Below are 57,158 nucleotides of genomic sequence, written 5' to 3'. Positions count from 1 at the left end.
TTCGTTGGGATAGCGGGCAATGAGCATGCGCTCCTCAGCCTCGCTCCAAATATGATGCTTTTGAACCGGCACCAAACCCAATCGGCAGCGCGCATGCTCCAAGGTAGCCTTAGCCAGAGGGGACAGACATTGACGTGTCATTGGCCACCTCCAGAACTGAGAGCGGTGTGGGTTGTTTTCCCTACCCCGTGATGAAGTCGAACGTGTTGCCCTTGATTCCAACCTGCGGTCATGGATCCTGTATCGTGTCCTTTGGCTTCAAGGAACCGGATCTCGAAGGTTTTCAGCGTCGGATGATGGTGTTCCAAGTAAGCGCTGATAGCTTTGCTTGTTTCACTGTCCATAGAGCCGGCGAATTCAGCCACTTTGTAACTCACGGCGTTTATCCAACCTTCGGCAAACAGAGCGCCGCGACGACGCTTGGTTTTCAGTTGGCATCGCTTTTGTTGGGCTACATGCTCACGGCGTGCTGCCACCAATTGGTGAAGCAGTGCGGAATACGCGTGTGCAGTGAGTTCTGGCGAAATACCTTTGCCCAGGAACTTGAAGGACCAGCCCTGTAAAGGGTTGTAGTAGGCAATGTGTTGGCAATCGAACGCTCGCGCACACGTTTGAGCGAGCAGGTGAAGCCAATCTTGTGGAGCCCGGCGGGTATGTGTGGCAACGCTCGCTTCATCAACCGTATGAGCCGCAACCTCGATGGCTTCGAGGTTGTACTGCTTCATCAGGTTTCGGGCTTGGCGAAGCGCTGTTTCTACTTCATTCGGCGATGCACCGTTGGAGTTGGCCAGTGCAAAGCATTTAGCAACTTTTTCAAGAACTCTTTGCTTATCCATCACTCACCCCCTTCCTGCTGGGCACGAGGGGAGAGCGCCTCTGACCAAAGTCGCAGTGTTTCCTCTTCATCCGCCGAGAGATAAACCTGGGCGCGACAGTCCGAAACCTTCTGTTTCAGCACATTGAGACGGTCCTGGACGCTGGAACCATCGTCGTAAGCAATCTCCTGCTCGATAGCTTGCACAACGTCATTGCGCAGGGAGAGCACCGTGCTTATCCAGAACGCATTTGGGCTGGTCCAGCCAATGAGCTTTCGTGTTCGGGCAGGCGACAGGTAATCACGGAGCCTGAGATTGAACTCAACAGGGGAGTAATCATTCCTGAAAACGTCTGCGCGGTTGAGCGTCAGCGCTGTTTGAAGAATTTCCAGGAGTGGTTCCAGAGCTGCTGGGTCAGGGACGAAAGGTTCCAGATATGTTTCAGCTACAAGGCGCTTCGCCTCCGCATCTCGTGCTTGTTGACGCCGCTTGGCCACGTTTTCGTCGCGGCCGCGCTTCTCCTTTGCGTGCCGTATGTTCGAATTTACTGACTCAATAAGCTTCGCGGCGTCCTGCAAAAGCTGACGCTGTTCAAAGCTCAAGTGAGCGCCTATACGGCCGGGTAGATGCGTACCACTTGTCAGGGAATGGATGTCACGAGCGGTACCACTAAGTTTGGCTTGCAAGCTGCGTAATTGTTGAGCGCTGTAGTACTTGCCAATCTCAAGGATGACGTCTGCAGAAATGCTGCGAGCATCGGTGATAGAGGGCTTTGCCATCTCAACGATCCTCCTTCACCAATTTGGCCACCTTCTCTTCGGTCATGGCCTCGAAGCGGTCGCGCCATTCTGGAAAGAGCTCAATGGCCAATTGCCGGATGACGACTAGGGCTGCTGGGGATTTGCGGTTGGAAGGCTGGCGATATTCCAGGCGGTATGCTGGAACGCCTTGGGACGCAGCGCTACGAAACACCACTGCAGTAGGAATAATGCTGTCCAAAACGCTGATTTCTTCATTGTCTTGGAATATTTCGCGGACTGACTGCTCGATCACCTGCGCGTCGGTGGTTTGATCAAGGTTGTTAATAGCGATCCGCACGGGAGGAATTTTCATACCCAGGCGCCCATATGCACGGAGGCCATCCAACATCTGCATGGTTCCACGGCTGAATTCGCGTGCGGCGAGCATGTTGGGTGGAAGAGGGGATATGACCAAGTCAGACGCGAGAACTACCATTTCCAACATGGCCGATCTGGCACCTTGGGTGTCAATCAGTACCAGATCAAAATGGCCTTCGAATGCCGGCATCAGATTGGCCAGTCGCAATCTGCCGTCCGGTGCCTGCAGGAGCAAGCTGTTCAATTGGTTATTTACGTCGTTCGAGATCACCAGGGACAGATTAGGAATCGTCGTGCTGGAGATGATCTTGAGGGAGTCGGTGATATTGAACGCGAGCAGGTCATAGATGCCGCCCTGAGCTTCCTCGACCAATTGGTAATACGAGGAAAGCGAAGGCTGGGCGGGATCCAGATCGATTAGGAGGGTGCGAAGGCCCGCGTCCGCGCAGAATGCGCCGAGGTTCGCCTCAATGGTGGTTTTACCGACGCCGCCTTTGGTCGAAACGACCGCAGTAATGATCATGGTTTGGAGCCTCTAATGTGGGTTCATTAGAGGCTGCGAGGCCACGGGAATAGCCATGTGTAGCGAACACGATCCTGGGCTTTGAAGCACTAAAACCAATTGTCTTTTAACCAATTGGTCGTAGGTTCGAATCCCACACGACCCACCATTTTTGAGACCAGTTAACGCTGGAATCGAATCTTAAGATCAGAGGCCAAAAGCGCTGATCGAAGAAGGCGACTGAGAGGTCGCCTTTTTTTTACCGGGGTATAGCGCAGTCCGGTAGCGCGCCTGCTTTGGGAGCAGGATGTCAGGAGTTCGAATCCCCTTACCCCGACCATATTAAAAATCCTCGTATCGAAAGATACGGGGATTTTTTTTGTGCGCGGAATCCTGTCCGCACCACAAAACAAATGTGGGAGCGGTCTTGCTCGCGAAGGAGGTGTGTCAGTCAGTGCATCTGGCACTGAACCACCGCTTTCGCGAGCAAGCCCGCTCCCACACTCACCGAGTCCTATTCCGGAACGTGCTGTCAGTGCAGTTTCAGGCGCGGCTCGGTCCCTCGCCCGATCTTGCTCCCCAGCATCAGCATCGCCGTGCGGAAGAAGCCATACAGCGCCATCTGGTGCATGCGATACAGCGACACATAGAACATCCGCGCCAGCCAGCCTTCCAGCATCACGCTGCCCGTCAGGTTGCCCATCAAGTTACCCACCGCCGAGAAGCGCGACAGCGAGATCAGCGAGCCGTAGTCGGTGTACTTGTACGACGGCAGGTCCTTGCCCTCGATTCGCAGTTTCAGCGACTTGGCCAGCAACGATGCCTGCTGGTGAGCTGCCTGGGCCCGTGGCGGCACATTGCGATCGGTGCCGGGTTGCGGGCAGGCCGCGCAGTCACCAAAGGCGAAGATGTTCTCGTCGCGGGTGGTTTGCAGGGTCGGCAGCACCTGCAGTTGGTTGATACGGTTGGTTTCCAGGCCGTCGATGTCCTTGAGGAAACCCGGCGCGCGAATCCCGGCGGCCCAGACCTTGAGGCTGGCCGGGATTACCTGGCCGCTGCTGGTGATCAGGGCGTCGGCCGTCACTTCACTGACGGCGGAGTTGGTCAGGACGGTCACCCCGAGTTTCTCCAGGGTTTTATGCACAGGCCCGCCGATCCGCTCCGGCAGGGCAGGCAACACCCGTGGGCCGGCTTCGATCAGGGTGATGTGCATGTTTTCCGGCTTGATCTTGTCCAGGCCATAGGCGGCCAGTTCATGTGCGGCATTATGCAGCTCGGCGGCCAGCTCTACGCCGGTGGCACCGGCGCCGACAATGGCGACGCTGATCTGCTCTACCACGTCCGTCTGCCCGGCATGGGCGCGCAGATAGTGATTGAGCAATTGCTGGTGGAAACGCTCAGCCTGCTTGCGGGTGTCGAGGAACAGGCAGTGTTGCGCCGCGCCTTCGGTGCCGAAGTCATTGGTGGTGCTGCCGACGGCGATCACCAGGCTGTCGTAGCCCAGCACGCGCGCGGGCACCAGTTCCCGGCCTTCCTCGTCGAGGGTGGCGGCCAGCTGGATTTTTTTCTGCTCGCGATCAAGCCCGCTCATGCGCCCCAGCTGGAACTCGAAGTGGTTCCATTTGGCTTGGGCAACATAATTGAGTTCGTCTTCCGAAGAGTTCAGCGAGCCGGCCGCCACCTCGTGGAGCAAGGGTTTCCAGATGTGGGTGAGGTTGGCATCGACCAGGGTGACGCTGGCGATGCCGCGCTTGCCCAGAGTCTTACCCAGGCGGGTAGCCAACTCCAGGCCGCCGGCGCCGCCGCCGACGATAATAATACGATGGGTCATGGGGATATCTCGCAAGGCTAAAGGAAATCGGTGCAGTTACCCGAGCGAGCGCCAGGCAGCTCATAGCGTCAGGTAACTCAAAAGGCGGCTCAGCAAACCCAGGCCGATCACTGCAACCAGCACCACGGCAAGGAGCAGCCAGGGCCGGAAAGGCTTGCGCTCGACTTGGTTCTGGGACAGTTGCAGGTACTCTTCGACATGCTGTTGGTCGTCGGGGTTCAGGCGGCTGGTCATAAAGGCCTCGTCAGGTAGACGTTGCTGAAGGGCGCCACGTTACAGTCAGGTGATTGGCGGCATTGCCTGAAGCATAGTCGCCAACACGATCACAGGCTGATGCCCACATCGAACACTATGCTGCGCCCCAGATTGTTGCGCAAGAAGTCCGGTGCGTCCGGGTGCGCGAACAGTACGCGGGCGAAGGTCGGCCCCACGAGGGACAGCGAGCGCCAGCCCTGGCGCAGGTACTCGGTGGGAGGAGGGAAGTGACTGTTGAGGTCCAGTACTTCGCGCTTGAGGCTGGCGAAGGCGATGAGGTCCAGCTCCCCCAGGTCCATCCCGCGCTCTTTATAGTTGTGGGCCTTCTTGCGCAGGGTGGGCGCCAGGCGCAACAGGAATTCGTGGGCGGGAATGCGCCGGGGCTTTGCTTCTCGCCGAACCAGTTGGCTCAGGGAAAACGCGCTGCGCCGCCGCAGCAGTTCGTCGCGCCATTCATCGTTCAGGCGCCGGCCTTCATCGAGTACGAAAAACACTTCGAAACTGGCGTCGCGAAACAGCACGTCCGGCGGTTCTTGCCCGGCGGCGTGGAATTCTTCGGCGCGGTAGGGCACGTTCAAGCCTTGCAACAGGCGCTGGCAGACCCAACGCTCACGCTCCCATTTGCGGGCATTGGACAGGAACGCGTTGGCTTGTTCGGCCGCTACGGTGAGCAGGCGCAAGTAATCTGAGTCATCCATGTCACCAGCTTAGCGTCCAAATGATGACCGCAGGAAGTCCTGCGTCAAAAGGTCGGTGTAGACTGGCCACTCGACAGTTTCCCGTGGCATGAGGAGTATGCAGTGAAGGGTTTTGTGGTGCTGTTCTTGAGTCTTTTGCCCGTGTGGGCCCAAGCCGTCGAAGTGGGTGAGCGCGTTGCACCCTGGACGTTGCTTGATCAGTTCGACCAGGCCTACACCCTGGATGACCAGGCGCAAACCTTGCTCGTAGCGCGCAGCATGGACGCCGCCAAGATCGTCGATGCGGCGCTGCAAGGCCAGCCCAAGGGTTACCTGGAGGCTCGGCATGCGGTGTTTCTCGCCGATATCCAGCGCATGCCCCGGCTGATCGCGAAGATGTTCGCGGTGCCGGCGATGCAGGCCTACAACTATCGCGTCATGCTCGACCGCGATGCCCGTGTAAGCCCGCGCTATCCCGCACCTGTGGATAAAGTGCTGTGGCTGCAACTGGATCACGGGACGCTGGTGGCGCAGCACGAATACGACTCCGCCGCTGAACTGCGCCAGGCCCTGGAGCAGGTGCAGCCGTGATCAGCGCAGCGGTGTTGGCGCCGGAAACCCTCAGCATCGGCTGGCTGCTGTATGCGCCGGTGGTGATGTGGGCGCTCCTGCGTTCGCCGTGGGTCGAGCTGTTTGCCGACCGCCGACGCCAGCACTTGCTGTTCGGCACCGTATTCGCACTGTTCATGTTGTGGTTGGTGCGCCGGGATTTCGACACCGGGGTGTCCTACCACTTCATCGGCATGACCGCCGTGACCTTGTTGCTCGATTGGCCCCTGGCGATCGTCGGAGGCTTTGCCGCGCAAATCGGCCTGGTGTTGCTCGGCCGCCAGGACCTGGCCGCCGTGGGGATCAACGGCATGCTGCTGATCCTGTTGCCGGTGCTGGTCACCGAAGGCTGTGCGCTGCTGGTGGAGCGGGCGAAGCCACGCAATCCCTTTGTGTATATCTTCTGTTCGGGCTTTTTCGCCGCCGCACTGTCGGCCTTGTTGTGCCTGCTGGCAGGCCTGGGCTTGCTGTGGTTCGATGGCCGTTTTGCGATGCCGGAATGGATCGAGGATTTTGTCGGCTACTTGTGGCTGATCATTTTCCCCGAGGCCTTTATCAACGGCATGGTGATCAGCGCCCTGGTGGTGTTCTGCCCCGAGTGGCTGGAGACATTCAACCGCACTCGCTACCTCTCGGCGCCCTGGAAGGATGACGATCCGCGGCCTTGATCCAGGTCAAATGCCGCACGCGCAAGTGGTCGCATGCTCTGCAAAATTTCCAGGAGCACGGAATCATGAGTGTGTACGAGTGGGCACGGCAGGAGTTACGCAGAAGCCAGGACGCGGCGCAGGAAATCGGCTTTGACCCGGGCTTGACTCTGCGCGCCATGCTCAGTGCGGTGGTGCAGCAGAGCAAGGGCGTGCGCAGTTTTGAAGACCTGGCCGACGAGTTGCAATACCTTGCAGAGAATCTCGACGACCAGCAGGACTATGGCTTTATGCGGCCTTAGTGTTTGGGCTGAAAGTCTTCGGAGAACAGGTCGTCCTCGGCGTCCGGACTGACCGGGATCTTGTGTTCCTCGGACGCCCAGGCGCCCAGGTCGATCAGTTTGCAACGGTCCGAACAGAAGGGACGGTTGACGTTTTCTGCTTTCCATTCCACAGGTGCGCCGCAGGTTGGGCATTCGACGTTCAAGGGTTGGCTCATGATCGGCCTCCACGCAAAGTAAGGTAAAAGTGGTGCAGTCGCTCGACCTCGGCGTGCAGCCGGGCCAGGTCCTGGTCATTGACCAGCACGTCATCGGCATGGCGCAGGCGGTCTTCACGGGTGGCCTGGGCCTTGAGAATCGCCTGCACCTGCGCTTCGCTGATGCCATCGCGTTGCAGGGTACGCTGTATCTGCAGCGATTGCGGCACGTCGATCACCAGCACCCGCTGGGTCATGGTGTACTGGCCGGACTCGATCAGCAGTGGTGACACCAGGATCGCGTAAGGCGATTGTGCACGCGCCAGGTGGCTGCGAATCTCCTCGGCGATCAGCGGGTGCAGCAACGCCTCCAGCCAGCGGCGCTCGTCGGGCACTTCGAAGATCAGCTTGCGCAACGCGCCGCGGTCCAGTTGCCCGTCAGGCTGCAGCACATCCGCACCGAAATGCCCGGCAATCTGCGCCAGGGCAGGGCGCCCGGGTTCGACTACCCAGCGCGCGGCGTGGTCGGCGTCAATCAAGTCCACGCCAAGCCGGACGAAGTGTTCGGCGGCCGCGCTTTTGCCACTGCCGATGCCGCCAGTGAGGCCAAGAATCCAGGGTGTTGCAACAGAAGTGGTCATCTGAAACCGACAGACTGCAAATAGAAGTCGGTTATTTGACCACCCCAGAGCAATGCAATCCAGCCGGCAATTGCCAAATACGGACCAAAAGGCATTGGAGTGGATGCGTGGGCTTTGCGCAGGCGCAATAGAATCAGGCCTCCCATCACACCCACCAGGGAAGACAGCAACAGCGTCATCGGCAGGATCTGCCAGCCGCCCCAGGCACCGAGCATGGCCAGCAGCTTGAAATCCCCGTGCCCCATCCCGTCCTTGCCGGTAATCAGCTTGAACACCCAGAACACCGACCACAGGCTCATGTAACCGGCTACCGCGCCCCACAGCGCATCGTGCAATGACACAAAAACGCCAAAGCTGTTGAGGATCAGGCCCAGCCACAGCAACGGCAGCACCAGCACATCCGGCAGCAGTTGGTGGTCTGCATCGATCAGGCTCATCGCCAGCAAGCCCCAACTCAACAACAACACCGCTCCGGCTGCCCAGCCAAAACCGAAATGCCAGGCGACAACCGCCGAGATCAGCCCGCACGCCAGTTCGGTGATGGGATAACGCGCGCCAATAGGTTGATGGCAACTTGAGCAACGTCCCTTGAGCAGTACATAACTGAGCAGCGGAATATTCTCCCAGGGGCGAATCGGGTGGTTGCAACGCGGGCAGCAGGAGTTTGGGTGCATCAGGTTATAGGGCGCGGCGACAGGCTCGGCGGGAAGGCCAAGGACCTCATGGGCCTGGGCTCGCCATTCGCGCTCCAGCATCTTCGGCAGGCGCCATACCAGCACGTTGATAAAACTGCCGACAATCATGCCCAGCAGCAACGCGCCTGACACAAACACCCACGGCTGATAAACGAGGATCTCAGTCAATGGCGTGCTCAAAAGGCTGTACCGAGTTGAAAGATCGGCAGGTACATGGCCAGCACCAATGCCCCGACGATGCCACCCAGTACCACCATGATCAGCGGCTCCATGAGGCTGGTAAGGTTGTCCACCAGGTTATCGACGTCAGCCTCGTAGTGGCAGGCGACTTTTTCCAGCATGTTATCGAGGGTGCCCGACTCCTCGCCGATAGCCGTCATCTGGATCGCCATGCCTGGAAACAGGCCGCTTATGGCCATGGATTCATTCAGCTGGATTCCGGTTGCAACGTCGTGCCGCATACGATTGATTGCCTGTTTGAACTGCCCGTTACCCGTGGCGCCGGCCACGGAATCCAATGCCTGCACCAATGGAACGCCCGCCGCAAAGGTGGTCGAGAGCGTGCGAGCATAGCGGGCGACCGCCGATTTTTTCAGCAGTGTGCCTGCCACGGGAGCTTTCAACAAACTGGCATCGAGCCAGTGGCGAAAGCCTGTGGACGAGCGATAGGCTTTGCGCATTCCTGCGAAACCGGCACCCGCGGCCAGGATCAGCATCCACCAGCTTTGCTGCATGAACTCCGACAGGCTGATGACGCCCAGGGTAAAGCCCGGCAGTTGTGCATCGACGCCGGCAAACAACCCCTGAAACTGCGGCACCACGTGAATCAGCAGGATTGCGCTGACAGCGGTGGCGACTGCCAGTACCGTCACGGGATAGGTCATGGCCTTCTTGATTCTGGCTTTCAGCTGTTCGCTTTTTTCCAGGTGAATGGCCACCCTTTCCAGCAGCGCTTCGAGTGCGCCCGCCTGTTCACCCGCCGCAACCAGGTTGCAGTACAGATCATCGAAGTAGCGTGGGTATTTCTGCAAGGCGACAGCCAGGCTGCTGCCGGCGGCGATCTCCTGCTTCAAGCCTTGTACCAGCGCCCCCATATGCCGGTTGTCGAAGCCCTCGGCGATGATATCCAGCGCTTGTAAAAGTGCGATACCTGCCTTCAGCAGCGTCGCCAGTTGGCGGGTGAATAGGGCGATCTCTGCCGGTTTGACCGGCAGGGAGAGGCTCGGCCAACTGGCGAATTTCTTGCGTACGCGCCCAGGATTGATACCTTGCTGGCGCAGCAGTGCCTTGATCAGGGCGGGATTGTGACCACGGGTTTCTCCGGATACCTTGCGCCCTTTGCGGTTGACGCCTTCCCAGGCATAGATCGCTGAAACATTATTCATTTCACGGTTCCGCACACAGACAGTGGAAGATTTATAGCTTAGTCAGGTGACGGATTCGGGCAGGCTCGCCGTGAGCGAAAAAATGTCAGTTTGTGCGTCTTGTTCAGCATTGGTTGCGCGGGGGTGAGTACACTGGCGCGGTTGCCGAGACGGGGTGCAGGATGCGCCTCGCGAAAGGTTTTATTCTGGAGAGTGAATGTGATGCGTCAGAAAGGTTTTACCTTGATCGAATTGTTGATCGTCGTGGCAATCATCGGCATTTTGGCCACCATCGGCCTGCCCATGTACACCAAGCACCAGGCCAAGGCCAAGTTCACCGCAGGGCTGGCCGAAGTCTCCGCGTTGAAGGCGGGCTTTGAAGACACGCTGAACCAGGGGACGCCACCGACCCTGGCGTTGATTGGCGGGACCAGCCCAACGGCCAACTGCAAGATTGACGTGACCGGCGACATCGCCACCGGTGCTGGCACGATTGCCTGTGAAATCCTCGATGCACCCGCGCCGGTCCTGGGCAAGATCATCACCTTGACCCGTAGCGCCACAACCGGCTGGAAGTGCACCACCACGGCAGAAGACCAATACGCCGCTAAAGGTTGTGCTTCCGGCGGCGCGTGATCATCAGGTCGTCTACTGTTTACGCAGCAAGGAAGAGCGTGTGTGTAAACCGCTCTACGCCCATCACAAGGAAGTAGAGGTTGCCGATGACGTCGTCTGTCCAGCAGCGGGGGAACATATTCCTCGTCGTGGTTATGTGTCTGCTGATGCTGGCTATCTGCGCGCCGTTCAGTAGCCATGACTGGCAACGTGCGGTGCAGATATCCGTGGGGCTGTGTGCGGTGGTGTATGGGCTGTGCTTGCCACGGGCAGAGCGATGCGTAGACAGGTCGACAGCGCTCGGGGTGTCGCTGATCGGGGGCGCGGGGCTGGTTTCGGCCCTGTTGGCCCACCAGCCACTCTGGGCGTTGACCGAGCTGGCGCTGCTCATCAGTTGTTGCGCCACTGCTGTGGCTTTCAGCCGGGCCAGGCGCAATGGGGATGAGTCCCTGGATCGTGTATTGGTCCTGTTCGTATTGCTGCTGTGCATGGTTAAAAGCATTCAATATCTGCACGCCGGGGTCCTCGCCTTCACCAGCGGCGAAGCAATCGTGAATACCGATTTGCTGTTGTCCGGGTTCTCCAATAAACGTTTCTACGGTCAGTTCCAGACCTTCACCCTGCCGCTGCTGGCGCTTCCCTTGCTGGTTTCAAACGTCGCTCGTCCAGCGCGGGGCGCAGTGTTCGCCCTGCTGTGTGTCTGGTGGCTGATCGCGATCGGTGGCGGTACCCGCGGCACCTGGCTCGGTATGGGCGCTGCCGGCTGCGTGCTGATGTTCCTGGGGCCGCAGGGGCGCCGTTGGCTGGGCTGGCAGTTGGCGGCACTGGCCTGTGGGTTAGTGTTGTATTGGTTGGTCTTCACGGTGCTGGCAGGGTACTTGGGGATTGTAATTTCCAATGGTGCCGTAGATCGACTGACCACCAGCCTTTCGGGGCGTGGGCCTATATGGTGGCAGGCCTGGAGCATGATTATCGAGCGGCCCTGGCTGGGTTTCGGGCCGATGCATTTTGCCGACATCGCCAATGACATTGCCGCTCACCCTCACCAGGCGATTCTGCAGTGGGCCAGCGAATGGGGCGTACCGTCGACGCTGTGCGTGATCGCGTTGGTCGCGTGGGCGGGTTGGTCAACCTTGGACGTGTTGCGTAAGCGTGCGTTGTCATTGGCGCCCGTGGACCTGCTGCGCCTGTGCCTGTTTGCCTCGCTGATCGGTGCACTGACCCAGGCACAGGTGGATGGGGTAATCGTGATGCCGGTGTCGCAACTCTGGCTGGCGCTGGTGGTTGGCTGGCTGATGGGATTGCATGTGTGGCGCGTTCCATCGGTCGCCCCGGTACCGGCGTTGTACAGGGTGTGGATGGCAGCGAGTGTCGTGGCCGTCGGCTTGCTGGTGTTCGTCGCGATTCGTGATGTGCCCCGACTCAAGGAGCGCAGCGAGCGCTACATGGGCCTGGGCAACGGTCACCTGCAGCCACGCTTTTGGGTGCAAGGTGTGATTGCCCTCGAAATGCAGTGAGTTGCCGGACGTCCAAGGCAGTGCTAGCTTTAGCCCACCGCCCGTGTAGCTCAGCCGGTAGAGCAGCGCACTCGTAACGCGAAGGTCGCAGGTTCGATTCCTGTCTCGGGCACAAAGGCAACACAGTTTTCAGATGATCCCAGAATGGTTCTGAAGGCCAGACGAACCGGTATTCATGCCTGTTCTTTTGTATCTGCGCGACCTTGATGACCCAGATGCATCCCCATTCCTCGATCTAAGAGAACGACATGACCACACAAGAAATGACCCAGGAAGCGCGGCACGAAGCAGCCCTCAAAAAGTACGTCGCGGAGTCGCCGGAACTGCTGGATGAGATCAAGGACCTGAGCGCCGATGATCAAAGGGACCAGATCCAATGGGCGTTTGAGGATGAGGCCGAGGCCCAGGGCCTGCAGCCATGGGAACTGACCCTGAAGTACACCTCCACCCCCGAAGCGTTCGAGGCGGCTCGCCTGGCTTTGCACAAGGAAGCGGCCGAGGTGCTGGGTGTCGACTGGAATGAGTATTGCGGGATGAACAATCTCGCGATCTGACACAAGTTTGATGTGGCGAGGGAGCTTGCTCCCGCTGGGTTGCGAGGCGACCCCAAAAACCTTGGAAGCGCTGCGCACTCCAGCGGGAGCAAGCTCCCTCGCCACAAAAGCAGGCGCTTACATTCAAGGGCGTTTCAGAGACTAAGCCGCATCGACAAATCCACCGCCTTCACATCCTTGGTCATCGCCCCGATGGAGATGTAGTCCACGCCGGTTTCAGCGATGGGCAGCAGGGTGCTTTCGTTGATCCCGCCACTGGCCTCCAGCTTGGCTTTGCCGTTGTTCAGGCGCACCGCTTCGCGCATGTCATCCAGGCTCAGCTCATCCAGCATGATGATATCGGCGCCCGCCGCCAGTGCCTCACGCAGTTCCTCCAGGCTTTCCACTTCGATTTCCACCGGCTTGCCCGGGGCGATCTTGTGGGCGGCGCTGATGGCCTGGGCAATGCCGCCGCAGGCCGCGATATGGTTTTCCTTGATCAGGAACGCGTCATACAGGCCGATGCGGTGGTTGTGGCAACCGCCGCAGGTCACTGCATATTTTTGCGCCAGGCGCAGGCCGGGCAGGGTCTTGCGGGTATCCAGCAGCTTGACCTGGGTGGACGCGACAAAGTCCGCCAGGTATTGGGCGCGGGTGGCAACGCCTGACAACAGTTGCAGGAAATTCAGCGCGCAACGCTCGCCACTGAGCAGCGAGCGGGCCGGGCCTTCGAGGTGAAACAGCGCCTGGTTGGGGCTGACACGTTCGCCGTCGCGCACCTGCCAATGCACCGCGACGCGTGGGTCCAATTGGCGAAACACCGCTTCCACCCAGGCCGTGCCGCTGATGACGGCGGCGTCGCGCGTGATGATCGTGGCCTTGGCCAGGCGTTCGGCGGGGATCAGTTGTGCGGTGATATCCCCGCTGCCGATGTCTTCCAGCAGTGCGCGACGCACGTTGGCTTCGATTTCGGCGGTCAGGTCGGCTAGACGAAGATTGGGCATAACAGGCTCCACAAACAAAGTGCCTGGATTATAGGGGCAGGGCGGGCCTGAACCCAAGGCAACTGGCACCACGGGTGCGGTGCGCGATGTTCATTTACACGGCAATCACAGAGTTCGCTGGCGCAACAACCCTCATTTGCAAGATAATCTCGCGCCTTGCAATTGGCGTCATAGCTTTGACGTCACGGTGATAGCCCGATTTTCGCAGTGCCCCGGCGTGCTTCGCGCCGTTGCTGCACCGATCCTTCACACAATCGAATACCGCCGTTTCAGGAGGCCAGGATGCACAATGACGGGAAGGTGGTGCCGATCAATAAGGCACGGGCGACGCCATCGCCGCTCGCCCGCCTGCCGGTGGTGTTGCTCCAGGTCCGTGACAAGGCGGCGCAGCAACTCAGGCAGGGACTGCAGGAGCTGTTTGATAACGCCGACGACACCCTGTTCGAAATGGCCGACAAGACCCGCAGTAACGTCGACCACGGTATTTTCTTTGAAGCCATGCGCGACCTGCGCCTCAAGCGCAAGAATTTCGAGCGTGGCTTCATGGAGCAACTCTACGAAGCGTTTGCCAATCTTGGCAACGTGGAGCGCGGTGAGCTGCAACTGATTCCGGTGGTGTCCTACACCGCGGCGCCCGGGGTCTCGGGCGATGAGCTGGAAAAAGCCGTCGCGCTCGAGGCCATGCTGGGCAAGGTGCTGCGCCGTGACGGGCTCGCCCTTGGGCAATTGACAGCCCGGCTGAATGCCTTGCTCGACAAACGCCTGGATGATCGGGACAACCCCCTGGGCCCGGCAATGCTGTGCGCGTTTTTTCTGCAAGCAGGACGCAGCCTTGGCGTGGAAATCCGGGTCAAGCTGATCATTCTCAAGCTGTTTGAGAAATACGTGCTCAGTGACGCTGATCTGTTGTACGGCGAAGCCAATCAGTTGCTGATCGCCACTGGCGTATTGCCCGAACTCAAGGCCGTGCCATCGCGGCGCGCCGTCGCCACGGCCGAGTTGCCTGAAGACACCCCGCCGATTGCCGGACACCCGGCAGACGACAGCGGCCAGGAAGTTTTCGCGGCGTTGCAGGAATTGCTGTCGGCAGTGCGCGGCAGCGTGGCACCCACGCTGGAAGCCAGCGCCGAGACCCAGCCCATCTCCACCCGTGACTTGCTGCGCCTGCTCTCCCATTTGCAGCAATATGTGCCTGAGCCTGAGGTCGAGGACGATTTCGACCTGCGCAACCAGCTTGAACAATTGCTGACCCGGGTCAGCGTCAAGAGCGGCAAGTCGCGGGTGGTGGAGGATGCGGACGAGGATGTGATCAACCTGATCGCCATGCTGTTCGAGTTCATCCTCAATGACGGTACGGTGCCCGAGTCCCTCAAGGCGCTGATCGCCCGCCTGCAGATCCCGATGCTGAAAGTGGCGGTGCTGGACAAGAGTTTTTTCAGCCGCACCAATCACCCGGCGCGACGCTTGCTCAATGAAATCGCTTCGGCGGCCATGGGCTGGAGCCAGCGCGACGATTATCAGCGCGACAGCCTGTACCTGCACATCGAGCAGGTGGTGCAGCGGTTGCTGAACGATTTTGTGGATGATCCGGCAATCTTTTCCCAGTTACTGACCGAGTTCACCGCGTTTACCCATGACGAGCGACGCCGCAGCGAATTGCTGGAGCAACGTACCCGCGATGCGGAAGAAGGGCGCGCCCGTACCGAAATCGCTCGTCAGCGTGTAGCCGAAGCCCTCAATCTGCGGTTGCTGGGCAAAGTACTGCCCGAGGTCGTGGTGCAGTTCCTGCAACAGGCCTGGAGCCAGGTGCTGTTGCTGGCGTGCCTGAAGCATGGCGAGCACTCGCCACAATGGCTGGCCGGGTTGCGCACCATGGACGAGTTGATCTGGAGTGTCGGCCTCAGCGAAGACACCGAAGCCGGCCGGCACCTGCTGGAGCAGTTGCCAGGCTTGCTGAAAGCCTTGCGCGATGGGTTGAGCGGCGCGGCATTCGATCCCTTCATTACCCGGGAATTTTTCACCCGCTTGCAAACCCTGCATGTCCAATCGTTCCGGGGCAGTGCCGAGGAACAACCGTCGCTGTCGCAAGTCGAGGTGCGCGAGGCATTCGTCCTCAGTCCCGCGGCACCGGCCATCGAGGCGAGCCTGCCGGAAGATGATCCCGACCTGCTCAAGGTTCGCCAACTGCGGATCGGTTGCTGGGTGGAATTTCAGGAAGACGCCGAAAACACCCTGCGTTGCAAGCTGACGGCGATTATTGCGCCGGGCAATACCTGTATTTTCGTCAATCGAACCGGCCTCAAGGTATTGGAAAAAAATCCGCTTGAACTGGCCCTGGAGTTCAAGCGTGGCGCGGTGCGAACCCTGGATGATGCGCTGTTGTTCGACCGCGCCCTGGCTTCGGTGATTGGCAACCTGCGCCAACTTCATCGCGCCAAGTGATCGCAACCAGACAGCGGAACGCGGCATACTGAGTCACCCCAGCCTCGTTCAAGGAACCAGTATGCAGTTGGACCCCACCAGCGGTTGGTGCCAGGGCATTCGCCATTGCCCCTCGCCCAACTTCAACGAGCGCCCCGGTGGCGAGATTTCCCTGTTGGTGGTGCACAACATCAGCCTGCCACCGGCGCAATTCGCCACCGGCAAGGTGCACGAGTTTTTCCAGAATCGCCTGGATGTCACGGAACATCCCTACTTTGAAGGTATTGCCGACCTACGGGTTTCTGCGCATTTTCTGATTGAGCGTGATGGCGCGGTGACGCAGTTTGTCTCGTGCCGGGACCGGGCCTGGCATGCCGGGGTATCGAGCTTCGAGGGGCGTGAGACGTGTAACGACTTTTCCCTGGGGATCGAGCTGGAGGGCACTGATGACCTGCCCTTCACCGATGCCCAGTATCAATCCCTGATCGCCCTGACGCGCCAGTTGCTGGCGGCGTACACGGGCATTACCCGCCAGCGCATTTGTGGCCATAGCGATATCGCCCCGGGACGCAAGACCGACCCCGGACCCGAATTTGATTGGGCGCGCTTTCGCAGCGCCTTGCAGGATGGAGGACACGCACAATGAGTTTTCTGGTGTTGGTGCTGGCGGTATGGATCGAGAAGTTCTCGGCCCTGCGTCACCGAATACAACGTGATGGCGGTTGGTTGCGGGAACTGGCCAAGCTGGAGTCGAGCGCCAGCCTGGGCAAGCAGCCGTGGCTGATCCTCACATTGCTGGTGCTGCTGCCGGTGGCCTTGCTTGCGTTGTTGTTGCTGGTGCTGGAGCCAGTGGCCTATGGCCTGTTGGCGCTGCCGGTGCACTTGCTGGTGGTGATCTACAGCCTGGGCCGTGGCGATCTCCTGGCCGGATTGGGCCCGTTCCGTGATGCCTGGCGCCGGGGTGACCTGCAAGCGGCCGAACATGTGGCCGAACGTGACTTGAGCATCAGTGCCGACAGTGGTGAGCAGTTGCTGGAGCGGGTCCAGGGCCATCTGTTGTGGCAGGCCTACCAAAGCTTCTTCGCGGTGATTTTCTGGTACTTCCTCCTCGGGCCGGTGGCCGCCCTGGCCTACCGTCTGCTGGCGCTGGCGACCGAGAACAGCAAGAACCCGCTGGTGGCCGAGCGTGCCGGGCAGTTGCGCCATGCCTTCGACTGGTTGCCGGTACGTTTGCTGGCGGCGAGTTTTGCCTTGGTCGGCAACTTTGTGGCGGTCGGCCGGGTGATGCTGCATGAGCTGCTGAGCTGGGACATCAGTGCTGCGCAACTGGTGGAGAAGGTGGGCCTGGTGGCCGCGGAGATCCCGCCACCGGTGGTAGGCGCCGAGGGCATCAACAGCCTTGATCGTATCTGGGAGTTGCTGCTGCGTGCCGCCGTGCTGTGGTACGCCGGCTTTGCCATCTGGACCGTGCTGCCCTGATTTGCCTCCCTGTAGGAGCGGGCAAGCTCGCTCCTACCTCGTTAACCTTAAGTTACAAACCTCCTTTTCGAATTGAGCTATACAGACAGAGCGCCAAATAGTGGCTATCTGCCGCCGCCCTGCGCCCTCAATAAAAATAAAAGAAAAGGGAGTTCACCTGTGAAGAGCTTGCTCTATCCCGCCGTCGCGTTCATGAACCGCCTGACCTTCGGCATGAAGTTCAGCCTTATCAGCGTGCTGTTCCTGTTGCCGATGCTGGCCACCAACTACTACCTGGTGCGCGATTCCTGGCGAGAATTCCAGGGCACTCGCATCGAGCTGCAAAGCCTCGACCTGCTGGGCAGCAGCCTGGCCCTGCGCCGCGACCTGGAAACCCTGAACAACCAGGTACAGATCAACGCAACCCTCGGCCAATCAGGCAAGGCCGGTGATATCGAAAACAAAATCACCGCCCTCGAAGACAGCCTGCTGCAGCGCCTGCAAAGCTTCCACGCCCTGTCCGCCGACCCAGAACAGGCCGCCGCCTTCGAAGCCAAGCGCGATGAAATGATCGCCGCCTTCAAGGCCCAGCAACAGGAAACTTCACTGCTCAGCAAAAGCGCGCTGATCGGCAAACTCCTCAACAAGGCGCAGATGCTCAGCCAGATCATCGCCAGCCAGTCGGGTTTGAGCCGTGACCCCCAGGGCGACCTGCGCCAACTCAGTGAACTGATCACCAGCGTTACCCCACAAGTCACCCAGACCCTGGGCGAAGGCCGGGCCATGGGGGCTTATTCGTTGGGCCAGGGTTTTCTCAATTCGTCGTCCAGCACTCGTTTTGACGAGTTGCTGCAGCAACTGGAAAAGCTCCAGGCGGAATACGGCCTGAAACTGCAGGATGCCCTCGGCTCCAGCAAGCCCGCCCACGCAGCATTGGCGAGCCTGGCGGACGCGAGCAAGGCCAGCCTCAAGCAAGGCAGTGAGTTGTTCGAAGAGCAGGTCGTCATGGCCGAAACCCTCGACGCCCCATGGCAAGACTTCTACGACGACGTCAGCACGTTGATGGCCAAGACCTATCAGCTCGACGAAGCCACCCTGACCTTTCTCGAGCAGCAACTGGAGCAACGCCTGTCGGAAAACCGCACGCACATGATCGGATTGGTGGCGGCACTGGCGTCGGTGTTTTTGCTGATCTTCTATTTGTATGCCGGTTTCTACGCCTCCACCCGCACCACCTTGCGCCGCCTGGGGGCGACGATGGACAAGGTGGCGGCCGGTGACATGACCGTCACCTTCATCGCCCACAGCCGCGACGAACTGGGGGATTTGGGCCAGGTGTTCAACGCCACCGTGGCCAAGATCCATGACCTGATCGAGCGGGTAGGGCACACCGTCAACCAGGTCGAACACCAGGCCGGACAAGTGGAGTCAGTCTCGGCCAGCAGCAACCAAGCCGTGTCCGGCCAACGCAGCCAGATCGAGCAAGTGGCGACCGCCATGAACCAGATGTCATCCACTGCCCAGGAAGTGGCGCGCAGCGCGGCGGCGGCGGTCAGCAGCGCTCACAGCGTCAACGATGAAACCGTCAGCGGACGCGGCCTGGTGCAGTCCCAGCAAGGCAGTATCGCGGCGTTGGCTTCGGAGATCGATCAATCGGTACGGGTCATCAACCAATTGGCCATCGACAGCCAATCCATCAGTCGCGTGCTGGAAGTGATCAAGAGCATTGCCGAACAGACCAATCTGCTGGCGTTGAATGCCGCCATCGAGGCCGCGCGCGCCGGTGAGCAAGGACGCGGTTTCGCCGTGGTGGCCGATGAAGTGCGCACTTTGGCCCGGCGCACCCAGCACTCCACCGAAGAGATCGAGCAGATGATTGCCAAGCTCCACAGCGGTGTCGGCGCTGCGGTGAAGGCCATGGGCACCAGCCACGAGATGGCCAATGGCACGGTGGGGCAGTCGGAAAAAGTCCAGCAGGCCCTCGAAAACATCCTCGGCGCGGTAGGCATGATCGTCGACCAGAACCAGCAGATTGCCGCCGCCGTCGAACAGCAGACTGCCGTGGCCCATGACATCGATCAGAACATCGTCGAGATCAATCGCGCCGGTGAACATGCAGCGCAGGGCGCGCACCAGACTGAAGAGGCCAGCCGGCAGTTGTCCTTGCAAGTGATCGAGCTGAAGCAGTTGATCGGGGCCTTTCGAGTGTGAGGCATGGCCAGGCATGCATCGGGGATGGGCCCCTACCAGTTGAACAGCTCGCAGGCAGTGCGGGTGCTCGCCTCGGCCAGCGCTGAGGAGCTGATGCCCATACGCTCCGCCAGGGCGGCGCAGATGTCTGGCAGGTGTTCGGGGCTGTTGCGCTGGCCGGGGTACATCACGGGGGCCATGTCCGGTGAGTCGGTTTCCAGTACCACGCTTTCCAGCGGCAGCCGGGCGATCACCTTGTGCATGCGCAGGGCTTGCGGCCACGTGGCCGCGCCGCCCAGGCCCAGTTTGAAGCCGAGCTTGATGTACTCGCGGGCCTCTTCCTGGCTGCCGGCAAATGCGTGGATGATTCCGCCCCGTGGCAGCCGAATGCGCTTGAGAGTGGCAATCACGGCAGCGTGGCTGCGGCGCACATGCAGCAGCGCCGGCAGTTGGAAATCCACCGCCAGCTTCAGTTGCGCTTCAAACAGGCTTTGCTGGCGTTCGCGGTCCAGCTGTTCGAGGAAATAATCCAGGCCGATTTCGCCCACCGCGCACAGTTGCCGGTGGCCGTTCAGGCGGGTCAGCCAGTCGCCCAGTTCCGTCAGGTCGGCGGGGCGATGGTGGTCGAGATACACCGGGTGCAGGCCGAAGGCGGCGAATAAATCCGCGTCGGTTTGCACCAGGTCCCACAACCGTTGCCAATTCTGCTGATAGACCCCGAGCACCACCATCCTGCGCACGCCCAGGCGGCGACTGCGGCTCAGGACTTCGCGGCGGTCCGTATCGAAGTCCGGAAAATCCAGATGGGTGTGGCTGTCGATCAGCTCCACACCGCTTACTCCGAGTGAATCCGCTGCTTGAACGTTCGGCCGATGGCATGCACGCCGGGTTCGTAGTGCTGTTCTTCAATGGCCGCCAGCGCCAGGCGCAGCGCGGTGTCGGCAATCAACTGATGCTGCTGGGCCATGGCATTCACCGGCAGCGGCAGGAAATCCAGCAGTTGGGTGTCGCCAAACGTCCCCAGTCGCAGTGGCCGGGATTTGAGCGGGAAGTCATGCAGCGCGTCAAACACCCCTTGCAGCAGGACGTAGGACGTAGTCACCAGTGCGTCAGGCAAATGCCCCAGGCTTTGCAGCAACTGCTCCATCAGCTGTCGGCCACAGTCGCGGCTGAACGACTCGCCTTGTTCGATCAGCACTTCGCCGCTGAAGTCTTTCAGCGCTTGCTTGAAACCGGCGGTACGTTCCTGGCTGATGCTCAGCTCTGGCCGCGCGCCGATCAACACGATCTGCTTGGGCAGCGGGTGCAGCAGGCTGCTGGTCAATTGCTGGCAGGCCTGGCGATCATCGCTGACCACCGAGCAAAACTGCGTAGACTCCATCACCCGGTCGATGGCGATCACCGGCAAACCCTTGGCTTGCAGTTCGCGGTAGCTGTCGTCGGTGGCCGGCAGGCAGCTGGCGACAAACAGCGCATCGCAACGGCGGGCGCGGAACAGTTGCAGCAGTTGCCGCTCACTGTTGGCGTCGTCGTCGGAGCTGGCGATCAGCAATTGATAGCCGCGGGCACGGGCGCCTTGCTCGAGCAGCTTGGCGATGCGTGCGTAACTGGGGTTTTCCAGGTCCGGCAGGATAAAACCCAGGGTACGGGTGTGCCGGCTGCGCAGCCCGGCGGCCTGGGGGTTGGGCGTAAAGCCATGTTCTTCAACCACGGCGCGCACCCGTTCGACGGTTGCGCTGCTGATCCGTTGCTGTTCGGCCTTGCCATTGATGACGTAGCTGGCGGTGGTCACAGACACACCGGCAATGCGCGCGATATCACTGAGTTTCAAACCGGGATTTCCTTGTTTTTTAGAGCTTGCCCCGACATTTTGTCCAATCGTAACCGATTACTGCAGGCGACCATTGTCGCAACTCAATAGCCGAGTGGCTCTTCAATCATGGGGAATTAACGCGTAATCTGCCATAAATTCTAGATTAAACGTTTCAGCAAGCGTATTTTTACGATTATCGCGACGAGTGTGGTCCTGTCAACTGACCACTCAGTCAATTTTATTCGAACGCTTTTGCACTGATTTATTCAAAATAATACCTAGTGCGCCCGCCGCACTAACTAGGAGAACGGCATGCTTGAGCTCACCCACGAGCAGATATCCATGGGCCAGACGGCTGTGGATAAGTCTGCTGCCTTGCAACTGCTCGCTGAAAAACTGGTGGCCGATGGCCTGGTCGCCGAGGGTTACCTCAGTGGCTTGCAAGCGCGTGAAGCCCAAGGCTCGACCTTTCTCGGCCAGGGTATCGCCATCCCCCACGGCACCCCCGAAACACGCGACCAGGTGTTCGCCACCGGCGTGCGCCTGCTGCAATTTCCCGACGGCGTGGATTGGGGCGATGGCCAGATCGTCTACCTGGCGATCGGCATTGCCGCCAAATCCGACGAACACCTGCGCCTGCTGCAACTACTGACCCGTGCCCTCGGCGAGACCGACCTGGGCCAGGCCCTGCGTCGCGCCAGTTCTGCCGAGGCCTTGCTGAAACTGCTACAAGGTGCGCCGCAGGAGCTGGCGCTGGACGCACAGATGATTGGCCTGGGCGTGTCGGCTGATGATTTCGAAGAACTGGTGTGGAGAGGCGCACGCCTGCTGCGCCAGGCCGATTGCGTGAGCAATGGCTTTGCCGCCGTGCTGCAACAAGTCGACGCGCTGCCCCTGGGCGATGGCCTGTGGTGGCTGCACAGTGAGCAGACGGTGAAGCGTCCCGGCCTGGCCTTCGTCACCCCGGACAAACCCATGCGTTACCTGGGCCAGCCCTTGAGCGGCCTGTTCTGCCTGGCCAGCCTCGGCGAGGCCCACCAGACCTTGCTCGAACGCCTGTGTGCCTTGCTGATCGAAGGCCGTGGCCAGGAACTCGGCCGCGCCACCAGCAGCCGGGCCGTACTGGAAGTGCTCGGCGGTGAACTGCCAGCCGACTGGCCAAGCGTGCGCATTGCCCTGGCCAACGCCCACGGGCTGCATGCGCGCCCGGCGAAGATCCTCGCGCAATTGGCGAAAAGTTTTGCCGGTGAAATCCGTGTGCGCATCGTCGATGGAGACGTCGGCGCGGTATCGGTAAAAAGCCTGAGCAAGTTGCTCAGCCTCGGTGCGCGTCGCGGCCAGGTATTGGAGTTTGTCGCTGAGCCAACCATTGCCGGTGACGCCTTGCCCGCCTTGCTGGCGGCAGTGGAAGACGGCCTCGGCGAAGAAGTCGAGCCGTTGCCGGCAGTCAGCGCCCAACAAGCCGTGGCCGAGATCGAACCGGTCATCAGCGCGCCAGTGTCCGGCAGCCTGATCCAGGCCATTGCCGCCGCACCCGGCATTGCGATTGGCCCGGCGCATATCCAGGTGCTGCAACCTTTCGAATACCCGCTGCGCGGCGAGTCGCCGGTGATCGAGCGCCAGCGCCTGCACGCGGCATTGACCGACGTGCGCCGGGACATCCAGGGCCTGATCGAGCGCAGCAAATCCAAGGCCATCCGCGAGATCTTCATCACCCACCAGGAGATGCTCGACGACCCGGAACTGACCGACGAAGTCGAGACGCGCCTCAAGCAGGGCGAAAGCGCCGAGGCCGCGTGGATGAGCGTGATCGAAGCCGCCGCCAAACAGCAGGAATCGTTGCAGGACGCCTTGCTCGCCGAGCGCGCTGCCGATCTGCGTGACATTGGCCGCCGCGTGCTGGCACAACTGTGCGGCGTCGAAACCGCCCAGGAGCCGGACGAACCCTACATCCTGGTGATGGACGAAGTGGGTCCCTCGGACGTGGCGCGCCTGGACCCGGTGCGTGTCGCCGGCATCCTCACTGCCCGTGGCGGCGCCACCGCCCACAGCGCCATCGTCGCCCGTGCTTTGGGCATTCCCGCGCTGGTGGGTGCAGGCCCTGCTGTATTGCTGTTGGCTTCGGGCACGCCGTTGTTGCTGGATGGCCAGCGCGGTCGCCTGCATGTGGACGCCGACGCCGCCACCTTGCAGCGCGCCACCGTCGAACGCGACACCCGCGAACAACGCTTGAAAGCCGCCGCCGCGCAACGCCATGAACCGGCCCTGACCCGCGATGGCCATGCCGTCGAAGTATTCGCCAATATCGGCGAAAGCGCCGGGGTTGCCGGCGCGGTGGAGCAGGGCGCCGAAGGCATCGGCCTGCTGCGCACCGAACTGATTTTCATGGCCCACAAACAGGCGCCCGACGAGGCCACCCAGGAAGCCGAATACCGCCGCGTGCTCGACGGCCTGGGCGGTCGGCCGCTGGTGGTGCGCACCCTTGATGTGGGCGGTGACAAACCGCTGCCTTACTGGCCGATCGCCAAGGAAGAAAACCCCTTCCTCGGCGTGCGCGGCATCCGCCTGACCCTGCAACGCCCGCAGATCATGGAAGCGCAATTGCGCGCGCTGTTGCGTTCGGCAGACAACCGTGCACTGCGCATCATGTTCCCCATGGTTGGCAGTGTTGACGAGTGGCGCCAGGCCCGGGACATGACCGAGCGCCTGCGCCTGGAAATCCCGGTGGCCGACCTGCAACTGGGGATCATGATCGAAGTGCCGTCGGCCGCGTTGCTGGCGCCGGTACTGGCCAAGGAAGTGGACTTCTTCAGCGTCGGCACCAACGACCTGACCCAATACACCCTGGCCATCGACCGTGGCCATCCGACGCTGTCGGCCCAGGCTGACGGCCTGCATCCGGCGGTGTTGCAACTGATCGACATCACCGTGCGCGCCGCCCATGCCCATGGCAAATGGGTCGGCGTGTGCGGCGAGCTGGCAGCCGACCCTTTGGCAGTTCCGGTGCTGATCGGCCTGGGAGTGGATGAGCTGAGTGTGTCTGCGCGCAGCATCCCCGAGGTCAAGGCACGGGTGCGTGAATTCAGTCTGAGCGAGGCCCAGGGCCTGGCACAAAAAGCCCTGGCGGTGGGTTCTCCCGCCGAAGTGCGTGCGCTTGTGGAGGCCGTGTAAATGGCAAGGATTTTAAGCCTGACGCTGAACCCGGCGTTGGACCTGACGGTGCGCCTGGCGCGCCTGGAACCGGGCGAGGTCAATCGCAGCGAAGCGATGATCACCCACGCTGCCGGCAAGGGCGTGAACGTCGCGCAGGTGCTGGCGGACCTTGGTCATCAGGTGACCGTGGGCGGCTTTCTTGGAGAGGACAATCCCCAGGCATTCGAGATGCTGATTGCCCGTCGCGGTTTCACCGATGCCTTTATTCGAGTGCCGGGCGAAACCCGAAGCAATATCAAGATCGCCGAGCAGGACGGGCGGGTCACGGATGTCAATGCGCCGGGCCCGTTGGTCAGCGAGCAGGCGCAACACGCACTGCTTGAGCAACTGGCGCGGATTGCTCCGGGCTACGACGCCGTCGTCGTGGCCGGCAGCCTGCCACGCGGCATCACCCCTCAGTGGTTCCAGGGCCTGCTGCAGCAACTGAAAAACCTCGGCTTGAAAGTCGCCCTGGACACCAGCGGCGAAGCGCTGCGCGCCGGATTGAACGCCGGCCCGTGGTTGGTCAAACCCAATACCGAAGAACTGGCCGATGCCCTTGGTCATTCCACAGATGCCATCCGCCAACTGCATCGGCAAGGTGTTGAGCATGTGGTGGTCTCCGACGGTGCCGCAGGCGTGAGCTGGTACAGCCCGGAAACGGCGCTGCACGCTACCCCGCCCAAGGTAACCGTGGCCAGTACCGTAGGTGCCGGCGACTCGCTGCTGGCCGGGATGCTTCACGGTCTGCTCAGTGGCGACACGCCGGAGCAGACCCTGGGCCGCGCCACCGCCATTGCCGCGATGGCGGTCACGCAGATCGGCTTTGGCATCACCGACGAAGCGCAGCTTGAGACTTTGCAGAGCGGCGTCCACGTGCGGCCGCTGACAGAACAATAAGAGGGTTGGTCATGAAGTTAGCCATTGTTACTGCCTGCCCGAACGGCATGGTCACCAGTGTGCTGTGCGCCCGCTTGCTGGATGCCGCCGCGCAACGCCAGGGCTGGAGCACCAGCGTCGAAGTGGTCGACGTGCAGCATCCGGAACGCCAATTGTCGGCGGCCACCCTTGAAGCCGCCGAGTGGGTATTGCTGGTCAGCAGCACGCCGGTGGACATGCAGCGTTTTGTCGGCAAACGCGTATTCCGCAGCACGCCCGCCCAGGCGTTGCAGGATGTGGACGCGGTGTTGCGTCGCGGAGCCGAGGAGGCCCAGGTGCAGGTAGCTGACGCGGCACCGGCGAAAAGCACGCCGCGTATCGTCGCGATCACCGCGTGCCCGACCGGCGTCGCCCACACCTTCATGGCTGCCGAAGCGTTGCAGCAAACCGCCAAGCGCCTCGGGTATGACTTGCAGGTGGAAACCCAGGGCTCCGTGGGCGCCCGCACGCCGCTGAGTCCCGAGGCGATTCGTGACGCCGACGTGGTGCTGCTCGCCGCCGACATCGAAGTCGCCACCGAGCGCTTTGCCGGCAAGAAAATCTATCGCTGCGGCACCGGGATCGCGCTCAAGCAATCCGAGGCGACCCTCAACAAGGCGCTGGCCGAAGGCAAGCAGGAATCCGCTGCCAGTGGTGCCGCTGCCAAACCGGAGAAGACCGGTGTCTACAAACACTTGCTCACCGGCGTGTCGTTCATGCTGCCGATGGTGGTGGCGGGCGGTCTGCTGATCGCCCTGTCATTCGTGTTCGGCATTCATGCCTTTGAAGAAAAAGGCACTCTTGCCGCCGCGCTGAAAACCGTCGGCGACCAGGCGTTCATGCTGATGGTGCCGCTGCTGGCGGGTTACATCGCCTACTCGATTGCCGACCGGCCTGGATTGGCCCCCGGCATGATCGGTGGCCTGCTGGCCAGCACTTTGGGCGCGGGGTTTATCGGCGGTATTTTTGCCGGTTTCCTCGCCGGCTACTGCGTCAAATTCATCAGCCGCGCGATCCGTTTGCCCCAGAGCCTGGAAGCCCTCAAGCCGATCCTGATCATCCCGTTGCTGGCGAGTCTGTTCACCGGCCTGGCGATGATTTACCTGGTAGGGCCGCCGGTGGCGAAGATGCTCACCGGCCTCACGGATTTTCTCAGTACCATGGGCACCACCAACGCCGTGCTGCTGGGCATCTTGCTGGGCGGCATGATGTGCGTCGATCTCGGTGGCCCGATCAACAAGGCAGCCTACGCGTTTTCCGTCGGCCTGCTGGCAGCGCAAAGCGGTGCCCCCATGGCCGCGACCATGGCTGCCGGCATGGTGCCGCCGATTGGCATGGGCATCGCCACCTTCCTGGCGCGGCGCAAGTTCGCCCAGACCGAGCGTGAAGCCGGCAAGGCCGCGCTGATCCTCGGCATGTGCTTTATCTCTGAAGGCGCGATTCCGTTTGCTGCCAAGGACCCGCTGCGGGTAATCCCGGCAAGCATCGCCGGCGGTGCGCTGACCGGTGCGCTGTCGATGTATTTCGGCTGCAAGCTGATGGCGCCCCATGGTGGATTGTTTGTGATGCTGATCCCGAATGCGATCAACCATGCGCTGCTGTACCTGCTGGCGATCGTGGCGGGCAGTTTGTTGACTGCCGTGGTGTATGCATTCCTCAAGCGCCCTGAGACCGTAGAACTTTCTGTCGCACCCGCCCAGGCATAACGCGGTTCATGTAGGAGCTGGCTTGCCTGCGATGCAGGCACCTCGGTGTGTCAGCGCAACCGAGATGAGGCTATCGCAGGCAAGCCAGCTCCCACATTTGACCTCCGTGAGCAATAAGGCCGGTGTCATAACTCGTTCATCCCGTCATGCTTAAGTTTCCCTTTTGCTGCTCGAGAGGGAACCCGCATGAGCCACTTCAATCTCGGCCGCCGCCGCGTGATGCAAGCCGTCGGCGCCGGCCTGTTGCTGCCGGGCCTCGCGCCTGCGGTGATCGCCTCGGTCAAGGATCGCCCGCAACTCACCGACGGCGTGCAGTCCGGCGACCTGCTGGGCGACCGCGCGATGATCTGGAGCCGCAGCGACCGCCCGGCCCGGATGGTAGTGGAGTGGGACACCCGTAGCGTATTCAGCAACCCGCGCAAATTCGTCTCGCCCCTGGCCGACAGCCGCACCGATTTCACCGCCCGTGTCGAACTCACCGGCCTGCCCGTCGACCAGGCGATCTTCTACCGTGTGCACTTTGAAGATGCCCAGACCGGCGTGGCCAGCGAGCCCTGGTTCGGTCACCTGCGCAGCGTGCCGCAGCAGCGCCGGGATATCCGCTTTGTGTGGAGCGGCGACACCGTCGGCCAGGGCTTCGGCATCAACCCGGACATCGGCGGCATGCGCATCTACGAAGCCATGCGCCTGCGCCTGCCGGACTTCTTCATTCACAGCGGCGACACCATCTACGCCGACGGCCCGGTGCCCGCGCAACTGACCACCGAGGACGGACGCATCTGGCGCAACATCACCACCGAAGCCAAAAGCAAAGTCGCTGAAACCCTGAATGAATACCGGGGCAACTACCGCTACAACCTGATGGACGAGAACGTACGTCGCTTCAACGCCGAAGTGCCGCAGATCTGGCAGTGGGACGACCACGAGGTGATCAACAACTGGTCGCCGAGCAAGCAACTGGATGAACGCTACAAGACTCGCGACATCAATACCCTGGTAGGCCGTGCGCGCCAGGCCTGGCTGGAATATTCACCGATGCGCCGGCAAAGCGCCGACCAGGGCGGGCGCATTTATCGCAAGCTCAGCTACGGCCCATTGCTGGATGTGTTTGTGCTGGACATGCGCAGCTATCGCGGGCCGAACGATGACAACCTTGGCGGCGAAAAACCGTTTCTTGGGCGTGAGCAACTGGACTGGCTCAAGCGCGAATTGAAGGCCTCCCAGGCGCAGTGGAAAGTCATCGCCGCCGACATGCCCATTGGCCTGGGCGTGCCCGACGGTGAGGTCAGCCCCGGCGTACCGCGTTGGGAGGCCATTGCCAACGGTGACCCGGGACCGGCCCAGGGGCGCGAGCTGGAAATTGCCGAATTGCTCGCGTTTCTGCGGGCGCAGCAGGTGCGTAATCACGTGTGGCTGACGGCGGATGTGCATTACTGCGCGGCCCATCATTACCATCCGGATCGGGCGGCGTTTCAGGATTTTGAGCCGTTCTGGGAGTTCGTCGCCGGACCGCTGAATGCCGGGAGTTTCGGGCCTAATCCGCTGGATAAGACCTTTGGCCCGGAAGTGGTGTTCGAGAAGGCGCCGACGGTGCAGAACAGCTCGCCGTTTGCCGGGTTTCAGTTTTTTGGCGAGGTGCAGATTGACGGGCAGACGGCGGAACTGACGGTGATTTTGCGGGACCTGGATGGGGTTTCAGTGTTTGAACAGAAGCTGGCGCCAGTGTGATTGCAATGCAATCTACCTACTGAAGAAGAGCCAATGTGGGAGCGGGCTTGCTCGCGAAGGCGGTGTGTCAGTCAACAGATGTATCGACTGATCCACTGCCTTCGCGAGCAAGCCCGCTCCCACATTTTGATCGGTGTATCTTCAGGGGGTCAGTAAACATCCCGGCGATAGCGGCCTTGCTCGATCAAGCGTTCGACGGCTTCGCTGCCCAGCACCTCATGCAGCACCTGATCCACACCCGCCGCCATCCCCTGCAAACTGCCGCAGACATAAATCGCGGCGCCATCCGCCACCCATTTACGCAGCACATCCGCTGATTCGCGCAGGCGATCCTGCACGTAGATTTTCTCTGCCTGATCCCGGGAAAACGCCAGGTCCAGTAGCGCCAAGTCACCGCTGGCCAGCCAGCCTTGCAGCTCGTCCTGGCAGTGGTAGTCGTGGGCGATATTGCGTTCGCCAAACAGCAGCCAGTTGCGCTGCTGGCCGTCGGCAACCCGCGCCTTGAGCAGGCTGCGCAACCCGGCAAGGCCGGTGCCGTTGCCCAGCAGGATCATCGGGAGTGGCTCGGTCGGCAGATGGAAACCACTGTTGCGCCGCAGTCGCAGGCTGATGGTCGAACCCAGCGGTGCATGTTCGGTCAACCAGCCGGAACCCACGCCCACGCTGCCATCGGGGTGACGCTCCTGGCGCACGATCAGCTCCAGCACACCGTCGCTGGCAATCGAGGCCATGGAGTATTCGCGCATGCCCAGCGGCACCAGTGCATTGACCAGCGCCTGGGCATGCAGGCCTACCAGGTGCGCGCGATTGTCCGGTAGCTGGCGACTGGCCAAAGCCTGGTCGAGGGTGTGTGCAAGGCCGTCGATCACCACACCTTCGCTGCCGGCCAGCCCCAGGCCTTCCAGCAAGTGTTCGATGGCCCATGGGCAATTGCGTGGCAGCACTTCCACCAGGTCGCCGGCCAGCCAGTCCCGGGGGGCAGGCGGGGTGAGCCCGAGCAAATAGACGCCGGAGCCGCTGCTGTGCGGGTTGAGCAGGGTGCGTTGCTTCAGGGTCCAGTTTTCATAGGTCGCGCTGGCCCATGCCGCAGCGGGTGCATGGCCGGTCAGTTGGCCCAGTTGTTGTTGCCAGTGCAGCAACGCATCGGTGTCGCCGCTGTCGACTTCCACCGGGGCGAACAGCGGGTTGCCGCCCTGGTTGGTCAGCCAGAAATGCAGGCGCCGGGCGAAGCCGCAGAAGTGTTGGTACTGGCGATCACCCAGGGCCAACACCGAGTAGTTCAGGCCCTTGAGGGACAGGTCCTGGCCGAGCACGCTGCGCTCGAAACCGCGGGCGCTGTCCGGTGCCTCGCCATCGCCGAAGGTGCTGACCACGAACAGCGCATGGCTCGATTGGCGCAAATCCTCTTCGCTGACGCTGCCCAGCGACTGCACGTTCACTGGCACGCCGGCGGCCTGCAACTGCCCGGCGGTCTGCCAGGCCAGTTGCTCGGCAAAGCCGCTCTGGCTGGCAAAGCCGATCAGCCAGGCCGGCGCGTCGCTGTGGTTGCCGGTCAGGCCTTTGCGGGCATCGCGCACCTGGCGTTTCTTGCGGCGGCGGTCCAGGTACAACAGCCAGCCGGTGATGAAGAACAGCGGCATCAGCAGCGCGCTGAACGTCAGGATGATCCGGCCGGGCAGGCCGAAGTAGCTGCCGGTGTGCAGCGCATAGATACTGGTCAGGATCTGCGCCTTGAAGCTTTTGCCGGCGTAGGTGTCATGGGATTTGACTTCGCCGGTGGCCGGGTCGAGGTTGATCTGGTTCAGCGCGCGATCGTGGGGCGAGGTCTTCAGCAGGTAGTAGACGGTGGCGGGTTGGCCGGCGACCGCGGGCATGCGGATGTTGTAGCCGCTCAAGCCGGGGCCGGCGTTGCTGTAGATGCTGCTCCAGATCGCGGCGTAATTGGCCACCGGCGCAGGCCCTTCGGGGGCCGGGCCGCGCTTGCGTACGCGTTCGTTCTGCGGCGCGTCGGACAGCAGTCTGGTCATGCCGTTGCTGTACCACTCGTAGGACCAGAACAGTCCGGTGAGTGCCGCCAGAAGATAGAACAGCAGGCACCAGGTGCCGAACACCGAGTGCAGGTCCCAGTTGAAACTACGGCCTTTCTTGCGCCAGTCCACCGCCAGCCATGCACGCCAGCTTGCCACTTGGCGCGGCCAGCGCAGGTACAGGCCCGAGAGGCAGAAGAACACCAGGATCAGCGTGCAGGCGCCGGTGATTTGCCGGCCGGTGTCGCCGATGGCGAGGAAACGGTGCAGTTGCAGCACGAAGCCGAAGAAGTCCTGGCCGACGGCATCGCCCAGGTAGTCGCCGGTGTACGGGTCGAAGTAGCGCATCTGCCCGCGACGTTCACCGGGCGGTGGGGTGAACCAGACCTTGGCCGCGTTGGTGCTGTCGGGCTGCACCGTGAGCATCGACACGACTTTGCCTTCGCGGGCTTCCAGCAGGTGCACCAGTTCAGCGGGCGGCAGTACCCCGGCCGGACGCTTTTCCACCGTCAACACCGTCGGGTTCAGCAACTCGATGATTTCATCCTGGAACGACACCGTTGCGCCGGTGATCCCCATCAAGGCCAACACCAGCCCGGCGGTAATGCCGAAGAACCAATGCAACTGGAACAGGGTTTTCTTCAACACGTCGTACGGCCTCGTCATCAGGTTAGGTGTTTCACGGCGCGCATTATGCCGCGAGTTGTCGAGAAACATTCTTTTTTACACGCAAAAAACCCACGCATCCGATGCGTGGGGTTTCGTGCAGTCATTTGTATCGGTTTAGAAATGGAAACTGGTGGTCAGCAGGGCCGTACGACCGGCTGCCTGGTTGGCAAAATGCGAGGCATAGGCCTTGTCGTAGTAGGTCTTGTCGGTGAGGTTCTGCACGTTCAACTGCAGGTCGACGTTCTTGGTCAGCTTGTAGCTGGCCATGGCGTCGTAGCGGGTGTAGGACGGCACGTAGACGGTGTTGCCCGCATCGCCGTAGACCTCGTCGACATAGAACGCGCCGCCGCCGATGGTGAGCTTCGGTGTCACGTCATACGTCGTCCACAGGCTGAAGGTGTTCTTCGGCGTGTTGGGCATCTGGTTGCCTTTGTTCGAGCCGGCACTGACGACACCGTTACGACCGTTCAGGCCCGGGTCCACCAGTTCGCTTTTCAGGTAGCTGTAGCCGGCGAACACTTGCCATTGATCGGTCAGCTTGCCGCTGGCGGAAAGCTCCAGGCCGTCGACGCGGGATTCGCCACCGTTTTCATAGGTCAGCGCGTCCACCAGGATCCGCGTGTTTTTCTTCTCGGTGCGGAACACCGCGGCGGTCAGGGACAGGCGGTCGTGGAACATGTCCCACTTGGTGCCCAGCTCGTAGTTGACGGTCTCTTCCGGTTTCAGGTCGCTGGTGGCGGCGCCGGCAGACAGCGGGTTGCCGTCGGCGCCTTCACCTACCAGGCCGCCGGCCGGTGAGGCTGAGGTGGCGTAGGAGGCATAGATGCTGCCGTTTTCAACCGGCTTCCAGACCAGGCCCGCCTGCCAGTTGAAGAACTGGCTGTCGTTCTTGATCTTGCTGCGGGCCTTGACGGTGGCGGTCGGCACCGCATTGGTGTTGGCCACGGTGTCGAAGGTGTCGTAGCGCAGGCCGACGTTCAGCAGCCATTTCGGGTCCAGCTCGATGGTGTCGAACACATAGGCGGCGCGGCTGGTGGCCTTGGTGTTGGTGCCGTTGTAGTTGCGCGCAATGCTGCCGGTCCAGGCATCGTCCGGGTTCGGGTTGCCCAGCGAGGTGCACTGGCCGCCTTTGCCGGGCGCCGGGCAACCGGGGTTGCTGTTCGGGCTGACGGTGTAGCCGCTGTAGCGGGTTTCTTCGCCGGTGAATTCCAGCCCGGTGGAGTAGGTGTTCTTGAAGCCCAGCGCCTGGAAGCTGCCAAACAGATCGGTCTGGTTGGTGGTGGTCTCGGTGGTGGACACGCGGGTGTTCGCGCGGCGCCACACGGTGCCGAACTGGTTGACGTTGTGCTGGCTGTCGTCGGGTTGGGTGACGATATAGTCCTGGCCGGTGTTGCCGTGGCGCAGGGTGTTTTTCAGCGTCATGTTGTCGTTCAGGTCGTGCTCGATGGAGAACGTGCTGATGTCGGCGCGGGTCTTGCGGAAGTCGCGATCCTTGAGGCCGTAGAAGTTGTTGCTGTCGCCGCCGTCGGTTGGCTTGTCATGTACGTGGGCGGCTTTTGCGCCGCTGTTGCTGTAGCCATACGGAATGCCCGAATCCGGCAGGTCGTTGCTTTCCATGTGGTAGTAGCTGAGGTTGACGCGAGTCGGAGTGCCCAGGCCGAAGGTCAGCGACGGGGCCACGCCCCAGCGGTCGTAGTTGACGGCATCACGCCCGGCGACGTTCTGTTCGTGGCTCATCAGGTTCAGGCGGAAGGCCGCGCTGTCGAGGAACTGACGGTTGACGTCGAGCACATAGCGGCGGGTCTGGTCGGAGCCGTAGGTGAAGCCACCGTTGGTGAAGTCCCGCGCCTGTGGCGTCTTGCTCACCAGGTTGAGGCTGCCGCCGGCCGAGCCGCGGCCGCCGAATGACGAGTTGGGGCCTTTGCTGACTTCGATGGATTCGATGTCGAAGATCTCGCGGCTCTGGCCGCCGGTGTCGCGCACGCCGTCGAGGTAGGTATCGCCCTGGGCGTCGAAGCCGCGAATGAACGGACGGTCGCCCTGCGGGTTGCCGCCTTCACCGGCGCCGAAGGTAATCCCCGGCACGGTGCGCAAGGCGTCCTGCAACGAGGTGGCGGCGGTGTCCTTGAGCACTTGCTGCGGCACCACGGTGACCGAGCGCGGAGTATCTACCAGCGGCGCGGTGTACTTCTGCGAGGACGCTTTTTCGACCTGGTAGGACGTGCTGTCCTGTTCCTGGCCGGTGATGCTGGTGGCTCCCAGGGAAATGCTGTTGCGCTCGCCTTTCTGCTCGGTGTCTTCAGCAGCTTGCGCCATTTGGGCGGCAGAGCTGGCGCTGATGGCAACGCCGATGGCCGAGGCCAGCAAACGTGGTGAACTGGCAGGTGTTTTTATCGAAGTGCGCGGCATGAGTGTGTCCTTTCCCCAAGGAGGTGAGGCCGCGGAATATAGGGAGAACAAGACTTCATATCAATTGCGATACATTACTATTCGCACTGAATTTACGTTCTTTACACTTTTTGCTTACGGTTTTGACGATCTCGTTCGTCCTTTGGGCGGGAGTAGGGTTGTACACAGTCAATAAGAATCACTACCATTGGCGTCTCACTGTTTTCAGGTAATGCCTCCATGTTGCTGCACATTCCCGGCCTGTTCTCTCGCGAGGAAGTGCTGCGCATCCGCGAAGCCCTGGCGCACACCGAGTGGGCCGACGGCAAAATCACTGCCGGGCACCAATCGGCCAAGGCCAAACACAACCTGCAACTGCCGGAAGGCCACCCGCTGGCAAAGGAAATCGGCGCGGCGATCCTCGATCGACTGTGGAAAAATCCGCTGTTCATGTCAGCGGCGTTACCGCACAAGGTCTTCCCGCCATTGGTCAACTGTTACACCGCCGGCGGCAGTTTCGACTTCCATATCGACAACGCCGTGCGCCAGTCCAAGGGCAGCCACGAGCGGGTGCGCACTGACCTTTCCTCCACCGTATTTTTCAGCGACCCCGACGACTACGACGGCGGCGAGCTGGAAATCCAGGACACCTTCGGCCTGCAGCGGGTCAAGTTGCCGGCGGGCGACATGGTGCTGTACCCCGGCTCCAGCCTGCACAAGGTCAACGCCGTGACCCGCGGCGCGCGCTACGCCTCGTTTTTCTGGACCCAAAGCCTGGTGCGCGAGGACAGCCAGCGCACCTTGCTGTTCGAGATGGACGGGGCGATCCAGCAACTGAGCCGCGACGTGCCCGACCACCCCGCGCTGATCCAGCTCACCGGCACCTATCACAACCTGCTGCGCCGCTGGGTTGAGGTCTGAGCGTGGGCTTTTTATTGCGCCGTGAAGAAGTACTCAACGTTGAGCAATTGCAGAGCATGCTCGACGACTCCCCGGTGCGCGCCGCCCAGGCGATTTTGATCGCCGCGAAAGAGGGCGTGGTGGATGCCCAGGCGCTGCTCGGGCAAATCCTGCTGGAAGGGCGCGGCATCGAGCGCGATGAAGCACTGGCAATGCGCTGGTTCCGCATTGCCGCCAAGGGCGGGCATTTGATGGCGCGCAATATGCTCGGGCGTTGCCTGGAGCATGGCTGGGGTTGCGAGGCGGATGCCGTGGCGGCGGCCCGGGAATATCGTCGGGCGGCCGAGGCCGGGCTGGATTGGGGTTTGTACAACTACGCCAACCTGCTGGCGACCGGGCGCGGGGTTGCCGAGGATCAAGCCCAGGCGCTGGCGTGTTATCGACAGGCCGCGGAACTGGGCCATGCCAAGTCGATGAACCTGCTGGGGCGTTATCTGGAAGAAGGGCAGTACTGCCCGAGGGATCTGGAGGCGGCGGTGGCGTGGTATCGCCAGTCAGCAGAAGGCGGGGATTTTCGCGGGCAGTTCAGTTATGCGGCGGTGTTGGCGGACCGGGGCGAGATAGAAACGGCACTGGAATGGTTGCGCAAGGCACTGGCGGGCGGGAATTTGAAGTTTTTGCGGGTGGCGCACAAGGCGTTGTGTGCCGCCAATGAGCCGCAGATACGGGCAATGGCCGAGATCTATCAAAAGCATGCGATTGAACTTGATCGCTCCCACGCGCTGCGTGGAAATGCCGCCCTGGACGCTCTGCGTCCGCTCTAACGGCGTGACGCAGAGCGTCACCGGATGCGTTCCCACGCAGAGCGTGGGAACGATCAGGGCGTGCGTTTACAGGTAGAACGATTTCAACGGCGGGAAGCCATTGAATTCAACTGCGCTGTAGCTGGTGGTGTACGCACCGGTGGACAACCAGTACATCCGGTCACCAATCGCCAGGTTCAGCGGCAGGCCGTACTTGTAGTTCTCGTACATGATGTCGGCGCTGTCGCAGGTCGGGCCGGCGATGACCACTTCTTCCATCTCGCCTTTCTTCTCGGTCCAGATCGGGAACTTGATGGCTTCGTCCATGGTTTCGATCAGGCCGGAGAATTTGCCCACGTCGGTGTAGACCCAGCGCTCGACGGCGGTGCGGGATTTACGCGCAACCAGTACCACTTCGCTGACCAGGATCCCGGCGTTGGCGATCAACGAACGGCCCGGCTCCAGGATGATTTCCGGCAGATCGTCACCGAAGTCTTCCTTGAGGAAGCGGATGATTTCCTCGGCGTAGGTTTCCAGGCTGTTGGTGCGGGTGATGTAGTTGGCCGGGAAGCCACCGCCCATGTTGATCAGCTTCAGGTGGATGCCGTCTTCTTCCTTCAGGCGCTCGAAGATCACTTTGACCTTGGCAATCGCCGCGTCCCACACGCTGATGTCACGCTGTTGCGAGCCGACGTGGAAGGAGATGCCGTAAGGCACCAGGCCCAGGTCGCGAGCGAGAATCAGCAGGTCCATGGCCATGTCGGTCTGGCAGCCGAATTTGCGCGACAGCGGCCAGTCGGCCGTGGTCGAGCCTTCGGTGAGGATACGTACATACACTTTCGAACCCGGGGCGGCCTTGGCGATATTGCGCAGGTCGGCTTCGGAGTCGGTGGAGAACAGGCGCACGCCCTTCTCGTAGAAGTAACGGATGTCCTTGGATTTCTTGATGGTGTTGCCGTAGCTGATACGGTCGGGGCTGACGCCGCGGTCCATGACCTTGTCCAGCTCGTAGATCGACGCGATGTCGAAGCTCGAACCCTTGTCCTTGAGCAGGTCGATGATCTCGACGGCCGGGTTGGCCTTGACGGCGTAATACACCTTGGCGAATTCGAAACCGGCGCGCAGGTCATCGTAGGCCTGGCTGATCATCGCGGTGTCGATCACCACGAACGGGGTTTCCTGGGTGTCGGCGAACGCCTTCATTTTGTCAAAAGTGGCGCGCGCGAAATAGTCTTCGACCTGGATCGACATGCTGGGAACTCCTACTGGCAAACTAGATTGATCAATGGGTGCAAATGAACGTCCTCCGTATCCCCACTTTGGTTCGCCTACTTCCCAAGGCATGTCGCCGAAAGCAAAAAGGCCATGGGATCAACCGCTTCCCTTGGCCTTGCTGTCTCGTCGTCAGTACTTGAGCCGGATGGATCGTTTCCAGCATGGACGTTCGGCGCGAACTTTAGGACGTGAGGGGCTATAGATCAACTAAAAATGTCGCGTTTTTGCACGCGTTCGTCGTGCGGCCGCGTGCAGCTACTTATGTAACCGACCGGTATGACGGATTGATGTTCCCCGGTAGGGGCAATTTGAGGTGTTGCGGGTACAGTGACGATCCAATGTAGGAGCGGGCTTGCTCGCGAATGCGGTGTATCAGCCAATGCATCCGGTGACTGACACTCCGCCTTCGCGAGCAAGCCCGCTCCCACATTTTGACCGCTGTGTGTCAGGTCAGGCCAGTGCTGTCTCGGCAGGCGACACAATGCTGGTCTTGCCCCCACGGGACTTACCGGAACTCAGGTACTCGGCAATCGACTCCTGGGTCACTTCCCCGAGGAACACCCGCTCCGCATCCATCACCGGCAACCACGAGCGGTTGAACTCGTACATCCGCGACAGCAGGATGCGCAAATGCTCGTCATACGCCGCCGTGGCGTTGAATTCCCGCAGGTACTGGCCGCAGGTACCGGTCTGACGATGCAGGTCGCGACGTCGCACATAACCCAGGGCCTTGTTCTCGGCATCGGTGACCACCACGTAGCGACGGTCCAACTCATCCATCTGCTCCAGGGCATCCGCCACCGGGGTTTCCGGGCTGACCGACGGCGCGTTGTCCGCCGCATCTTCAGCCTTCACCAGCAGCAGGCGCTTGAGGGTGCTGTCCTGGCCAACGAAGTTGCTGACGAATTCGTCGGCAGGGTGGGCCAGCAGGGTGTCCGGGTGGTCGATCTGCAGCAGCTTGCCGGCGCGGAAGATCGCGATCTTGTCACCCAGCTTGATGGCTTCGTCGATGTCGTGGCTGACCATGATCACGGTCTTGTTCAGCGCGCGCTGCATCTCGAAAAACTCGTTCTGGATCATCTCGCGGTTGATCGGGTCGACCGCGCCGAACGGCTCATCCATCAGCAGCAACGGTGCATCCGCCGCCAGGGCGCGGATCACGCCGATCCGCTGCTGCTGGCCGCCGGACAGTTCACGCGGGTAGCGATGCAGGTACTGCTTGGGTTCGAGCTTGATCATGCTCATCAACTCGCGGGCGCGGTCGTGGCATTTCTGCTTGTCCCAGCCCAGCAGCTTGGGCACCACCACGATGTTCTCTTCGATGGTCATGTTCGGGAACAGACCGATCTGCTGGATCACGTAGCCGATGTTGCGACGCAGGGTCACTTCGTCGAGGTCGGTGGTGTCTTCGCCGTTGATCAGGATCTTGCCGGAGGTCGGCTTGATCAGGCGGTTGATCATCTTCAGCGTGGTGCTCTTGCCGCAGCCCGAGGGGCCGAGGAATACGCAAATTTCGCCTTCGTTGACGGTCAGGCTTACGGAATCAACGGCGGTGATGGTCTTGCCGTTGCTTTGGAAGGTCTTGGTCAGGTTTTGAAGTTCGATCATTTGAGCAGTCCTTTTGGAGTCAGCGTGCGTTGCAGCCATTGCAGAAGCAGGTCGGCGAAGATGGCCAGGAGACTGACCAGCACGGCGCCAACGATCAGCATCGACATGTCGCTGCGGCTGATGGAAGCCAGAATAAGTACACCCAGGCCACCGGCGCCGATGGTGGCGGCGATGGTCATCACACCAATGTTCATGACGACGGCGGTGCGCACACCGGCGAGGATCACCGGTACGGCAATCGGCAGCTCGACCATGCGCAAGCGCTGGCCGAAGGTCATGCCGATGCCTTTGGCGGCCTCGCGAATGCCTGGCTCAACGCCGGTGAGGGCGAGGTAGGTGTTACGCATGATGGGCAGCAGGGAATAGAGGAACACGGCGGTGATCGCCGGCATCGGCCCCAGGCCCTGGCCGAATTTGGAGTAGAACGGCAGCAGCAGGCCGAACAAGGCAATCGACGGCACGGTCAGCAACACCGTGGCACTGGCTTGCAATGGGCCGGCGAGCGTCGGGAAGCGGGTCATCAGCACACCCAGGGGCACGCCTACGACGATTGCGAGGATCACTGCAATGCCGACCAGGGTGATGTGCTGCCAGGTCAGGTGCAGGACTTGGGCCCAATCAAGATGGGAAAAGGCGTTCAGGAATTCCATGTCTTCTCCTCTTAGTTGATCGGATGCTGGCGCAGGAAATCTGCGGCCACGGCGGACGGGCTTTCATGGTCGACGTCGACCCGCGCGTTCAGCTGGCGCATGGTTTCGTCGTCGAACAGCGCAGCCAACGGCTTGAGATCAGCGGCCAGTTGCGGATGGGCATCGAGGTAAACCTGACGCACCACCGGCGCGGCGGTGTAGTCCGGGAAGTAGTGCTTGTCGTCTTCCAGCAGCTTCAATTTGAAGGCGTTCAGGCGACCGTCGGTGGTGTAGACCAAGCCGGCAAACACCTGGCCATTACGCAGCGCGGTGTACACCAGGCCGGCGTCCATCTGCCGGGTGTTCTTGCGGGTCAGGTTCATGTCGTACAGCTTGACCATGCCGGCCATGCCGTCGGAACGGTTGGCGAACTCGGTGTCCAGGGCCACCAGGCGGTTTTCCTTGGTTTTCTCGGCCAGTGCCGCGGTCAGGTCGCTGATGCTGTTGATCTGCGGGAATTCCTTGGCCACGTTCTCTGGCAGGGCCAGGGCGTAGGTGTTGCTGAATTTCGACGGGGAGAGCCAGACCAGGCCTTTTTTCGCGTCGAGTTCTTTCACTCGGGCGTAGGACTGTTCGCTGTCGAGCTTCTCGTCGACGTGGTTGTAGGCCACCAGCGACACGCCGGTGTATTCCCAGATCAGGTCCAGTTGCCCGCTTTCCTGGGCACTGCGTGCCAGGTTGCTGCCCAGGCCGCCGGTCACACGGGTGTCGTAACCCTTGGTGCGCAGGTACTGGGAGGTGATTTCGGCGAGCAGGGTCTGTTCAGTGAACACCCGGGCACCGATGCGGATGACCGGTTTTTCAGCGGCTTGCGCAAACCCTGCGAACAGCAGGACGCAGCTCAATATCAATGTCAGTTTTTTCATGTGAATTCCTGTTTCAGGCCCAAGACGGGGCCAAAGCCTTAAGACGGACGCAACCCGCGTTCCAGCCAAAGGCGGCTGGCCATGGTCACCAGACCGTCGAGCAGCAAGGCCAGCAGCGCGGTGCATGCGGCGCCGAGCAGCAGTTGCGGCTGATTGTTCAGGGCGATGCCGGGGAAGATCAGGCTGCCCAGGCTGTTGGCGCCAATCAGGAACGCCAGGGGCGCGGTACCGACGTTGATCGCCAGGGCCACGCGTACACCACCGATGATGATCGGCACGGCGTTGGGCAATTCCACGCGAAACAGCACCTGGCGCGGCGTCATGCCGATGCCGACGGCGGCTTCTTTCAGGGAACCTTGAACGTTTTTCAGGCCTTCATAGGTGTTGCGCACGATGGGCAGCAACGAGGCGAGGAATAGCGCGAAGATCGCGGGGCCGCTGCCGATGCCAAGGACACCGAGGGCGATGGCCAGTACGGCCAGGGGAGGGACGGTATTGCCGATGTTGAAGATCTGCATGAAGCGTTCTGCGCGCCCGACCATGTTGGGTCGGCTCAGCAGGATACCGGCGGGAATCCCTACGATCAGGGCGGCCAGCATCGAAACAAGGACGAGGATCAAGTGAGCTTGCAGGTAAAACAACAAATCGTCGCGGTACAGTTCGATCGTGTTGATGCCGATCCAGTGGACCAGCAGGGCCAGGAGAGCGACGACAACCGCTCCTCCTATCAGCCCTTTGCCATAGCGAATAGCCACAGGCGGACTCCTTTTTTCTTTTGTCGGCGAACACATTTCCGAGCGGCAATGCCATTCCTGGCTGTCGGCGAATGTGGTCGCGAATAGCAGCTCGCCCTTACCGGCAACGCGGTATGCGGTCGAGCCATGAGCGCAGCCTCGTCAGGCTAACTTGCTGATTTTTCAGCCCCTGTTACGAGTGCGATAGCAGGGGAGTGGACGTCTCTACCTTTTAAAAGGTTCCATACTTGGCAGCAATTAGCCACCCCCAATGGGGTGAACGGTGGTCCGTCACCCCGGGTTTGCGCTATACTCGCCGCCCTTTTTTGACTCACCTGCCAGGCGATTTCCCATGACCCACCAGGCCGCCGAAGTCGCGAAACGCCGCACTTTCGCCATTATTTCCCACCCCGATGCCGGTAAAACCACCATCACCGAAAAGCTGTTGCTGATGGGCAAGGCGATCGCGGTGGCCGGCACGGTGAAATCCCGTAAATCCGACCGCCATGCCACCTCCGACTGGATGGAAATGGAAAAGCAGCGTGGTATTTCCATTACCACGTCGGTCATGCAGTTCCCGTATCGCGACCACATGATCAACCTGCTCGACACCCCGGGCCACGAAGACTTCTCCGAAGACACCTACCGCACCCTGACGGCGGTGGACTCGGCGCTGATGGTCCTCGACGGCGGTAAAGGCGTCGAGCCCCGCACCATCGCGCTGATGGACGTGTGCCGCCTGCGGGATACGCCGATTGTCAGCTTTATCAACAAACTCGACCGTGACATCCGCGACCCGATCGAACTGCTGGACGAAATCGAAGCCGTCCTGAAGATCAAGGCCGCGCCGATCACCTGGCCGATTGGTTGCTACCGCGACTTCAAGGGCGTGTACCACCTGGCCGACGACTACATCATTGTGTACACCGCCGGCCACGGCCACGAACGTACCGATGTGAAAATCATCGAGAAGCTCGACTCCGACGAAGCCCGCGCCCACCTGGGTGACGAGTACGACCGGTTTGTCGACCAGCTGGAACTGGTGCAGGGCGCCTGCCACGAGTTCAACCAGCAGGAATTCCTCGACGGCCAGCTGACGCCGGTGTTCTTCGGTACCGCCCTGGGCAACTTCGGTGTCGACCACGTGCTGGATGCCGTGGTCAATTGGGCCCCCAAGCCGCTGGCCCGGGTTGCCAACGAGCGTACCGTGGAGCCTGTGGAAGAGAAATTCGCCGGCTTCGTGTTCAAGATCCAGGCGAACATGGACCCCAAGCACCGCGACCGTATCGCCTTCATGCGTATCTGCTCCGGCAAATACGAAAAAGGCATGAAGATGCGCCACGTGCGTACCGGCAAGGACGTGCGCATCGGCGACGCCCTGACCTTCTTCTCCTCCGAGCGTGAGCAGCTGGAAGAAGCGTATGCTGGCGACATCATCGGCTTGCACAACCACGGCACCATCCAGATCGGTGACACCTTCACCGAAGGCGAAGTGCTGGGCTTCACCGGTATCCCGCACTTCGCCCCGGAACTGTTCCGCCGCGTACGCCTGCGTGACCCGCTGAAATCCAAGCAACTGCGCCAGGGTTTGCAGCAGTTGGCGGAAGAGGGTGCCACCCAGGTGTTCTTCCCGGAACGCAGCAACGACATCATCCTCGGCGCCGTCGGTGTGCTGCAGTTCGATGTAGTGGCCAGTCGCCTGAAAGAGGAATACAAGGTGGAATGCTCTTATGAGCCGATCACCGTGTACTCCGCGCGCTGGATCGACTGCAGCGATAAGAAGAAGCTGGAAGAGTTCAAGATCAAGGCCGTGGAAAACCTCGCGATCGACGGCGGTGGTCACCTGACCTACCTGGCCCCGACTCGGGTCAACCTGGCGCTGATGGAAGAGCGCTGGCCGGATGTGAAATTCCGCGCGACCCGTGAGCATCATTAAGATCTGAGCGGTACACCAAAAGGCGAAGCTGTCATGGCTTCGCCTTTTTTCATGCCCGAGAAAAGTGAATGGGCGGGTGTTGCATGCTTGCTGAATCGTTTCTCTGTGAGACTTGACAGTATTTCCCTGCCTTGCCTTCGGTCTATAAAGGCGATGCAGCGAGTCCCTTTAAAAGATGAGGTGATGACATGACTGATCCTAAAGCAAACGGTTCTTCAGGTGATATGCACGTTGTTTTAGTGCCTGAGCAAAATATGATGCTGACCCATGATGTCTTGCTTACTGCACTGTCCCGTCTAGTTGCAGTCGCTGGCTACCATGGCGGGGTTAATGGGGTATCCATTCACTTTCTTCGAACAGGCCTTTCAGGCATTCAAAAAGGTGATGTTTTCAAAGTCGGTGTTCATGATGGCCTGGAAGTGGCGGCGATTGATTACACGTTCGAAGGTGATCACAGCATCCATGAGGCGGTAGACGGAAAAATTACTGTAGAGGATATCGATCATTCGCTGCCCTCTCTTCGTCTTAGCTTTGAGTTTCACGGCGAATTCAACCACGAAGTTGAAAACTTCCATGGGTCGTGCCGAGTCGAGGGGCTGGACAATTCCGGCTATGAAAAGATCAAGAGCCGATTTTCGAAAGACAGGCGAGAAGCGTAGAAAACCGTTCGCAGGGGATTGAAGCGATTGTGCCGCCCATCCAGGCCAGGTGTTGCGAGAACGCCGCATTGGGTCTAGCGTCTATCGTGGCGACGGTAAAAGGCTGTCGTGCGCAATTCATCTTCTGACTGGGCGGAATTCGACCATGAGTATCTTTCAACGTGTGGTGCTGTTGCTCAAAGTGCTGGTGATGATGTCATTGGGCATGTCTGCCGCGTGGGCCAATACGGCTGTGCAAAGCCATGGCACAGGGTTTGTGGCGGCGAAGACGGTGCAGGCGGGTGGCTTGCAGTTGGCCAAGAGTGAATCCGAGCCCGGTGACGAAAACCAGGGCGGTTCCAAGGACGATGACGATGCCGAGAACCCGGACAATGATGGCGAAGACAGCGACACCTACAACGATGGCGACAGCGATACATAAGTAACGCAGGCAAAAGAAAGCCCCGCTTGCCGAACAGATGCGCTATCCGACAAGCAGGGCTGTAGAACACTGGAATGCTCTGGACTCACCCTCCAGAGCATTTTTTTGCACGTCAGACCACAAATTGCTCCGCGTAGTGGCAAGCCACCTGGCGGTTGTCCAGAGGTCGCAGCACCGGTTCATCGGTGCTGCACAGCTGGGTCGCGTACGGGCAGCGCTTGTGGAAGGCGCAGCCAGACGGCGGGTTCAACGGGTTGGGCAACTCGCCGACGATTTTGATCTTCGGTTTGTTCGGGTCCGGATGAATGGTGGGGGTTGCCGACAGCAACGCCTGGGTGTACGGGTGCAGCGGGCGTGCGTAGATGTCTTCCTTCGGGCCCACTTCCACCGGGCGGCCGAGGTACATCACCATTACGTCGTCGGCGACGTGCTGCACCACCGCGAGGTTGTGGGAGATGAACACGTAGGCGGTGTTGAATTCCTGCTGCAAATCCATGAACAGGTTCAGCACCTGGGCCTGGATCGATACGTCCAGCGCCGAGGTCGGTTCATCCGCCACCAGCACCTTGGGTTGCAGCATCATCGCCCGCGCCAGTGCGATTCGCTGGCGCTGGCCGCCGGAGAACATGTGCGGGTAGCGCTGATAATGCTCAGGGCGCAGGCCCACTTGCTTCATCATCGCCTGGACCTTTTCCCGGCGCTCGGCGGCAGACAGGTTGGTGTTGATCAGCAGCGGCTCGCCCAGTTGGTCGCCGACCTTCTGGCGCGGGTTCAGCGAGGCGTAAGGGCTCTGGAACACCATCTGCACGTCTTTGCGCAGTTGCTTGCGCTGGGCCTTGTCGGCACCGGCGACTTCTTGCCCGGCGATTTTCAGCGAGCCGGAAGACGGCTCTTCAATCAAGGTCAGGGCGCGGGCCAGGGTGGATTTGCCGCAACCGGACTCGCCCACGACCGCGAGGGTCTTGCCGGCTTCGAGCTCGAACGACACACCGTTGAGTGCGCGCACCAGGGCATGGCCCTTGAACAGGCCACGGGACACTTCGTAGTGACGGGTCAGGTCGCGGGCGGTAAGTACGACGGCCATTACGCCACCTCCTGATTCAGCGGGTAGAAGCAGCGGGCAAGGCTGTGGCTTTTCGGGTCAAGGCCCGGGCGTTGGGCGCGGCAGGACTCCTGCACATACGGGCACCGCGGCGACAGCAGGCAACCCTGCGGGCGGTCATAACGGCCGGGAACGATACCCGGCAGCGTGGCCAGGCGCGTGGCGCCCAGGCTGTGCTCGGGGATCGCCTTGAGCAACGCTTCGCTGTACGGGTGCGCCGGGATGTCGAACAACTGCGGCACCTGGCCGACTTCCACGGCCTGGCCGGCATACATCACGCACACGCGCTGGGCGGTTTCGGCCACTACCGCGAGGTCGTGGGTGATCAGCACCAGGCCCATGTTCTGCTCTTTCTGCAAGGCCAGCAGCAGGTCCATGATCTGGGCCTGGATGGTTACGTCGAGGGCGGTGGTCGGTTCATCGGCGATCAGCAGTTTCGGCTCGCCGGCAATCGCCATGGCGATGGCCACACGTTGGCTCATGCCACCGGACAGCTGGTGCGGGTAGGCATCCATACGGCTGGCTGCGCCCGGGATTTCCACCTTTTCTAGCAGTTCGATGGCACGCTTGCGCGCTTGCTTGCCGGACATTTTCAAATGCAGGCGCAGCACTTCTTCGATCTGGAAACCCACGGTGTAGCTGGGGTTCAGGGCGGTCATCGGGTCCTGGAAGACCATCGCCAGGTCTTTGCCGACGATCTGCCGACGCTGGCGGTTGCTCAGCTTGAGCATGTCCTTGCCGTCGAAGTTCAGGGCGTCGGCGGTGACGATACCGGGGTGCTCGATCAGGCCCATCAGCGCCATCATGGTCACGGATTTACCCGAACCCGACTCGCCAACGATCGCCAGTACTTCACCTTTGTCGACGGAGATGTCGAGGCCATCGACCACCGGCACGGCGGTCTTGTCGCCGAAGCGGACATTGAGATTCTTGATTTCTAGCAGTGACATGGGAATCTCCTCAGGCGGCGTTCTTGAGTTTCGGGTCCAGCGCATCGCGCAGGCCGTCGCCCATCAGGTTGATTGCCAGCACGCTGAGCAAAATGGTCAAGCCAGGCAGGCTCACGACCCACCAGGCGCGTTCGATGTAGTCGCGGGCCGAAGCCAGCATGGTGCCCCACTCAGGGGTTGGCGGTTGTACGCCAAGGCCCAGGAAGCCCAGGGCGGCAGCATCGAGAATCGCCGAGGAGAAACTCAGGGTGGCCTGAACGATCAGCGGCGCCATGCAGTTCGGCAGCACGGTGACGAACATCAGGCGCGGCAGGCCGGCGCCAGCAAGGCGTGCGGCGGTCACGTAGTCACGGTTCAGTTCGCCCATCACCGCAGCGCGGGTCAGGCGGACATAGGACGGCAGCGACACGATCGCGATGGCGATCACGGTGTTGATCAGGCCAGGGCCGAGGATCGCGACAATCGCCACAGCCAGCAGCAGCGACGGCAGGGCCAGCATGATGTCCATCAGGCGCATGATGGTCGGGCCGAGCAGGCGCGGGAAGAAACCGGCGAACAGGCCCAGCAGGATCCCCGGGATCAGCGACATCACCACCGACGATAAGCCGATCAGCAACGACAGGCGCGAACCCTGGATCAGGCGCGACAGCAGGTCACGCCCGAGTTCATCGGTGCCCAGCAGGAACTGGATCTGCCCACCTTCCAGCCAGGCCGGAGGGGTCAGCAGGAAGTCACGGTATTGCTCGCTCGGGTTATGCGGGGCCACCCAAGGGGCGAAGAGCGCGCAAAACACCACCAGCAACATGAACAGCAGGCCGGCAACGGCGCCCTTGTTCTTGGAAAAGGCTTGCCAGAATTCTTTGTACGGGGACGGGTACAGCAGGCTTTGATCGACTGCTACCGCGGGAGTAGGTGTGGTCATGGTCATGATCTCAGCGCTGGTGACGGATGCGTGGGTTGGCGAAGCCGTAGAGGATATCCACCACGAAGTTCACCAGAATCACCAGGCAGGCGATTAACAGGATGCCGTTTTGCACCACGGGATAATCCCGTGCGCCAATGGCTTCGATCAGCCATTTGCCGATGCCGGGCCACGAGAAGATGGTTTCGGTCAGGACCGCGCCGGCCAGCAATGTGCCGACTTGCAGGCCGACCACGGTGAGTACCGGGATCAAGGCGTTACGCAGGCCGTGGACGAACACCACGCGTGCCGGCGACAGGCCCTTGGCCTTGGCGGTGCGGATGTAGTCTTCGCGCAGTACTTCGAGCATCGACGAACGGGTCATGCGCGCGATAACGGCCAGCGGGATGGTGCCGAGCACGATGGCCGGCAGGATCAGGTGGTGCAACGCGTCCCAGAATGCGTCCGGCTCGTCGGCCAGCAGGGTGTCGATCAGCATGAAGCCGGTGCGCGGCTCGATGTCGTAGAGCAGGTCGATCCGTCCGGAGACTGGCGTCCAGCCCAGGCTGACGGAGAAGAACATGATCAGGATCAGGCCCCACCAGAAGATCGGCATCGAATATCCCGCCAGGGAGATGCCCATCACCCCATGGTCGAACAGGGATCCTCGCTTCAAGGCCGCGATCACCCCGGCTAACAGCCCCAGGATGCCGGCGAACAACAGGGCGGCCATGGACAGTTCCAGGGTCGCAGGGAAAAGGGCGGTGAATTCAGTCCACACGCTGGTACGGGTGCGCAGGGATTCGCCGAGGTCGCCGTGGGCGAGCTTGCCGACATAATCCAGGTATTGCGCGTAGAGCGGTTTATTCAGACCAAGGCGTTCCATTGCCTGAGCGTGCATCTCGGGGTCGACTCGTCGTTCGCCCATCATGACTTCGACGGGGTCGCCAGGGATCATGCGAATCAACGCGAAGGTCAGCAAGGTGATGCCGAAAAACGTGGGGATCAATAACCCCAATCGGCGGGCAATAAAACTAAACATCTTGTTGTGTACCTCAATCAGCCGGTTAGGCAGGTTCGGCACCGTCAATGTCGACGGTGCCGAGCGTCTCTTATCTACTTCACCTGGGTGGTGGCGAAGTTATTTGTGGTCAGAGGGCTTTGGGTATAACCCTCGACGTTTTTACGCATGGCGGTGAACATTTTCGGGTAAGCCATGGGAATCCATGGTTGGTCCTTGTCGAAAACGTCCATTGCTTGTTCATAGAGTGCAGCGCGCTGGGTGGGTTCAGCGATGGCGCGCGCCTTGTCGATCAAGTCTTGAAACTCCTTGTTACACCAGCGGGCGTAGTTTTCGCCGTTTTTCGCTGCATCGCAACTCAAGTTCGGGGTGAGGAAGTTATCCGGGTCCCCGTTATCCCCCGCCCAGCCGGCGGAGACCATGTCATGTTCGCCATTCTTGGCGCGCTTGAGCATTTCGCCCCATTCCATGACCTTGATGTTCACTTTCAGGCCGATCTGCGCCAGATCCGCCTGCATGCGCTGGGCGCCGAGCATCGGGTTGGGGTTGGTCGGGCCGCCGCCGTTGCGGGTGAACAGGGTGAACTCGGTGCCTTCCGGTACGCCGGCTTCCTTGAGCAGGGCGCGGGCCTTGTCGAGGTCGCGGGGCGGGTTTTTCAGCTTGTCGCTGAAACCCAGCAGGGTCGGCGGGTACGGGCCGGTGGCGTCGACCGCGTTGCCTTTGCCGTACAGGGATTCGTTGTAGCCCTTCTTGTCGAACGCGATGTTGATCGCGTGACGCACCCGCGCGTCGCTCATGTACTTGTGGGTGGTGTTCATGGCGGTGTAGGCGGTGGTCATCGCCGCCAGTTCCGCCACCTTCAGGTTCGGGTCGGCCTTCATGCTCGGCACGTCATCCGGTTTCGGATAGAGCGCGATCTGGCATTCGTTGGCCTTGAGCTTTTGCAGGCGCACGTTGTTGTCGGTGGTGATGGCCAGGATCAGCGGGTCAGCCGGCGGCTTGCCACGGAAGTAGTCCGGGTTGGCCTTGAAGCGCACTTGGGCGTCTTTGGCGTAGCGGGTGAAGATGAACGGGCCGGTGCCGATGGGCTTGGCGTTCAGGTCATCGGTCTTGCCGGACTTGAGCAACTGGTCGGCGTATTCGGCGGAGTGAATCGAGGAAAACGCCATGGCCAGGTCGGCCAGGAACGGTGCTTCAGGGCGGGTCAGGGTGAAGACCACGGTGTGGTCATCGGTCTTTTCTACGCTCTTGAGCAGTTCCTTGAAGCCCATGCTTTCAAAGTATGGGTAGCCCACGTTGGACTTTTTGTGCCACGGGTGATTCGGGTCCAGCTGGCGCTGGAAGCTCCAAAGCACGTCGTCGGCGTTCATGTTGCGCGTGGGTTTGAAGTAGTCGGTGGTGTGGAACTTGATGTCGTCACGCAGGTGAAAGGTGTAGGTCAGGCCATCGGCGCTGATCTCGGGCAGGTCTTTGGCCAGCGCCGGGATCACTTCGGTGGTGCCGGGCTTGAAGTCCACCAGGCGGTTGAAGATGGTTTCGGCCGCGGCGTCGGCGGTGACAGCCGTGGTGTACAGGACCGGATCGAAGCCTTCCGGGCTGGCTTCGGTGCAGACGACCAACGGTTTGGCCGAGATGCCCACAGCAACGCTCAACAGCGCAGCGGCAATGGCGGCTTGTAACGGGAGCATTTTCATCTAAGAGCCCTCTGCAATCGATTGGACCAGACAAGCGTAGGCGGCGGGCCCGTCCTGAGCCCGCCGCCGACCTGGCGCTGATTAAAGAATGTTGAACGGGATGGTGGTCACCAGGCGGAACTCACGCAGGTTGCCGTCAGCCTGGTTGGCGCTGGCACGGTGAGTCACGTAGGTACCACGAATGGTGGTGGCCTTGAGTGCGCCGCTCTGGATCGCGTAAGCCGCGCCTACACCGTATTCCTGGTGCTTCTCGCCGTCCTGGGCCTGAATGCCGTTGTAGGCAAAGCCAGCGCGGCCGCCGTCGCCGGTGTAGTGAGTACCGTCGATACCCCAGCCACGTGCCGAGTAGACGTTGAACTTCAGGCCCGGCACGCCGTATTCGGCCATGTTGATGCCGTAGGCGATCTGGAAGGACTTCTCGTTCGGACCGTTGAAGTCGGACGTCAGGGAGTTGGCCAGGTAGATGCCGTTGGTTTCGTGCAGGTAGTCGAAGTACTCGTCGCCGTTCACGGCCTGGTAGGAGAAGGTCAGGCTGTGAGCCTGGTGGGTCAGGCCGAACGACAGCGAGTAGGTGTCGTTGTCGATCTTGCCCATCAACTTTTTGCCTTCGTCGACGGTTTTGTAGTAGTTCAGGCCCGTGGTCAGGGACAGGGTCTGGCTGTCACCCAGCTCGTGGGTAGCACCGAAGTAGTACTGGTTCCAGAAGTCTTCCACGTTAGCGGCGAACAGGCTGGTCTTCAGGCTCTTGAACGGCTGGTAGTTGACGCCCAGGGTGTTGACCTTGTCGGTTTCCTGGCGACCATTGCCGTATTCAGTACGGAATTTCGACAGGCTCTGCTCGGTCCGTGGCGAAACGCGGTCGAACACGCCGCCCTGGAAGGACAGGTTGCTGAACTCTTCGCTGTTGAAGCTCACACCTTCGAAGCTCGAAGGCAGCGCACGGTTACCGATGGTGTCGATGATGCCGCTGCTGAAGTTCTGGCGACCGGCGGTCAAGGTGGTGTTCGAGACACGGAACTTGACGTTGGCCAGGCCCAGTTTGCTCCACTGGTCTACAGCGTCGCCGTCGGAGTCGGCCAGGGTACGGTTGGAGCCGCCCTTGATGTCGCGCTTGCTGCGGTCCAGGACCAGAGCGTTGTAAACCGCCACTTCAGTGCTCACGCCAACGGTGCCTTGGGTGAAACCCGAGGTAGCGTTGAGGATGGTGCCTTGCACCCAGTTGGTACGGTAGTTGTCAGTACGGGCTTCGCCGTGCTTCTGGTAAGTGAACTTGCTGCCACGGAAGCGTTGTTCGTTGGAGAACCAGTTACGGGTTGTACCGCCCAGGCTTGCGCCATCGATAAAGCCTTTGGCCTCGCTTTGGGCGCTGGTGCCGGCCAGTGTGGTTGGAACGAAGTCCTGGCTTGCAGGATCAGCGTAGGCGTTAGCCGTGATGCTGCTGATGGCCAGGGCCAGTAGCGCGGTGCTGCTCAGTTTCATGGGTGAAGCTCCTTTGGTTCTCTTTTTAATGCCGGTCTTTTTAGGTGAACCGGCTATTGGGTGTGTAACTCGTTCAAGCCTTTGCAAACGTTTGCCCATGGGTAAAACCCGAAATAAGGCTGCACGTTTGCAGCAAGGCGAATGCTCGCCCTGCGCAATCCGGTTATCTTTTTATGGGTTGATGCTGACGCCCGAGAACACGTTGCGGCCGAAGGGGCTCACTTTGAAACCTTCGACTTTGGCGCTTAACGGCTGGTTGACCGTCGAGTGGGCGACTGGCGTGATCGGCACCTGCTGCTTGAGCAGTTGCTGCGCCTGTTTGTATAGAACAGTCCTTTGTTCGCGGTCGGTGACGACCTTGGCTTGCTTGATCAGCTTGTCGTACGCCGGGTCACACCACATGGAGTAGTTGTTCCCGCCGATGGCGTCGCAGCTGTAGAGGGTGCCCAGCCAGTTGTCCGGGTCACCGTTGTCGCCGGTCCAGCCGATCAGGCTGATGTCATGCTCGCCATTCTTGGTGCGCTTGATGTACTCGCCCCATTCATAGCTGACGATCTTGACCTTGAGGCCAATCTTTGCCCAATCGCTTTGCAGCATTTCGGCCATCAGCTTGGCGTTGGGGTTGTACGGCCGTTGTACCGGCATCGCCCACAGGGTGATCTCGGTGCCTTCCTTCACGCCGGCAGCCTTGAGCAATTCCTTGGCTTTTTCCGGGTTGTAGGCGGCGTCCTTGATGGTGTCGTCGTAAGACCACTGGGTCGGCGGCATGGCGTTGACCGCCAGTTGCCCCGCGCCCTGGTACACGGCGTTGAGGATGCTCTGCTTGTTCACCGCCATGTCCAGGGCCTGGCGCACTTCGAGCTGGTCGAAGGGCTTGTGCCGCACGTTATAGGCGATGTAGCCGAGGTTAAAGCCTGGCTTGGTCAGCAGTTGCAGGTTCGGGTCGGCCTTCAGGGCTTCGACGTCGGCCGGGCGCGGGTGCAGGGTGATCTGGCATTCGCCGGCCTTGAGCTTTTGCACCCGTACCGAGGCGTCGGTGTTGATCGCAAAAATCAGCTGGTCGAGCTTCACGCGGCTCGGGTCCCAGTACTGTTTGTTGCCGGTGTAGCGAATCTGCGAGTCTTTCTGGTAGCGCTGGAACACGAACGGCCCGGTGCCGATCGGCTTCTGGTTGATGTCGCTGGGCTTGCCGACCTTGAGCAAATGGTCGGCGTATTCGGCCGACAGGATCGAGGCGAAGCTCATGGCGATGTTCTGGATAAACGCGGCGTCGACCGTGTTCAGGGTCATCACCACGGTGTGCGGGTCGGTTTTCTCGACCTTGGCGATATTCTTGTTCAGGCTCATCCCGTTGAAGTACGGAAACTCGGTGGGGTAGGCCTTGCGGAACGGGTGTTCGGGGTCAAGCATGCGATTGAAGGTGAACAGCACGTCGTCGGCGTTGAAGTCGCGCGTCGGCTTGAAGTCCTTGTTGCCGTGGAATTTCACCCCTTCACGCAGATGGAAGGTATAGGTCAGGCCGTCTTCGGAAATATCCCAACGGGTTGCCAGGCCCGGTACGACATTGGTCGCGCCTTTTTCAAACTCGGCCAAGCGGTTGTAGATAGGCTCGGCGGCGTCGTTATCGGTGGCCGTCGTGTATTGCGCGGTGTCGAAGCCCGCCGGGCTGCCTTCGGAGCAAAACACCAGGCTCTTTTTCTCGGCAGCCTGGCCCATCGAGGCCACAGCCAGCAGGCTGGTGCCAAATATCGCGGATAGAACGGTGGTATGGCGCATAACAATCCCGATCCTTGTTTGTTGTTTTCGTCAGTGAGCAATCGCAAGGTCATTCACGACCTTGCGACAACACTGATCCCACAACGGCAGTTGCCCTACAGAGACGATGCGTCTGCCGTACCACGACGTTATGGGTCGGGAGCCAGGCAGTAAATGCAACGAATCTGACAGACCTTGTAGGTAACGGAGCCGCGATTCGCAGTTAGCTGCCGTAGGACGGCAGCGTGTGCGGAGGTGGTCTGTTTCCTACGGTCTTGGCGGATGCAATAACGGCGACGTTATGAAACGTCGCCGCCAGAGATCCTTACTTGCCGCTTACGCTCACGCCGTAGAAGGAGTTCAAGCCAAATGGGCTGATCTTGAAGTCCTGCACGTTGTTGCGCATGGGTTGATACACCGTCGAGTGCGCGATAGGTGTCATCGGGACTGCATCTTTGAGGATATGTTGCGCCTGCTTGTACAGCTCGGTGCGTTTGGCTACGTCGGAAGTCGCCTTGGCTTCTTTCACGATGCCGTCGAATTTCTTGTCGCACCACTTGGAGAAGTTGTTGCCGGCCAGGGAATCGCAGCCGAACAGCACGTTCAGCCAGTTGTCCGGGTCACCATTGTCGCCGCTCCAGCCAATGATCATGGCTTGGTTCTCGCCGCCTTTGGAACGCTTGATGTACTCGCCCCACTCATAGCTGACGATGTTCACTTTCAGGCCGATCTGTTTCCAGTCGTTCTGCAGCATCTCGGCCATCAGCTTGGCGTTCGGGTTGTACGGACGCTGGACCGGCATCGCCCACAGGGTGATCTCGGTGCCTTCCTTGACGCCGGCTTCCTTGAGCAAAGCCTTGGCTTTGGTCACATCAAACGGCGCATCCTTGATGGTGGTGTCATAGGACCACTGGGTTGGCGGCATGGCGTTGACAGCCAGTTGGCCTGCGCCCTGGTACACCGAGTCGATGATCTGCTGCTTGTTCACCGACATGTCCAGGGCCTCACGCACGCGCAGGTCGGACAGCGGGTTAGGCGCGGTCTGGCCCTTGAGGACCGGCATTACGTTGTAGGCGATGTAGCCCAGGTTGAAACCGGCTTGGTGCGGCAGTTTCAGGTCCTTGTCTTCACCCAGCGCCTTGAGGTCGGCCGGACGTGGGAACAGGGTCACCTGGCATTCGTTTTTCTTCAGCTTCTGGATACGCACCGACGGGTCGGTAGTGATGGCGAAGATCAGGTTGTCGATCTTCACGTCTTCAGGTTTCCAGTAATCCTTGTTGCCGGTGTAACGGATGTTGGAGTCTTTCTGGTAGCTCTTGAACACGAACGGACCAGTGCCGATTGGCTTCTGGTTGATGTCCTGTGCCTTGCCTTCCTTCAACAGCTGGGCGGCGTATTCAGCCGACTGGATGGAGGCGAAGCTCATTGCCAGGTTCTGGATGAAGGCGGCGTCCACGGTGCCAAGGGTGAACTTGACGGTGTGGTCATCGACTTTCTCGATGTTCTTGATGTTGGTGTCCATACCCATGTCCGTGAAGTACGGGAACTCGGTCGGGTAGGCTTTACGGAACGGATCGTCTTTATTGATCATCCGGTTGAAGGTGAAAAGTACGTCGTCAGCCGTGAATTCACGAGTTGGCTTGAAGTACGGGGTGGTGTGGAACTTGACGCCTTCACGCAGGTGGAAGGTGTACGTCAGGCCATCCGGGGAAACGTCCCAGGTCGTGGCGAGCCCAGGAACAACAGCGGTGCCGCCGCGCTCGAACTGGGTCAGACGGTTGAACATGGTTTCGGCCGAAGCATCGAAGTCTGTTCCGGTGGTGTACTGGCCTGGATCAAAACCGGCCGGGCTCCCTTCGGAGCAGAACACCAGGTTGCTCGCCGCTTGGGCGAAAGGTGCAGCAGCCATTAAACCGGCGCTGACTAATAACGGAATGACTGCGTGTTTAAGCATGTTGGCCTCATGATTTGTTGTCATTTTTGGTAGTGAGGGCGACCTCGTGAGTCGACCTGCGGATACTTATGCAGGGCCCATACCCAATGCAAGATGTTGAGAGCCTACAACGGCTAAACAGTGGTACGAACGTACACGAATGTCGCATATGTGTAAGTTCAGACACATTTACGCACTTTTGAGGGTTTTTTTCGGTGCGAGGGCTGCACCAGGAATGCCCAACCGAGGCGTCTGGCGCACTCGGTTGGGGCGCGGCTGTTACTTATTCAGACTGACGCCGTAGAAGGGAGTGAGTCCAAAAGGACTGATCTTGAAGTCCTGTACTTCCTTTCGCAGGGGCTGGAAAACCGTCGAGTTTGCGATAGGCGTTATAGGTACTTGTTCCTTAAGGATTTTTTGTGCCTGTTGATACCACTTGATGCGCTGCTCGCGGTCGCTGCTGACCTTGGCCTGCTGCACCAGTTTGTCGTAGGCCGGGTTACACCATTTTGCATAATTGCTGCCCTTCACCGCGGCACAACTGTAGAGCACGCCCAGCCAGTTATCCGGGTCGCCGTTGTCGCCGGTCCAGCCGTAGATCATCACGTCGTGCTCGCCGGCTTTGGCGCGTTTGATGTACTCGCCCCACTCATAGCTGACGATATTGGCCTTGATGCCAATCTTTTCCCAATCCTGCTGGATCATCTGCGCCGACATCCGGGCATTGGGATTCGACGCGCGTTGTACGGTCATCGCCCACAGGTTGAGGGTGGTACCTGGTGCAACCCCTGCTTCTTTTAGTAGCGCCCGCGCCTTGGCCGGATCGTAGGGCGCGTCCTTGATTGTAGGGTCATAAGACCACTGGGCCGGAGGCAGGGCGTTCTGCGCCAATTGTCCGGCGCTCTGGTACACCGCCTTGATAATTGCCGGCTTGTCGATGGCCATGTCCAGCGCCTGGCGCACCTTGAGCTGGTCCAGGGGCGGGTGGGTCACGTTGTAGGCGAGAAAGCCCAGGTTGAAGCCGGCTTGCTGAAGAACCCGCAGGTTGGGGTCTTGCTTCATCACTTCGATGTCGGAAGGGCGCGGGTAACCGCTGACCTGGCACTCGCCGGCCTTGAGCTTTTGCAGGCGCACGGCGGCGTCCGGGGTGATCGAGAACACCAGGTTGTCGAGCTTCACATCTTCGGGCTTCCAATACTGTTTATTGGCGCTGTAGCGAATCTGCGAATCCTTCTGGTAACGCTTGAACACAAATGGCCCGGTGCCCACCGGCTTCTGATTGATGTCCGCGGCCTTGCCTTCCTTGAGCAACTGCGCGGCATATTCGGCGGACTGCACCGAGGCGAAGCTCATGGCCAGGTTCTGCACGAAGGAGGCGTCAACGTTGTTCAGGTTGAAGCGCACGGTGTGCTCGTCGAGTTTTTCGACGCTCTTGATCGTGGTGTTCAAGCCCATGTCGGTGAAGTAGGGCGACTCCGATGGATAGGCCTTGCGGAACGGGGTCTCGGGATCCAGCAGGCGCTGGAAGGTGAAGAGCACGTCGTCGGCGTTGAAATCACGGGTCGGGGTGAAATAGTCGGTGGTGTGGAACTTGACGCCATCGCGCAGGTGGAAGGTATACATCAGGCCGTCTTTGGACACGTCCCAATTGGTTGCCAGGCCGGGTTCGACTTCAGTGCCGCCACGCTTGAACTGGGTCAGGCGGTTGAACACGGTTTCGGCGGAGGCATCGAAATCGGTGCCACTGGTGTACTGGCTGGGGTCGAAGCCGGCGGGGCTGGCTTCGGAGCAGTAGACCAGGGTGCCGGCTGCCTGGGCCATGGGCATGAATGCCAGCAGGCCGGCAGCAAGGAGCAGCGGTTTTAAGGTGATTCTTTCCATGGAGACCCCTGAAGTGGCAGGCAAATAGTGCCCGAACGAAAACGGCAGTCACCGAGGTTACCGCCGTTCTTGTCACTCAGGTAGAGATAAGCATGCGAGGCCCCAGTGTCTCCGGGATTCGGCTATTCCAGGTCGCTACGATTTAGCCGGAAAGTGTTCGGGTTTATAAGTGAACGCCCACCACTTGAACGGATTCCAGTACGGGTTGTTCTTTGACGGCTTGAATTTCTTGATTCGCGCCATTTCGTCGCTGACATACTGTGCAGCCTCAGCTCTTACTGCGGTACGGACGTTATCGGTGATCTGAATATTTTGTGCGGATAAGTTCTCCAGGTAGATTTTTTCTACCTTGTCAATGGCAGCTTTTATCTCTTCAGGGGCCAGGTTGGCACTCAAGGTGCCGCTATAACCTTTGACAGGGCGGCCAATCAACTTTTGGAATTGAGCGGCAAACGAAGCATCCCCACCGGTTGCGGAATCACATGACAGCAGGCGCACGTTGTCGAACTCTTCCGGATGGATCCCTTTGCTGTGAAGCGTATCCAGCAATTCTTCCGGACTATTGAGCTTTCCATCATAAGAAACTTTTGCGACCCCGGTAGTCTCATCGACTTTACCGTGTACCAGTATGTTCAATCGCTGGGCCGAACCTTGTTTGTTCACATCCACGAACGTGTAAAGTTTATCGTTGATAGTGTTCAGGCTATCTATTTCTCCACTGAGAATACTGGTTTTTTCAG

The 57,158-nt window shown here is 60.6% G+C and carries 50 protein-coding genes, 2 tRNA genes and 1 pseudogene (2 of these 53 cut by a window edge); 22 read left to right on the top strand and 31 right to left on the bottom strand.

The genetic code is table 11. The features are described 5' to 3' along the window. The 4 genes in view from HX805_RS11685 to HX805_RS11670 are tightly spaced (at most 1 nt apart) and all read right to left on the bottom strand, a layout consistent with a single transcriptional unit that may run on beyond the window. Positions 1 to 141, bottom strand: partial view of an HNH endonuclease signature motif containing protein gene (locus HX805_RS11685; protein ID WP_047541146.1) — the beginning only. The gene continues 579 nt to the left of window position 1, outside the view; 141 of the gene's 720 nt are visible here — the first part of the coding sequence; it begins with the start codon at positions 139 to 141; the stop codon falls past the left edge of the window. Next, a complete protein-coding gene (locus HX805_RS11680; protein ID WP_047541147.1) occupies positions 138 to 836 on the bottom strand; it encodes a DUF2786 domain-containing protein in 699 nt (232 codons plus the stop codon). Before HX805_RS11680 ends, HX805_RS11685 begins: the two co-directional genes overlap by 4 nt. Beyond that, on the bottom strand, positions 836 to 1,594 hold the full coding sequence (locus tag HX805_RS11675) for a hypothetical protein (RefSeq protein ID WP_137205863.1): 759 nt from the start codon (positions 1,592 to 1,594) through the stop codon (positions 836 to 838). Before HX805_RS11675 ends, HX805_RS11680 begins: the two co-directional genes overlap by 1 nt. 1 nt (position 1,595) lies before the next feature. Next, positions 1,596 to 2,456 carry a ParA family protein gene (locus HX805_RS11670; RefSeq protein WP_047541152.1) on the bottom strand — a complete coding sequence of 287 codons (861 nt, stop codon included), beginning with the start codon at positions 2,454 to 2,456 and terminating at the stop codon, positions 1,596 to 1,598. 242 nt (positions 2,457 to 2,698) lie between these two features. Here HX805_RS11670 and HX805_RS11665 point away from each other — a divergent pair. Then, positions 2,699 to 2,775: transfer RNA gene (locus tag HX805_RS11665), tRNA-Pro, on the top strand. 192 nt (positions 2,776 to 2,967) lie between these two features. On the opposite strand, the gene HX805_RS11660 is transcribed toward HX805_RS11665, so the two are convergent. From HX805_RS11660 to HX805_RS11650, 3 genes are all read right to left on the bottom strand, one after another. Beyond that, positions 2,968 to 4,266, bottom strand: a complete 1,299-nt coding sequence (locus tag HX805_RS11660) for an NAD(P)/FAD-dependent oxidoreductase (protein WP_003215906.1) — start codon at positions 4,264 to 4,266, stop codon at positions 2,968 to 2,970. Positions 4,267 to 4,326: 60 nt separating this feature from the next. Then, positions 4,327 to 4,500, bottom strand: coding sequence for a DUF3094 family protein (locus HX805_RS11655; RefSeq protein ID WP_010174986.1), 174 nt, complete (start codon positions 4,498 to 4,500; stop codon positions 4,327 to 4,329). Between the two features lie 89 nt (positions 4,501 to 4,589). Beyond that, entirely contained in the window at positions 4,590 to 5,219 is a 630-nt protein-coding gene (locus HX805_RS11650) for a DUF1780 domain-containing protein (protein WP_008437312.1), read from the bottom strand. A gap of 102 nt (positions 5,220 to 5,321) precedes the next feature. Here HX805_RS11650 and HX805_RS11645 point away from each other — a divergent pair, with 102 nt between their 5' ends. From HX805_RS11645 to HX805_RS11635, 3 genes are all read left to right on the top strand, one after another. Then, positions 5,322 to 5,789, top strand: a complete 468-nt coding sequence (locus HX805_RS11645; protein WP_177036239.1) for an FAD/FMN-containing dehydrogenase — start codon at positions 5,322 to 5,324, stop codon at positions 5,787 to 5,789. Beyond that, positions 5,786 to 6,475 carry an energy-coupling factor ABC transporter permease gene (locus tag HX805_RS11640; protein ID WP_003215915.1) on the top strand — a complete coding sequence of 230 codons (690 nt, stop codon included), beginning with the start codon at positions 5,786 to 5,788 and terminating at the stop codon, positions 6,473 to 6,475. Before HX805_RS11645 ends, HX805_RS11640 begins: the two co-directional genes overlap by 4 nt. A gap of 65 nt (positions 6,476 to 6,540) precedes the next feature. After that, positions 6,541 to 6,756: a hypothetical protein gene (locus HX805_RS11635; protein ID WP_003215917.1), complete on the top strand. Its 216-nt coding sequence runs from the start codon at positions 6,541 to 6,543 to the stop codon at positions 6,754 to 6,756. Here HX805_RS11635 and yacG read toward each other — a convergent pair. From yacG to HX805_RS11615, 4 genes are all read right to left on the bottom strand, one after another. Continuing rightward, complete coding sequence (gene yacG / locus HX805_RS11630; RefSeq protein ID WP_003215918.1) at positions 6,753 to 6,953, bottom strand: DNA gyrase inhibitor YacG; 201 nt, start codon at positions 6,951 to 6,953, stop codon at positions 6,753 to 6,755. The two genes, HX805_RS11635 and yacG, sit on opposite strands and share 4 nt — an antisense overlap. After that, positions 6,950 to 7,573, bottom strand: a complete 624-nt coding sequence (gene coaE / locus HX805_RS11625; protein WP_003215920.1) for a dephospho-CoA kinase — start codon at positions 7,571 to 7,573, stop codon at positions 6,950 to 6,952. Before coaE ends, yacG begins: the two co-directional genes overlap by 4 nt. Then, positions 7,570 to 8,376, bottom strand: coding sequence for an A24 family peptidase (locus tag HX805_RS11620; RefSeq protein WP_256348127.1), 807 nt, complete (start codon positions 8,374 to 8,376; stop codon positions 7,570 to 7,572). Before HX805_RS11620 ends, coaE begins: the two co-directional genes overlap by 4 nt. A gap of 68 nt (positions 8,377 to 8,444) precedes the next feature. Beyond that, positions 8,445 to 9,653 (bottom strand): type II secretion system F family protein, encoded by a 1,209-nt coding sequence (locus tag HX805_RS11615; protein WP_218167328.1) that lies wholly within the window; start codon positions 9,651 to 9,653, stop codon positions 8,445 to 8,447. Between the two features lie 201 nt (positions 9,654 to 9,854). Here HX805_RS11615 and HX805_RS11610 point away from each other — a divergent pair, with 201 nt between their 5' ends. The 4 genes from HX805_RS11610 (at position 9,855) to HX805_RS11595 (ending at position 12,318) form a co-directional block, all read left to right on the top strand. Continuing rightward, positions 9,855 to 10,268: a pilin gene (locus tag HX805_RS11610; protein ID WP_087694624.1), complete on the top strand. Its 414-nt coding sequence runs from the start codon at positions 9,855 to 9,857 to the stop codon at positions 10,266 to 10,268. Between the two features lie 86 nt (positions 10,269 to 10,354). Next, a complete protein-coding gene (locus HX805_RS11605; RefSeq protein WP_177116876.1) occupies positions 10,355 to 11,764 on the top strand; it encodes an O-antigen ligase in 1,410 nt (469 codons plus the stop codon). A 39-nt stretch (positions 11,765 to 11,803) separates the two neighbouring features. After that, a tRNA-Thr gene (locus tag HX805_RS11600) sits at positions 11,804 to 11,876 on the top strand. Between the two features lie 136 nt (positions 11,877 to 12,012). Further along, positions 12,013 to 12,318, top strand: a complete 306-nt coding sequence (locus tag HX805_RS11595) for a DUF6388 family protein (RefSeq protein ID WP_008437299.1) — start codon at positions 12,013 to 12,015, stop codon at positions 12,316 to 12,318. A gap of 134 nt (positions 12,319 to 12,452) precedes the next feature. Here the strand turns inward: HX805_RS11595 and nadC are convergent, their stop codons facing one another. Then, the gene (nadC, locus tag HX805_RS11590) at positions 12,453 to 13,301 is read right to left on the bottom strand and encodes a carboxylating nicotinate-nucleotide diphosphorylase (RefSeq protein ID WP_008437288.1); all 849 of its coding nucleotides are present in this window, start codon (positions 13,299 to 13,301) and stop codon (positions 12,453 to 12,455) included. A gap of 282 nt (positions 13,302 to 13,583) precedes the next feature. Here nadC and HX805_RS11585 point away from each other — a divergent pair, with 282 nt between their 5' ends. The 5 genes and pseudogenes from HX805_RS11585 to HX805_RS32590 all read left to right on the top strand — a co-directional run bounded on the left by HX805_RS11585 (position 13,584) and on the right by HX805_RS32590 (position 19,391). Continuing rightward, the gene (locus tag HX805_RS11585) at positions 13,584 to 15,743 is read left to right on the top strand and encodes a DUF1631 domain-containing protein (RefSeq protein WP_087694621.1); all 2,160 of its coding nucleotides are present in this window, start codon (positions 13,584 to 13,586) and stop codon (positions 15,741 to 15,743) included. Positions 15,744 to 15,804: 61 nt separating this feature from the next. Continuing rightward, complete coding sequence (ampD, locus tag HX805_RS11580; protein WP_177116875.1) at positions 15,805 to 16,368, top strand: 1,6-anhydro-N-acetylmuramyl-L-alanine amidase AmpD; 564 nt, start codon at positions 15,805 to 15,807, stop codon at positions 16,366 to 16,368. Beyond that, complete coding sequence (gene ampE, locus HX805_RS11575; RefSeq protein WP_003215936.1) at positions 16,365 to 17,201, top strand: regulatory signaling modulator protein AmpE; 837 nt, start codon at positions 16,365 to 16,367, stop codon at positions 17,199 to 17,201. Before ampD ends, ampE begins: the two co-directional genes overlap by 4 nt. Positions 17,202 to 17,393: 192 nt before the next feature. Further along, a pseudogene (locus HX805_RS32595) lies at positions 17,394 to 18,485 on the top strand (methyl-accepting chemotaxis protein); the annotation flags it as partial. Next, a complete protein-coding gene (locus HX805_RS32590; RefSeq protein ID WP_371135982.1) occupies positions 18,462 to 19,391 on the top strand; it encodes a methyl-accepting chemotaxis protein in 930 nt (309 codons plus the stop codon). The pseudogene HX805_RS32595 and the gene HX805_RS32590, both read left to right, overlap by 24 nt. Positions 19,392 to 19,423: 32 nt before the next feature. Here HX805_RS32590 and HX805_RS11565 read toward each other — a convergent pair whose 3' ends face one another. Further along, a complete protein-coding gene (locus HX805_RS11565; protein WP_177021849.1) occupies positions 19,424 to 20,200 on the bottom strand; it encodes a TatD family hydrolase in 777 nt (258 codons plus the stop codon). Between the two features lie 5 nt (positions 20,201 to 20,205). Continuing rightward, entirely contained in the window at positions 20,206 to 21,201 is a 996-nt protein-coding gene (cra, locus tag HX805_RS11560; RefSeq protein ID WP_003215943.1) for a catabolite repressor/activator, read from the bottom strand. A gap of 294 nt (positions 21,202 to 21,495) precedes the next feature. On the opposite strand from cra, the gene ptsP reads away from it, so the two are divergent. From ptsP to HX805_RS11540, 4 genes are all read left to right on the top strand, one after another. After that, complete coding sequence (gene ptsP, locus HX805_RS11555; protein WP_177116874.1) at positions 21,496 to 24,354, top strand: phosphoenolpyruvate--protein phosphotransferase; 2,859 nt, start codon at positions 21,496 to 21,498, stop codon at positions 24,352 to 24,354. After that, positions 24,355 to 25,275 (top strand): 1-phosphofructokinase, encoded by a 921-nt coding sequence (gene pfkB / locus HX805_RS11550; RefSeq protein WP_003215949.1) that lies wholly within the window; start codon positions 24,355 to 24,357, stop codon positions 25,273 to 25,275. Between the two features lie 11 nt (positions 25,276 to 25,286). Continuing rightward, positions 25,287 to 26,999 carry a PTS fructose-like transporter subunit IIB gene (locus HX805_RS11545; RefSeq protein ID WP_003215951.1) on the top strand — a complete coding sequence of 571 codons (1,713 nt, stop codon included), beginning with the start codon at positions 25,287 to 25,289 and terminating at the stop codon, positions 26,997 to 26,999. A gap of 186 nt (positions 27,000 to 27,185) precedes the next feature. Further along, complete coding sequence (locus HX805_RS11540; RefSeq protein ID WP_087694616.1) at positions 27,186 to 28,727, top strand: alkaline phosphatase; 1,542 nt, start codon at positions 27,186 to 27,188, stop codon at positions 28,725 to 28,727. A gap of 149 nt (positions 28,728 to 28,876) precedes the next feature. On the opposite strand, the gene HX805_RS11535 is transcribed toward HX805_RS11540, so the two are convergent. Both HX805_RS11535 and HX805_RS11530 read right to left on the bottom strand, forming a co-directional pair. After that, a complete protein-coding gene (locus HX805_RS11535; protein WP_177116893.1) occupies positions 28,877 to 31,402 on the bottom strand; it encodes a sulfite reductase flavoprotein subunit alpha in 2,526 nt (841 codons plus the stop codon). A gap of 135 nt (positions 31,403 to 31,537) precedes the next feature. After that, on the bottom strand, positions 31,538 to 33,832 hold the full coding sequence (locus HX805_RS11530) for a TonB-dependent siderophore receptor (RefSeq protein WP_177116873.1): 2,295 nt from the start codon (positions 33,830 to 33,832) through the stop codon (positions 31,538 to 31,540). A gap of 219 nt (positions 33,833 to 34,051) precedes the next feature. Here HX805_RS11530 and HX805_RS11525 point away from each other — a divergent pair, with 219 nt between their 5' ends. Next, positions 34,052 to 34,732, top strand: coding sequence for a Fe2+-dependent dioxygenase (locus tag HX805_RS11525; protein WP_003215964.1), 681 nt, complete (start codon positions 34,052 to 34,054; stop codon positions 34,730 to 34,732). 2 nt (positions 34,733 to 34,734) lie between these two features. Then, on the top strand, positions 34,735 to 35,535 hold the full coding sequence (locus tag HX805_RS11520; protein WP_177116872.1) for a tetratricopeptide repeat protein: 801 nt from the start codon (positions 34,735 to 34,737) through the stop codon (positions 35,533 to 35,535). A gap of 66 nt (positions 35,536 to 35,601) precedes the next feature. Here HX805_RS11520 and HX805_RS11515 read toward each other — a convergent pair whose 3' ends face one another. From HX805_RS11515 to HX805_RS11495, 5 genes are all read right to left on the bottom strand, one after another. Beyond that, positions 35,602 to 36,765, bottom strand: a complete 1,164-nt coding sequence (locus tag HX805_RS11515) for a type III PLP-dependent enzyme (RefSeq protein WP_003215969.1) — start codon at positions 36,763 to 36,765, stop codon at positions 35,602 to 35,604. Between the two features lie 474 nt (positions 36,766 to 37,239). Beyond that, positions 37,240 to 38,397, bottom strand: coding sequence for a betaine/proline/choline family ABC transporter ATP-binding protein (locus HX805_RS11510; RefSeq protein ID WP_008437274.1), 1,158 nt, complete (start codon positions 38,395 to 38,397; stop codon positions 37,240 to 37,242). Then, entirely contained in the window at positions 38,394 to 39,047 is a 654-nt protein-coding gene (locus HX805_RS11505; RefSeq protein WP_003215973.1) for an ABC transporter permease, read from the bottom strand. The genes HX805_RS11510 and HX805_RS11505 overlap by 4 nt, the downstream gene beginning before the upstream one ends. An 11-nt stretch (positions 39,048 to 39,058) precedes the next feature. Then, on the bottom strand, positions 39,059 to 39,952 hold the full coding sequence (locus HX805_RS11500) for a glycine betaine ABC transporter substrate-binding protein (protein WP_003215975.1): 894 nt from the start codon (positions 39,950 to 39,952) through the stop codon (positions 39,059 to 39,061). Positions 39,953 to 39,990: 38 nt separating this feature from the next. Continuing rightward, positions 39,991 to 40,743, bottom strand: a complete 753-nt coding sequence (locus tag HX805_RS11495) for an ABC transporter permease (RefSeq protein WP_233092015.1) — start codon at positions 40,741 to 40,743, stop codon at positions 39,991 to 39,993. Positions 40,744 to 41,038: 295 nt separating this feature from the next. Between HX805_RS11495 and HX805_RS11490 the strand changes: the two genes are divergently transcribed. The 3 genes from HX805_RS11490 to HX805_RS11480 all read left to right on the top strand — a co-directional run bounded on the left by HX805_RS11490 (position 41,039) and on the right by HX805_RS11480 (position 43,702). Beyond that, positions 41,039 to 42,622 carry a peptide chain release factor 3 gene (locus tag HX805_RS11490; protein ID WP_003215978.1) on the top strand — a complete coding sequence of 528 codons (1,584 nt, stop codon included), beginning with the start codon at positions 41,039 to 41,041 and terminating at the stop codon, positions 42,620 to 42,622. A 188-nt stretch (positions 42,623 to 42,810) separates the two neighbouring features. Continuing rightward, on the top strand, positions 42,811 to 43,281 hold the full coding sequence (locus HX805_RS11485; RefSeq protein ID WP_177116871.1) for a hypothetical protein: 471 nt from the start codon (positions 42,811 to 42,813) through the stop codon (positions 43,279 to 43,281). Between the two features lie 145 nt (positions 43,282 to 43,426). Continuing rightward, positions 43,427 to 43,702, top strand: coding sequence for a hypothetical protein (locus tag HX805_RS11480; RefSeq protein WP_003215984.1), 276 nt, complete (start codon positions 43,427 to 43,429; stop codon positions 43,700 to 43,702). Between the two features lie 112 nt (positions 43,703 to 43,814). Here the strand turns inward: HX805_RS11480 and HX805_RS11475 are convergent, their stop codons facing one another. The 10 genes from HX805_RS11475 to HX805_RS11430 all read right to left on the bottom strand — a co-directional run. Then, positions 43,815 to 44,786: a peptide ABC transporter ATP-binding protein gene (locus HX805_RS11475; RefSeq protein ID WP_003215987.1), complete on the bottom strand. Its 972-nt coding sequence runs from the start codon at positions 44,784 to 44,786 to the stop codon at positions 43,815 to 43,817. After that, complete coding sequence (locus tag HX805_RS11470) at positions 44,786 to 45,754, bottom strand: ABC transporter ATP-binding protein (protein WP_003215989.1); 969 nt, start codon at positions 45,752 to 45,754, stop codon at positions 44,786 to 44,788. The genes HX805_RS11475 and HX805_RS11470 overlap by 1 nt, the downstream gene beginning before the upstream one ends. A gap of 10 nt (positions 45,755 to 45,764) precedes the next feature. After that, complete coding sequence (locus HX805_RS11465; RefSeq protein ID WP_003215991.1) at positions 45,765 to 46,676, bottom strand: ABC transporter permease subunit; 912 nt, start codon at positions 46,674 to 46,676, stop codon at positions 45,765 to 45,767. A gap of 10 nt (positions 46,677 to 46,686) precedes the next feature. Beyond that, the gene (locus HX805_RS11460; RefSeq protein WP_003215992.1) at positions 46,687 to 47,697 is read right to left on the bottom strand and encodes an ABC transporter permease subunit; all 1,011 of its coding nucleotides are present in this window, start codon (positions 47,695 to 47,697) and stop codon (positions 46,687 to 46,689) included. A 74-nt stretch (positions 47,698 to 47,771) separates the two neighbouring features. After that, complete coding sequence (locus HX805_RS11455) at positions 47,772 to 49,370, bottom strand: ABC transporter substrate-binding protein (RefSeq protein WP_003215993.1); 1,599 nt, start codon at positions 49,368 to 49,370, stop codon at positions 47,772 to 47,774. A gap of 81 nt (positions 49,371 to 49,451) precedes the next feature. After that, positions 49,452 to 50,849: an OprD family porin gene (locus tag HX805_RS11450; RefSeq protein WP_003215995.1), complete on the bottom strand. Its 1,398-nt coding sequence runs from the start codon at positions 50,847 to 50,849 to the stop codon at positions 49,452 to 49,454. Positions 50,850 to 51,020: 171 nt separating this feature from the next. Continuing rightward, positions 51,021 to 52,565 (bottom strand): ABC transporter substrate-binding protein, encoded by a 1,545-nt coding sequence (locus HX805_RS11445; RefSeq protein ID WP_371135981.1) that lies wholly within the window; start codon positions 52,563 to 52,565, stop codon positions 51,021 to 51,023. 364 nt (positions 52,566 to 52,929) lie between these two features. Continuing rightward, positions 52,930 to 54,558, bottom strand: coding sequence for an ABC transporter substrate-binding protein (locus HX805_RS11440; RefSeq protein ID WP_003216000.1), 1,629 nt, complete (start codon positions 54,556 to 54,558; stop codon positions 52,930 to 52,932). A gap of 258 nt (positions 54,559 to 54,816) precedes the next feature. Beyond that, on the bottom strand, positions 54,817 to 56,418 hold the full coding sequence (locus HX805_RS11435; protein WP_008437261.1) for an ABC transporter substrate-binding protein: 1,602 nt from the start codon (positions 56,416 to 56,418) through the stop codon (positions 54,817 to 54,819). Positions 56,419 to 56,553: 135 nt separating this feature from the next. Next, on the bottom strand, positions 56,554 to 57,158 hold the 3' portion of the coding sequence (locus HX805_RS11430; RefSeq protein WP_218167326.1) for a hypothetical protein. 1,768 nt of this gene lie beyond the right edge of the window; 605 of the gene's 2,373 nt are visible here — the last part of the coding sequence; its start codon lies off the right edge, out of view — the gene reads right to left on this strand; the stop codon is at positions 56,554 to 56,556.

The organism is Pseudomonas sp. G5001, from assembly GCF_013385475.1.
Lineage (GTDB): Bacteria > Pseudomonadota > Gammaproteobacteria > Pseudomonadales > Pseudomonadaceae > Aquipseudomonas.
This window is presented reverse-complemented; position numbering and strand designations above follow the sequence as displayed.

Bases quoted from the DNA above. Each gene is read 5' to 3' on its own strand.
- HX805_RS11680 (WP_047541147.1), bottom strand. From the start codon at position 836: ATGGATAAGCAAAGAGTTCTTGAAAAAGTTGCTAAATGCTTTGCACTG.
- HX805_RS11675 (WP_137205863.1), bottom strand. From the start codon at position 1,594: ATGGCAAAGCCCTCTATCACCGATGCTCGCAGCATTTCTGCAGACGTC.
- HX805_RS11670 (WP_047541152.1), bottom strand. From the start codon at position 2,456: ATGATCATTACTGCGGTCGTTTCGACCAAAGGCGGCGTCGGTAAAACC.
- HX805_RS11660 (WP_003215906.1), bottom strand. From the start codon at position 4,266: ATGACCCATCGTATTATTATCGTCGGCGGCGGCGCCGGCGGCCTGGAG.
- HX805_RS11655 (WP_010174986.1), bottom strand. From the start codon at position 4,500: ATGACCAGCCGCCTGAACCCCGACGACCAACAGCATGTCGAAGAGTAC.
- HX805_RS11650 (WP_008437312.1), bottom strand. From the start codon at position 5,219: ATGGATGACTCAGATTACTTGCGCCTGCTCACCGTAGCGGCCGAACAA.
- HX805_RS11635 (WP_003215917.1), top strand. From the start codon at position 6,541: ATGAGTGTGTACGAGTGGGCACGGCAGGAGTTACGCAGAAGCCAGGAC.
- yacG (WP_003215918.1), bottom strand. From the start codon at position 6,953: ATGAGCCAACCCTTGAACGTCGAATGCCCAACCTGCGGCGCACCTGTG.
- coaE (WP_003215920.1), bottom strand. From the start codon at position 7,573: ATGACCACTTCTGTTGCAACACCCTGGATTCTTGGCCTCACTGGCGGC.
- HX805_RS11620 (WP_256348127.1), bottom strand. From the start codon at position 8,376: ATGATTGTCGGCAGTTTTATCAACGTGCTGGTATGGCGCCTGCCGAAG.
- HX805_RS11615 (WP_218167328.1), bottom strand. From the start codon at position 9,653: ATGAATAATGTTTCAGCGATCTATGCCTGGGAAGGCGTCAACCGCAAA.
- HX805_RS11610 (WP_087694624.1), top strand. From the start codon at position 9,855: ATGCGTCAGAAAGGTTTTACCTTGATCGAATTGTTGATCGTCGTGGCA.
- HX805_RS11605 (WP_177116876.1), top strand. From the start codon at position 10,355: ATGACGTCGTCTGTCCAGCAGCGGGGGAACATATTCCTCGTCGTGGTT.
- HX805_RS11595 (WP_008437299.1), top strand. From the start codon at position 12,013: ATGACCACACAAGAAATGACCCAGGAAGCGCGGCACGAAGCAGCCCTC.
- nadC (WP_008437288.1), bottom strand. From the start codon at position 13,301: ATGCCCAATCTTCGTCTAGCCGACCTGACCGCCGAAATCGAAGCCAAC.
- HX805_RS11585 (WP_087694621.1), top strand. From the start codon at position 13,584: ATGCACAATGACGGGAAGGTGGTGCCGATCAATAAGGCACGGGCGACG.
- ampD (WP_177116875.1), top strand. From the start codon at position 15,805: ATGCAGTTGGACCCCACCAGCGGTTGGTGCCAGGGCATTCGCCATTGC.
- ampE (WP_003215936.1), top strand. From the start codon at position 16,365: ATGAGTTTTCTGGTGTTGGTGCTGGCGGTATGGATCGAGAAGTTCTCG.
- HX805_RS32590 (WP_371135982.1), top strand. From the start codon at position 18,462: ATGACCGTCACCTTCATCGCCCACAGCCGCGACGAACTGGGGGATTTG.
- ptsP (WP_177116874.1), top strand. From the start codon at position 21,496: ATGCTTGAGCTCACCCACGAGCAGATATCCATGGGCCAGACGGCTGTG.
- pfkB (WP_003215949.1), top strand. From the start codon at position 24,355: ATGGCAAGGATTTTAAGCCTGACGCTGAACCCGGCGTTGGACCTGACG.
- HX805_RS11545 (WP_003215951.1), top strand. From the start codon at position 25,287: ATGAAGTTAGCCATTGTTACTGCCTGCCCGAACGGCATGGTCACCAGT.
- HX805_RS11540 (WP_087694616.1), top strand. From the start codon at position 27,186: ATGAGCCACTTCAATCTCGGCCGCCGCCGCGTGATGCAAGCCGTCGGC.
- HX805_RS11530 (WP_177116873.1), bottom strand. From the start codon at position 33,832: ATGCCGCGCACTTCGATAAAAACACCTGCCAGTTCACCACGTTTGCTG.
- HX805_RS11525 (WP_003215964.1), top strand. From the start codon at position 34,052: ATGTTGCTGCACATTCCCGGCCTGTTCTCTCGCGAGGAAGTGCTGCGC.
- HX805_RS11515 (WP_003215969.1), bottom strand. From the start codon at position 36,765: ATGTCGATCCAGGTCGAAGACTATTTCGCGCGCGCCACTTTTGACAAA.
- HX805_RS11510 (WP_008437274.1), bottom strand. From the start codon at position 38,397: ATGATCGAACTTCAAAACCTGACCAAGACCTTCCAAAGCAACGGCAAG.
- HX805_RS11505 (WP_003215973.1), bottom strand. From the start codon at position 39,047: ATGGAATTCCTGAACGCCTTTTCCCATCTTGATTGGGCCCAAGTCCTG.
- HX805_RS11500 (WP_003215975.1), bottom strand. From the start codon at position 39,952: ATGAAAAAACTGACATTGATATTGAGCTGCGTCCTGCTGTTCGCAGGG.
- HX805_RS11495 (WP_233092015.1), bottom strand. From the start codon at position 40,743: ATGTGTTCGCCGACAAAAGAAAAAAGGAGTCCGCCTGTGGCTATTCGC.
- HX805_RS11490 (WP_003215978.1), top strand. From the start codon at position 41,039: ATGACCCACCAGGCCGCCGAAGTCGCGAAACGCCGCACTTTCGCCATT.
- HX805_RS11485 (WP_177116871.1), top strand. From the start codon at position 42,811: ATGACTGATCCTAAAGCAAACGGTTCTTCAGGTGATATGCACGTTGTT.
- HX805_RS11480 (WP_003215984.1), top strand. From the start codon at position 43,427: ATGAGTATCTTTCAACGTGTGGTGCTGTTGCTCAAAGTGCTGGTGATG.
- HX805_RS11475 (WP_003215987.1), bottom strand. From the start codon at position 44,786: ATGGCCGTCGTACTTACCGCCCGCGACCTGACCCGTCACTACGAAGTG.
- HX805_RS11470 (WP_003215989.1), bottom strand. From the start codon at position 45,754: ATGTCACTGCTAGAAATCAAGAATCTCAATGTCCGCTTCGGCGACAAG.
- HX805_RS11465 (WP_003215991.1), bottom strand. From the start codon at position 46,676: ATGACCACACCTACTCCCGCGGTAGCAGTCGATCAAAGCCTGCTGTAC.
- HX805_RS11460 (WP_003215992.1), bottom strand. From the start codon at position 47,697: ATGTTTAGTTTTATTGCCCGCCGATTGGGGTTATTGATCCCCACGTTT.
- HX805_RS11455 (WP_003215993.1), bottom strand. From the start codon at position 49,370: ATGAAAATGCTCCCGTTACAAGCCGCCATTGCCGCTGCGCTGTTGAGC.
- HX805_RS11450 (WP_003215995.1), bottom strand. From the start codon at position 50,849: ATGAAACTGAGCAGCACCGCGCTACTGGCCCTGGCCATCAGCAGCATC.
- HX805_RS11445 (WP_371135981.1), bottom strand. From the start codon at position 52,565: ATGGGCCAGGCTGCCGAGAAAAAGAGCCTGGTGTTTTGCTCCGAAGGC.
- HX805_RS11440 (WP_003216000.1), bottom strand. From the start codon at position 54,558: ATGCTTAAACACGCAGTCATTCCGTTATTAGTCAGCGCCGGTTTAATG.
- HX805_RS11435 (WP_008437261.1), bottom strand. From the start codon at position 56,418: ATGGAAAGAATCACCTTAAAACCGCTGCTCCTTGCTGCCGGCCTGCTG.